The sequence below is a fragment of the Flavobacterium sp. WV_118_3 genome (assembly GCF_039778605.1).
Lineage (GTDB): Bacteria > Bacteroidota > Bacteroidia > Flavobacteriales > Flavobacteriaceae > Flavobacterium.
This window is the reverse complement of record NZ_CP156060.1, coordinates 3766714-3824384: the sequence shown is the minus strand read 5'-3', so window position 1 is coordinate 3824384 and position 57671 is coordinate 3766714. Positions and strand designations below refer to the sequence as shown.

39 protein-coding genes (2 of these 39 only partly in view) are annotated in these 57671 nt (G+C 39.2%); 4 read left to right on the top strand and 35 right to left on the bottom strand.

From position 1 onward, the window contains the following. The 12 genes from ABFU83_RS17585 to ABFU83_RS17530 form a co-directional block, all read right to left on the bottom strand. On the bottom strand, positions 1-351 hold the 5' portion of the coding sequence (locus ABFU83_RS17585; RefSeq protein ID WP_347067852.1) for a hypothetical protein. It extends 63 nt beyond the left edge of the window; 351 of the gene's 414 nt are visible here — the first part of the coding sequence; the start codon lies at positions 349-351; the stop codon falls past the left edge of the window. After that, a complete protein-coding gene (locus ABFU83_RS17580; protein ID WP_347067851.1) occupies positions 351-1499 on the bottom strand; it encodes an RHS repeat-associated core domain-containing protein in 1149 nt (382 codons plus the stop codon). Before ABFU83_RS17580 ends, ABFU83_RS17585 begins: the two co-directional genes overlap by 1 nt. A 204-nt stretch (positions 1500-1703) precedes the next feature. Then, positions 1704-2444 (bottom strand): hypothetical protein, encoded by a 741-nt coding sequence (locus ABFU83_RS17575; RefSeq protein ID WP_347067849.1) that lies wholly within the window; start codon positions 2442-2444, stop codon positions 1704-1706. Next, positions 2441-3547, bottom strand: a complete 1107-nt coding sequence (locus ABFU83_RS17570) for an RHS repeat-associated core domain-containing protein (RefSeq protein WP_347067847.1) — start codon at positions 3545-3547, stop codon at positions 2441-2443. The genes ABFU83_RS17575 and ABFU83_RS17570 overlap by 4 nt, the downstream gene beginning before the upstream one ends. A gap of 170 nt (positions 3548-3717) precedes the next feature. Next, positions 3718-4266 (bottom strand): hypothetical protein, encoded by a 549-nt coding sequence (locus ABFU83_RS17565; protein WP_347067845.1) that lies wholly within the window; start codon positions 4264-4266, stop codon positions 3718-3720. Then, positions 4247-5422 (bottom strand): RHS repeat-associated core domain-containing protein, encoded by a 1176-nt coding sequence (locus ABFU83_RS17560; RefSeq protein WP_347067844.1) that lies wholly within the window; start codon positions 5420-5422, stop codon positions 4247-4249. The genes ABFU83_RS17565 and ABFU83_RS17560 overlap by 20 nt, the downstream gene beginning before the upstream one ends. A gap of 180 nt (positions 5423-5602) precedes the next feature. Then, entirely contained in the window at positions 5603-6058 is a 456-nt protein-coding gene (locus ABFU83_RS17555) for a hypothetical protein (protein WP_347067843.1), read from the bottom strand. Beyond that, entirely contained in the window at positions 6058-17259 is an 11202-nt protein-coding gene (locus ABFU83_RS17550) for an RHS repeat-associated core domain-containing protein (RefSeq protein WP_347067842.1), read from the bottom strand. The genes ABFU83_RS17555 and ABFU83_RS17550 overlap by 1 nt, the downstream gene beginning before the upstream one ends. A 5-nt stretch (positions 17260-17264) precedes the next feature. Next, complete coding sequence (locus ABFU83_RS17545; protein WP_347067840.1) at positions 17265-17951, bottom strand: hypothetical protein; 687 nt, start codon at positions 17949-17951, stop codon at positions 17265-17267. A gap of 6 nt (positions 17952-17957) precedes the next feature. Next, the gene (locus ABFU83_RS17540; RefSeq protein ID WP_347067839.1) at positions 17958-18512 is read right to left on the bottom strand and encodes a hypothetical protein; all 555 of its coding nucleotides are present in this window, start codon (positions 18510-18512) and stop codon (positions 17958-17960) included. 11 nt (positions 18513-18523) lie between these two features. Then, positions 18524-24613 (bottom strand): hypothetical protein, encoded by a 6090-nt coding sequence (locus ABFU83_RS17535; RefSeq protein WP_347067837.1) that lies wholly within the window; start codon positions 24611-24613, stop codon positions 18524-18526. Next, a complete protein-coding gene (locus ABFU83_RS17530; protein ID WP_347067836.1) occupies positions 24610-25134 on the bottom strand; it encodes a hypothetical protein in 525 nt (174 codons plus the stop codon). The genes ABFU83_RS17535 and ABFU83_RS17530 overlap by 4 nt, the downstream gene beginning before the upstream one ends. A 563-nt stretch (positions 25135-25697) precedes the next feature. On the opposite strand from ABFU83_RS17530, the gene ABFU83_RS17525 reads away from it, so the two are divergent. Genes ABFU83_RS17525 through ABFU83_RS17515 form a run of 3 tightly spaced genes read left to right on the top strand, consistent with a single transcriptional unit; the run spans position 25698 to position 27169 of the window. Then, positions 25698-25895 carry a helix-turn-helix domain-containing protein gene (locus ABFU83_RS17525; protein ID WP_347067834.1) on the top strand — a complete coding sequence of 66 codons (198 nt, stop codon included), beginning with the start codon at positions 25698-25700 and terminating at the stop codon, positions 25893-25895. Position 25896: 1 nt separating this feature from the next. After that, a complete protein-coding gene (locus ABFU83_RS17520; protein ID WP_136403711.1) occupies positions 25897-26232 on the top strand; it encodes a HipA N-terminal domain-containing protein in 336 nt (111 codons plus the stop codon). Then, entirely contained in the window at positions 26225-27169 is a 945-nt protein-coding gene (locus ABFU83_RS17515) for a HipA domain-containing protein (RefSeq protein WP_347067832.1), read from the top strand. The genes ABFU83_RS17520 and ABFU83_RS17515 overlap by 8 nt, the downstream gene beginning before the upstream one ends. A 52-nt stretch (positions 27170-27221) precedes the next feature. Here ABFU83_RS17515 and ABFU83_RS17510 read toward each other — a convergent pair whose 3' ends face one another. The 22 genes from ABFU83_RS17510 to ABFU83_RS17405 all read right to left on the bottom strand — a co-directional run bounded on the left by ABFU83_RS17510 (position 27222) and on the right by ABFU83_RS17405 (position 55313). Beyond that, a complete protein-coding gene (locus ABFU83_RS17510) occupies positions 27222-28052 on the bottom strand; it encodes a hypothetical protein (protein ID WP_347067830.1) in 831 nt (276 codons plus the stop codon). Positions 28053-28058: 6 nt separating this feature from the next. Further along, a complete protein-coding gene (locus ABFU83_RS17505; protein WP_347067828.1) occupies positions 28059-32324 on the bottom strand; it encodes a hypothetical protein in 4266 nt (1421 codons plus the stop codon). A gap of 155 nt (positions 32325-32479) precedes the next feature. Then, positions 32480-33790: an ATP-binding protein gene (locus ABFU83_RS17500; RefSeq protein ID WP_347067826.1), complete on the bottom strand. Its 1311-nt coding sequence runs from the start codon at positions 33788-33790 to the stop codon at positions 32480-32482. Positions 33791-34091: 301 nt separating this feature from the next. After that, a complete protein-coding gene (locus tag ABFU83_RS17495; protein ID WP_347067824.1) occupies positions 34092-40061 on the bottom strand; it encodes a pyocin knob domain-containing protein in 5970 nt (1989 codons plus the stop codon). Between the two features lies 1 nt (position 40062). Then, positions 40063-40494 (bottom strand): hypothetical protein, encoded by a 432-nt coding sequence (locus tag ABFU83_RS17490; RefSeq protein WP_347067823.1) that lies wholly within the window; start codon positions 40492-40494, stop codon positions 40063-40065. Positions 40495-40677: 183 nt separating this feature from the next. Beyond that, a complete protein-coding gene (locus ABFU83_RS17485) occupies positions 40678-40899 on the bottom strand; it encodes a hypothetical protein (RefSeq protein WP_136404478.1) in 222 nt (73 codons plus the stop codon). A gap of 28 nt (positions 40900-40927) precedes the next feature. Beyond that, complete coding sequence (locus ABFU83_RS17480) at positions 40928-43792, bottom strand: hypothetical protein (protein ID WP_347067821.1); 2865 nt, start codon at positions 43790-43792, stop codon at positions 40928-40930. Positions 43793-43847: 55 nt separating this feature from the next. Next, on the bottom strand, positions 43848-45287 hold the full coding sequence (locus ABFU83_RS17475; RefSeq protein ID WP_347067819.1) for a BspA family leucine-rich repeat surface protein: 1440 nt from the start codon (positions 45285-45287) through the stop codon (positions 43848-43850). Positions 45288-45291: 4 nt separating this feature from the next. Then, positions 45292-45651: a hypothetical protein gene (locus tag ABFU83_RS17470; protein WP_347067817.1), complete on the bottom strand. Its 360-nt coding sequence runs from the start codon at positions 45649-45651 to the stop codon at positions 45292-45294. Positions 45652-45909: 258 nt separating this feature from the next. Further along, a complete protein-coding gene (locus ABFU83_RS17465) occupies positions 45910-47244 on the bottom strand; it encodes a hypothetical protein (protein WP_347067816.1) in 1335 nt (444 codons plus the stop codon). A gap of 16 nt (positions 47245-47260) precedes the next feature. Then, complete coding sequence (locus ABFU83_RS17460) at positions 47261-48916, bottom strand: BspA family leucine-rich repeat surface protein (RefSeq protein ID WP_347067815.1); 1656 nt, start codon at positions 48914-48916, stop codon at positions 47261-47263. Between the two features lie 95 nt (positions 48917-49011). Then, positions 49012-49176: a hypothetical protein gene (locus ABFU83_RS17455; RefSeq protein ID WP_347067813.1), complete on the bottom strand. Its 165-nt coding sequence runs from the start codon at positions 49174-49176 to the stop codon at positions 49012-49014. A gap of 13 nt (positions 49177-49189) precedes the next feature. After that, the gene (locus ABFU83_RS17450) at positions 49190-50554 is read right to left on the bottom strand and encodes a BspA family leucine-rich repeat surface protein (RefSeq protein WP_347067811.1); all 1365 of its coding nucleotides are present in this window, start codon (positions 50552-50554) and stop codon (positions 49190-49192) included. Continuing rightward, positions 50554-50907, bottom strand: a complete 354-nt coding sequence (locus tag ABFU83_RS17445) for a hypothetical protein (protein ID WP_347067810.1) — start codon at positions 50905-50907, stop codon at positions 50554-50556. The genes ABFU83_RS17450 and ABFU83_RS17445 overlap by 1 nt, the downstream gene beginning before the upstream one ends. Positions 50908-51755: 848 nt before the next feature. Then, positions 51756-52493, bottom strand: coding sequence for a hypothetical protein (locus ABFU83_RS17440; RefSeq protein WP_347067809.1), 738 nt, complete (start codon positions 52491-52493; stop codon positions 51756-51758). A 325-nt stretch (positions 52494-52818) separates the two neighbouring features. After that, positions 52819-53214, bottom strand: coding sequence for a hypothetical protein (locus ABFU83_RS17435; protein WP_347067808.1), 396 nt, complete (start codon positions 53212-53214; stop codon positions 52819-52821). Then, entirely contained in the window at positions 53129-53476 is a 348-nt protein-coding gene (locus ABFU83_RS17430) for a hypothetical protein (RefSeq protein WP_347067807.1), read from the bottom strand. Before ABFU83_RS17430 ends, ABFU83_RS17435 begins: the two co-directional genes overlap by 86 nt. Positions 53477-53508: 32 nt before the next feature. Further along, a complete protein-coding gene (locus ABFU83_RS17425) occupies positions 53509-54153 on the bottom strand; it encodes an N-acetylmuramoyl-L-alanine amidase (RefSeq protein ID WP_347067805.1) in 645 nt (214 codons plus the stop codon). A gap of 19 nt (positions 54154-54172) precedes the next feature. Further along, complete coding sequence (locus ABFU83_RS17420; RefSeq protein ID WP_347067804.1) at positions 54173-54547, bottom strand: hypothetical protein; 375 nt, start codon at positions 54545-54547, stop codon at positions 54173-54175. Next, the gene (locus tag ABFU83_RS17415) at positions 54544-54711 is read right to left on the bottom strand and encodes a hypothetical protein (RefSeq protein WP_168732849.1); all 168 of its coding nucleotides are present in this window, start codon (positions 54709-54711) and stop codon (positions 54544-54546) included. Before ABFU83_RS17415 ends, ABFU83_RS17420 begins: the two co-directional genes overlap by 4 nt. A gap of 295 nt (positions 54712-55006) precedes the next feature. Then, positions 55007-55153, bottom strand: coding sequence for a hypothetical protein (locus ABFU83_RS17410; protein ID WP_347067801.1), 147 nt, complete (start codon positions 55151-55153; stop codon positions 55007-55009). Next, on the bottom strand, positions 55143-55313 hold the full coding sequence (locus ABFU83_RS17405; RefSeq protein ID WP_168732850.1) for a hypothetical protein: 171 nt from the start codon (positions 55311-55313) through the stop codon (positions 55143-55145). Before ABFU83_RS17405 ends, ABFU83_RS17410 begins: the two co-directional genes overlap by 11 nt. A gap of 395 nt (positions 55314-55708) precedes the next feature. Between ABFU83_RS17405 and ABFU83_RS17400 the strand changes: the two genes are divergently transcribed. Beyond that, on the top strand, positions 55709-56329 hold the full coding sequence (locus ABFU83_RS17400) for a LexA family transcriptional regulator (RefSeq protein ID WP_347067799.1): 621 nt from the start codon (positions 55709-55711) through the stop codon (positions 56327-56329). A 160-nt stretch (positions 56330-56489) separates the two neighbouring features. On the opposite strand, the gene ABFU83_RS17395 is transcribed toward ABFU83_RS17400, so the two are convergent. After that, on the bottom strand, positions 56490-57671 hold the 3' end of the coding sequence (locus tag ABFU83_RS17395) for a PKD domain-containing protein (RefSeq protein WP_347067797.1). It continues 2067 nt past the right edge of the window; 1182 of the gene's 3249 nt are visible here — the last part of the coding sequence; its start codon lies off the right edge, out of view; it ends in the stop codon at positions 56490-56492.

Below are 57671 nucleotides of genomic sequence, written 5' to 3'. Positions count from 1 at the left end.
TTCGCTAAAATCGTAATTAATTTTTTTTAATTGACTTAAAGCAAAATTAAAGAAAACAGTATCTTTATGATTATTAACAGATAAACCGAAATTTTCCACAACATTTAAAAGTGCTCCTACATTTTCATCATCTAATTCCAATGCCTTTTTAAAATATTTCAACCCTGTTTCATCTTCAATATCAATCAATGGGTCAAATAATATAATTACTCCCATCATATTGAAAGCCTCCGCTTTTTCAAGATCAGTAAATTCACTACTTTCAGTAAGAGATTTAAATAAATTAAAAGACGTTATAAAATTGCCTTTAGTAAACAAATCTTCTGCTTCATTAAACATATTTGTATTCATTATTTTACAGCTGCATTATTAATATAAATCTTCCCTGTTGAATGTTCTTTCATACCTCCAACCCAAATTTGATGCCCTTCTACCTCTTGGATCAATTCTAATTTATCTCCAACAGGTATTCCTTTTTTTCCTCGTATCACATTCGTCACATTCCAAGTTCCTTTTTCTACAGCCTCTTTCACAAAAGGCTCAACATCTGAAAAAGAAATAGATTTATTACCAAAAACCTTATTCCAATTATGATGACTTTTAGTAACTACTGCATCTCCTAGATTCCAAATATAACCTTGACCTTTCGAAATTGCATCATCAGCATGCTCAATTGTCTTAAGTACAACTTTTCTAGCAGAGGTTGTTCTAATCCCCATTAATCCTACACCAGTTGGACCAAATCCGATTTTGTATAAATCTTCAACTGGCCCCATGTGATCTCTCCAGACTTTACCGGCACCAATGCTTGAGTGAGCTGCACTGTAATTAGTAGCCCATAAACTAGTTGACTCCGTAAAATCTCTTGCTGGCTTAGCAAGATTATCATCCACAAGATTATTTATTTTTCCTGCAATTGACCTAGAAACTTGCCCAATATTTTTATCAACCCAAATATTTATTTTATCAGCAGTTGATTCGGTTTTAGGCTGTAACTTAATTACAACCTCATCAAGTTTTGTAGTTGTACTGCCATCTTTATTCACCCATATTTCAGACGTGGTTTGCTGATTTTGGTTAGGATCAGCACTTGGTTCTAAGCCTTCAAGTTCAACAGACATTATAGGAGAATTACCATTAAACTGATAAGGCGAATAAAAAGGATAATCTCTTGACAACGGATCCACAGCAAAAAACCTACCCACTCTAGGATCATGCATCCTAAAGGTATAATTTAGAGAATTCCCTTCACCTTTAATTTCATTATCCATTTCCTGTCCCTGGAATCCATAACGATAGTTCGCTTTGGAACCATGTCGGGCATCCTGGAGCATTCCAAACGGATAATAATCCGAATAACTAAGAACGTCGGCATTAAAGGCTACTAAACCACTCTCCGGAGTATCGACTTTTTCAAACTCCGGGATCTTTTTATCGTTGATCACCACCAATACATTACCCAAATGATTGGATAGTTCGTAACGCTTGTCACCGGTCAAATTTACATATTTTTTATAGGTGGCTACCTATTTAAAACAAAACTCCTAACTGTAGTAGTTAGGAGTTATTTTGTATTTATTTACACGGATTACACCCGAGGCTTTAGCCGAACTGACGAAGTAAATCCGCGCTATCGGGGACACTTATGATTACAAATCCACGCAATCGGGGTTGCAAATCCGCGCTTTCGGGGTTCTATATCATCATTTCTCAACAAGAAAATCGAATCGTAAAGAATCAACGATACTCGTTTTTAAGGAATCATTAAACTCATTTTTCAATATAGCTCGAATAGAGTTTTTACCTTTTTTAACTACTAACTCTTGAACCTTAATGGTGTTTCTTCTCTTACTATCAATTCTCCGCAATGTTATACTATTATCAAAATCCAAAAGTTTTATTCTTAACGAGCTTTTTGCTGTTGGAATATTAGCTAAAATATAACCATATTTTAATGTATCCCCTATCTTTAATGAATTCAAATCTTTTACACCAAAGTATTCAATATCAACTAGCGGATGCCCCTCATAACTTTGAACATTTCCTTTTTCGTCAAACCTAACTATAAATGCAACTTCTCCTTTTTTATCATGGTAGATATATTTTCGTATTTTACCATTCTCAAAATTATAAATTCGATCTCCAACAATTGTATCATTTTCGTAATGTCTAATCTCTCTAAATTTCCCATTCTTGAAATAAGTGATATATTCCCCATTTAACTTCCCATTCTTATATATGCCATTACCGATTTCATTTCCATTTATATCAAAAAGATTTACTTTTCCGTGTAATATTGTATCTCCATCTTTTATGACATATTCATATTCAGAAAGAATTCCATCATTAAAGGAAAATTTTCGTATAATATTTTCCTTGTTTTTAGCACATGAAAATATTCCAAACAATATTATAAAGACTCCTTTTTTTAATATACTACTCATTCTCTAATTGGATTTTTAATTCGCTCTGAATTCATCTGATCACCGTCTTTATTATAGTAGGTTCTAGTCACACTATCTGGTTCTGACAATCTAAATGCGTCATTAGATGATTCATGTTTTGCATTTTGAGCGCCAAATTCACGTTTTTTTTGTAAAATTTTATCGTTTTTCTTCTGAATCTTTTCTGATGTTTTAGCTATTGTCATTCCGAGCTTCATACCTTCAGCTATTTTTTTCGCTACTTTATGAATTTTATCCAAAGTTGCATTATCCAATACTTTCTCCAAAGATTTTGGCCCATTAAAACCTATATTTCTTCCGCCTTTAATAAGTGATATCAAACCATCTCCTTCTTCAAATTGAACATTTTCTTTTTTTCCAATCCTAACCTCTTCTCCTTGTCCATTTTTTGAATACCACGCTATTCCTCCAGACCATTTTGATGGTTTCTCTTCCATAAGCGAGAAAACTTGTGCTTGTGTATTAGCGTATGATTCTCCCCAGTCAAATGGCGTAGTCGTTTTTTTATCCCCTAAGACTTTTTTAGCATTGCCATCCATTTCAAATGAACCATCTTTTTTTCTTATAACATTATGAATAATATTTATATCATGCCAATCATAAACATATTCAGCATGCCCTTTAGGACCTACATCACGTCTTACTTTTTGCAAAGTCTCCGTATCTATAACAATTTTAATTTCTGTTCTTATACCAGTATTTTCATCAAGTATATTTATGGTAAGATACTTGTTTTTCCCATCAGGATCATTATAAATAATAGGATTTTGACTTGTGAATCCATACTGTGATTCAAATGGAAAATTATGAGCTAGTGGATCAACAGCAAACCACCTTCCCACTCTCGAATCATACATCCTAGCTCCAAAATCATAACTATTCCCCTCACCTTTTAACTCATCATCTTTCTCCATTCCATTAAACCCATAACGATAATTTGCTTTAGAACCATGTCTTGCATCCTGGAGCATTCCAAAAGGATAATAATCCGAATAACTAAGAACGTCGGCATTAAAAGCTACTAAACCGGTTTCTGGCATGTCTGTTTTTTCAAACTCCGGGATCTTTTTATCGTTGATCACCACCAATACGTTACCCAAATGATTGGATAGCTCGTAACGTTTGTAGCACGGCTAATTTACATGTTTTTATAGAGTAAGCGGCCATTTATAAAACAAAAAACCTAACCGTTACGGTTAGGTTTTTTGCTTTATTTATACAAGGATTACAAATCCGCACTATCTGAGTTCTGCTACTTGCCCAAATACTCTACTAATGATAAAATTTGTTTATCGGTCAAATAGGACAGTGTATCATACACAGAATGATTTTCAATCTTTTTATATAACATCTCTTTATTTATTCTTTTCAACTCCCACATTGATTTTCCTATTCCTCTTTTATCTTGAAAATGGCATTTTTTACAATAATTCTCATATAAAAAAGCTCCATTGACTTTATCAACTTTCTCAAATATGTAACTATCAAATTCTCTTAATATTTCTCCGTTCTTATATTCTCCAAAATACACGATTTGGCCTTTTGAATTAATAACCTTCATTTCATAATGGAATATAGAATCATTATTCTCATAATAAATAAAACTTGTTATTAAATCTCCTTTTTTGTCAAAATAAAAATTTGACCCTGATAATAATTTCCCTTTACTATCTTGAGTAGAAAACAACTCTTTTGAGTTTATTATTTTAGAATACTCGTTCTCATTCTTTTCATTTTTACTACATGAATAGAGAGAAATAAAGAAAAGAAAAAATAATATTTTATTTAGTAAGGTTTTCATTTTTTAAAACTTCTTGTACTTGTTTTTTTGTTTCTTCTACGTCTTTTAATCCTTTTGTCTCATTATGCTTTCTTAGTCTTATTTCAAAAAACACATCATTAAGAATTTCTGCAATTTGAGCCTGCGTTATACCTGACTGTGTTGAATCAGCCATAACATTTTTTTCATACCCCTTTTTAGGTCCAGCACCAGAAATATACTGATCTATCAACCCTAAAAAATGTCCAATTTCATGAACAATTGTTTTACCTATTCTCTGAGCTTTTGATGTTTGTCCGTTAAAATCAATTTCTTTTGCGGTTTTTGAAATATTATACTCCGGTGCGCCAATATTTATTATCATAACATTACACCCTGGACAATTAACATATGCATTAGGTTCATTACCAGCTTTGAGTGTTTTATCTGCTAATATTAACACTAAATCACCATCTTTTATATCTTTTATTGAATTAACGTTGACAAAACCAACTGAAAATTCATCAATTTTTGCGTTTACTTTATAATTAATTGGCCTTTTTAACAATTGGCCTTTATCTCCAAAAATAATCTCAAAGTTACCAGTTCCAGTCTTATCAGAATACACATTAGAAGCCCTTGTTTTAGCAAAATCAAAAACTTGTTGAGTTCCGATTAAATTTTTCCCCGTTAAATTTAGAACTTTTATTTTTAAATTAAAATCAGCCTCGGCCGTTAAAACAGCTGTCCCTGTATTTTGCTTCATCGTAAAAGTAGTATTACTAACTTGCAATTCTAAGCCTTCCATATCAACACCAATTAATGGTGAATTACCACTAAACTGATAAGGTGAATAAAAAGGGTAATCCTTAGACAACGGATCCACTGCAAAGAACCTACCCACTCTAGGATCGTGCATTCTAAAGGTATAATTAAGGGAATTCCCTTCACCTTTAATTTCATTATCCATTTCCTGACCCTGGAATCCATAACGATAATTCGCTTTGGAACCATGTCGGGCTTCCTGAAGCATTCCAAACGGATAATAATCCGAATAACTAAGAACGTCGGCATTAAAGGCCACTAAACCACTCTCCGGGGTGTCGACTTTTTCAAACTCCGGGATCTTTTTATCGTTGATCACCACCAATACGTTACCCAAATGATTGGATAACTCGTAACGCTTATCGCCCGTCAAATTTACATATTTCTACAAAGAACTAACCCTACATAAACCAAGAACTCCTAACTGTAGTAGTTAGGAGTTCTTATTTTATTTATTTGCACGGATTACAAATCTGTGCGATCGGGGTAAATTCGAGCGATCAGGAGGAAAAATACTTCACCAACACATTTGATACATTACCCAGTCCACTGCTTATACTGAGTGAGGAGAATACTCTTTAATAATTTGGATTCTCTCACTGTTGTTCAATACATTATAGAGCCATAATCCAAAATTAACATCTTCTTCCTCTTCTGTGTAATATATTGAAGAGATTTCTTCCATATCTTTTATCGAGTAATTTATTTCATAAATTTTATTATTTACGATATCTTCAAAACTAAGTTTAGCTACATTATCAAGAACAGAATAGTTCACCTTAAGTTTATCTTTTTCAAAATGATGAAAAAGATTATCATAAAAAACATATATGTATTTATTAAATGAAATTAGCATTATCAACTCCTCGTTGAGATAATCGAAAGAACCCGCCTCTGGATAATTATTTATATCTTCAATAGAATCTTCATTCATTACAAATGACATGTTATCAGTCTCAATAACATACTTATTACTGACATTTAAAATTTGTTTAGCTGTAATTTTCATTATTTTATCATTTCATATTTTTCTAAAATTGGCTTAATCTCATCGCCAAACTCTTTATATAAAGCCTTACCTAAAGCTTCCTTATCTCCTAAAGGTCTTGAAGCACTTTCTATAATTTGTGCATCTGTTTTACCTCCTTTTATTAATGCTTCATAAGTAGGACCTAATTTATCCCCATACCTTTTTTCATTAAACTTATGAATAAATGACCTTAAATCTTCTGGTGTAGCATCTTTAAATAATTCTCCTAGAGACCTTCTCATCCCATGAACTTTTTGAGCAACAGAACTTTCAGATTTTCCAGATTTTAAAAGTCTCTCAGCAACATTTTTAAGATTTGATACTGCATCGGTATATTGCTCCCTTAAATTACCTTTTCCTAATGTATTTACTAAAGATTTTACTCCTTTTATATCCTTTAAAGCTTGACCAATATACGCAAGACCAATAGCTGCTGACGCTGTATTCCCAATTCTCTCTAGTGACTTCAATTTTGAAGCCGTTTCGAATTCCTTATCAGCAATATCTCCTTTATTCAGTTGACTAAATATCTCCCTACTTGTGTCACCAAGATTATTTAAAGCCATATTTCTGTGTTCATCTGACATTTTATGCCAATGACCATCAGAACCGTAAACATAAGCTCTATCAGCAGTTGCGGTTTTCATCTTAGTACCAGTAATTAACTCAACATCTCTTCCTATCTCTAAAACATTAATCAACTCAAAATAAGTCTTCCCTTCATATTCTTTTTTACCAAGCATATAAAACGAATCTTCAAGTCCTTCAATTTCGACACTATTGATCACTTTGTTTCCACTAAAACTATACGGTGAGTAATTTGGATATTTCTTTTCTAAAGGATCCACCGCAAAAAACCTTCCCACTCTAGGATCGTGCATTCTAAAGGTATAGTTTAGAGAATTCCCTTCACCTTTAATTTCATTATCCATTTCCTGACCCTGGAATCCATAACGATAATTCGCTTTGGAACCCTGTCGGGCTTCCTGGAGCATTCCAAACGGATAATAATCCGAATAACTAAGAACGTCGGCATTAAAGGCAACTAAACCACTCTCCGGAGTATCCACTTTTTCAAACTCCGGTATCTTTTTATCGTTGATCACCACCAATACGTTACCCAAATGATTGGATAGCTCGTAACGCTTGTCGCCAGTCAAATTTACATATTTTTTATAGGCGATCAGTCCGTTATGTGGATAATTTCCACTGGTCTTGTCTAAATAATCCGGAATTCCGTCACCATCGGTATCAATGGCATCGGATGGATTGTGATCGCCGTTCGGATCGGCGCCTTCAATCGCTTCCCAGGTCGCATAACCGTCGCCATCGTCGTCCAGATCCAGATAGTTTGGCACGCCATCACCGTCGGTATCATCGTTGGCCAGGTTATTATCATTGTTTACATCTTCATAGATATCATACAATCCGTCGCCATCGGTATCCATCAAACACGGCCCTAACACCCGAACCGTACCCGGCGTAACCGTCATCGTAATATTTCCGGATGTCGACACCGGCGGATTGTTTAATCCTGCGCCTACGTTATGGTTAAAATCAAACTCACGGGTTAAGGTGTTAATCGGACTTCCAAAAGTATAGTTAATACTACAGATATCGAATGCCGCGGTGCCCAGTTTTGAAGCCGGAGCCGTTAAAGCACTTCCCGATGTGGTGGTGGTCGCATTGGTATTGAACGTCGTATTTGCACTTCCGTTCACCGCCATGCCACCATCGATAACATCCGAACCTAGCAGCTGTGTTATTTTACCGCCAAAAGAAACGTCCATTCCTTTTTCTTTCATTTCGGCTGCACTTACGGCTAAACCGGAAAGGTTGGCTATGGTATATTGTTTTTTGGTTGTCACGCCATTGGCATATACCTCTTTGGTTACAACCGCTTTTGGTTTAAAAGTACCGTTCTGATAGTCGGCAAACAATTGTACTCCGGTTTTGATATCGCCTTCCTTAATTTGCTGCGGCATCACATAGTTGACCACTTTTAGGTTGTAGATAGCAGCATCCATATCTCCCATTGTGAAACCTACTAACATTGGCTGACCGGCATTTGCTGCGGGCTCATTCAATGTGTGTAGTAGAATGCCGTTATTATAGAATTTAATTTTGCCATTTAAGCGTTCAACTCTAAACACATCTCCTACTTTAAACATAATAGTCTCCGCTGGAAATGATGCCGATAGTTGTTGCAGGTTACCATTTTCATACGCTCGAAGCTTACCATCCGAAAAACTAAGCAAGCCATAATTAATATTGATATAGTTTGCAACATTTGTACTCGGTTGGTAGGACAATCCTAACATCACCCTATAATTCGATTCCAAGGCCCCCCCAATCGTTCGCTCTACATAACCATTAGCTACCAGCATTTTGGCCGTTTCGCCTCCCGTATCCCAAGCCAGCGGAATCGTTTTGGTAATTTTCCCATTCGCATCAACATTTATATTTTGTGAGGCGGTTAATGGTGGTTTGGTAATCGCATATTGGTTTTCCAATAGCGGTACCGCATCATAATTGACTACTTTCAGATTATAAATACTCGTATTTTGCGTACACAGAATAAAATCGACAAGCAATGGTTTTCCGATATTAAGAGCCGATTCGGATGTCGATCGTAACAGTAGTCCGTTTTTATAATATTTTATTTTTCCATTAATCCGTTCAATTCGCAGAACGTCACCTAAAGCATAATTTGCATTTAGATTTATTCCGGAAGCCGAACTTTCATAGGCAATTACTCTACTATCTTCGTAAGTATACAGGGCATAATTGATCGTACTAACCGAGTTTACACCGGAGGTACCTGCATCGGTATACGACAATCCCAACATCACATTATAATTGGATGCCAATGTTCCGCTTACTGTTCTTTCTACATAACCATTACCCGTTAAAACATTGGCCGTTGCTCCAACTGCATCCCAGGTAGGCGCACTGGTTTTGGTAATTTTTCCGGCCGCATCTACCGCAATATTCTGGGTATTATATAATTGTGGCTTGATGATCGTTTCGTTTGCGTCGACATAAGGAATATTCTTATATTTTACGACTTTTAAATCATAGATCTTCGTCTGACCTCGATACATCGCAAAGTCGACCAACATGGGTTGACCCGGTTGCGATTCTACAATTTCTCGTACCAAGGTTTCATTTCTGAAATATCGGATTTTACCTTCTTTTCTTTCGATTCGTAACTTGTCACCAATAGCGAAAACATCGCCACCTGTAGGTAATGTATAGCGTACGGAATTCTCATACGCATACAAGATACTGGATCCGAAAGTGTAGAACGAATAGTTGATCGTATTATAATGTACGTTTGGATCGGAATACGACAATCCTAACATCACATATTCATTGGATGCCAAAGTTCCTTTTATAGTTCGCTCTACATAACCGTCACCTGTTAAAAGATACGGTGTCGAACCACCAACAGTACCCCAACTATCGCCCGCTACTGTTCTGGTGATCGTTCCATCGGCTTCAATGTCTACGTTTGACATCACATTTAATGGCGGACGTACAATTGTTTTGTTATCATCAACATACGTCCCCTGACCCATCACTTCTACCTGACCGATTAACGTGGAAGGAGCCGGCGCTGTAGTTTGATCAAGTTTGAATTTCGTTTTAAAATTAAATTCATTAAAATTAGGGTTAATCCCATATAAATACGGTTCATTCCACGTCACATTCGTAGACGGTGTTACTTTTAAGGAATAAATTTTCAAATCGGATACACTCAGTACACTCGGAACGCTTGTTGTAGCGGCCATAGCACCGGACTGCGCCGTCATTCCTAACGGACCAATAATTTCCGGTTTTTTGTATTTATACAATCCAATCAGTTTTTCTTCCATACCCAATCGGCTACTACCAAAAAGATGGTGTTCCTTAATGGAGTAATTACTGTTGTATCCATTTCTATTTGAAATCTGAACCCGTTTGTAAACCGCCAATACATTCCCCTGAGCATCTCTGGCATAATAATCGGAGTTCGTAACCGGATCGCCAAAGGAACCGTCATAAACACTTTTCGAAATCCGGTTTCCTAAACCGTCATATTCAAAATAGATAATGGTTTGAACATTATTTTTAAACTTCTCTATTCTTTTGACTTTACCATCGGCACGCCAGTCAATTTTTAAACCTTCGGTTTTGTCTTCGACCAGCTGACCAATTTGATCATAGATATAATTATGTGTATTCAGGTTATTAATGTTATACACAATTCCTAAATCAGCCAATTGCTGTATCTGATCGCCCAGTTCGTTAGTCGCCAATCCGGAGAAACCTGCTTTATCTTCCACTAAGCGAAGCTTGTTATCACCCGGTAAATAATGGTATACTAATTCATCCATTTTTCGGAAAGCCCCATTCTGATCCGGAGCGGTTCTGAGGAGTGTTTTCAGGTTTCCGTTTCGATCGTACGTATAGCTGGAACTATAACTTTCGTTATTCACATCGGCCACTCCTAAAGCATCCGGTTTTATAGCTGCAGATGTCATTCCGGTAATACGGTTTAACTGATCATAGGTATAACTGTTTTTCTGAACATCCAACAACGCTTCTCTATTCGTACGAATAGCGGTGGTCATCTGTTTGATGTTTCCATTGAACAGATTTCTAGTATTGGTCGCAATATTTCCGTTACGGCTAAACATCAACGGTTTAAAATTTTCGTCTCCGGTATCGTCTGTCGTAACGGCCTTATAATCACCTTCGTAATAGTTAAGCGAATAACCAAAAGCATCTTTATTGACATTCAATCTGGAAGCCATTCCATCCTGACCCATTTCATGTTCCGGCAAAGTCAGATTCTCACCATTTACGGCTTTTAGCCATCCCTGTAAGGTATAGGCGTAATCGATACCCTGTACTTTTTTGTCTCCTAACTCCACACGTGCTAACGGCCCATGTGCATAATACTGATAGTTGGCATCATTTTCCCAAACAAGACCATCCGGAGAAGTTTTAACATTCACAATACGATTATCGGCATCGTATTCGTATTTATGGATAAACTGATCGACTTTACCCGGTTGAAGGGTAACCGAATTCACATTTCCGCTGATCAGATCGTAATCGTAGATCACCCGCTTAATATGAAACTCACAGTCGTTTTTCAGCGTCAAATTCGTATCGGCGATTACGTTTGGATCACAACTATAATCTTTTAAAGTAGCCAAATAGGTCACCATTTCTTTTACGTTGCCGTGTATATCGTAGTTATACAAGATCGCATTTTGATAATCCAACTCGCCATCCGGAGAAAACTCGTCATAGTAAAATACACCGGCAACTCTATTTCTACTCGTTTGTGGATTATAATTGGAATAGAAGAAATCGGAGGCTCTTCTTTCTTCTGGATACATTTCCAGCATAGGATCTTCACCATAAACCGTACGGGTTACTTCCATTCTCATAAACCCTAGATCTGCAAAATTATTAGCTACCTGATGGGTTACAACACTATTAATCAGATACGACCTCATCAATCTTCCTTCATCGGAGATAAAATAGGCACTTCCATATTGATCCGGTTGTGCACCTACAAAGATTTGACCGGCTGCTGTAATCCTACCCAAATTGTCATACTCTGTATAACTAAATCCTCTGGCAGTACTATACTGTTCGTATTGTTTTGTATTTTGAGACGCGATTATTCGTCCCAAATCATCATAGGCAAAACGCGTTTCGCCACCATCCGGTGTTTTTTGCCACACCAATTGGTTTAAGGTGTTGTAACGATACTGCGTTTTAAGCGTATGTTGTGGCTGTAAAGCCGTATTTTCAGGGGCAGGCGCCAATGGATCAAAAGAATTTCTAAAAGCATTGATCGCCGCATTTTTGGTATTGATCTCACTCGGTGTAAATCGTTTTACGCCTTCCGGAGCTACGGTTTGTGTTAAGTTTCCAGCTTGATCATAATAGTATAAGGTATATTGATATTCTTTATCAAAATAATTCATATCAAATTTCTCCTGAACCGTTGCCATTGCTTTTGTAATGTATTCTTTTATGAATTTTTTACGCAACGATTCCAAGTAATTGTCATAGGCTTCCTGCTGATAGGTCTCATTTAGATTTTTGATTAAATGCTCACAGGTACCGTCAGTGTCTACAGGCACCATTGGAGAAACGACACTCATCACCGCCGGAGGACAGATGCCCGGATTGGCAGCGCGGTAGACTGTATTTACCCAGTTGTTCCAGTTTAGACAATCCACATCGTTGGCATTATCGGCATAATATAATTTATAAGCATCTATCGCAGTAAGCATATTATGAGCGGCATCATGATAATACCCATAATGCAAATAGGTATTTCCAAATTCTGCAATCGTTCTAAAGTTAAAGTCGTACGATGACGTAACGTTTAACTCATTACAGTAATATTTATAACTATCAACAAGATATTGCAAGTTACTCGTACAGAAATTATCAAACTCCCCGGCTTCAATGGTATACCCCGTAATACGCGGCCCATTGTTTGGTCCTCCGTGAAGTATAAAATCTAAGAAATCGGCTTTTTTAGCATCACAGGCAATCGGAGCAACCGGCTGTGGAATACATACGTTACAGTCGGCATCGTTATAATTCAAAGGCGGTTTAAATCGTCCTGTTATCGATTGAATAACACCCGACGCATTCGTAGTATAAAGCGTAGCCATTTGTGTAAAAGAACCACTGACAATTGTCATATTACTAATCGGATACGACGACTCAATGAATGCAGCAATACTCGGTATCTGATCCAATGTAAAAATCTGTTCGTCGCCTCGCATCATGGCATAACTCCATTCCGTAACATTGTTAACACTCTTCCATGTTGTTAGGATCGGAGAATTGGTTGGTTCATTAAAGAACGTCGCCAGATACGAATTTTTATACGCCGGTACATTCTCTAAACTAACAGGTGTTGCACTTTGCAACTCCCCTGATTGTTTTAACGCATTGATAAACGCTACAAAAGCCTGACGGAATTTATATTGTTTCGCACAACCATGTCCACCTGCAGCAGTTCCTAAATTCGGATCTAACACTTGTCCCTCCTGATTATTCGGATTGGTACTACAGGCTCCGATAGCGGCGCAAGTCGTTCCGTAAAGGATCACTTCTTTTGTGGCTCCACTTACTAAAATTTCCGCCACAGCTCTATAAGCATACACCCGGTTTGCCGGTACGGAAGCCGTCGCATCGTAATAAAACTGTTTGATTTTACTAATCTTCCAGGTCGTATTATAATTCGCCCAGGTATAGGTAGCAGAATCGACCTTAACTGTCGTGCCGCAAAACGGTTGCGACGGACTAGCGCTAAAGTTAATCGTTAGGGTATTATTGGCCGTTGCCGTACTAATGTTCAATGAAGTTAACGGAACAATTGCCGACCCTAAAGCTTTGATCAAATCGGGTGTTACATATTGCCCAACAAAAGGTCGGCTGGACAAGGCTGTAATATTCTGACTGCTAAATGCCGGATCTTTAAAAAATCCATTTAAGAAATGATCAAAGTCAAAAAGTAACGGGCAATTCCCGGTTTGCGCATAATATTCGTAATCGTTTTGCGCCTGTAACTGGTTTAGCGCTGTCAACGGACTTACTCCGGAATCGTACCCGAAATCGACCGGAATAAAACGTTTTGTTTTTTCTTTATATAAAATACCGCTCGAGCTTGCACAAAGTGATGGCACCGCGATACTATAGATGTAATTAAATAAACTGGCTTTCTGAGAGAAATTATCCGATAGTACATTCGTAACCGAATAATTCAATACACCACCGATACAACCGTTATAGGTTCCTTTTTCGATAGCATAGATATTACTAAAAACGTGTTTTATGTTCGATTTTAAACCCAAATAAAGATTTTTATACGTCTTCCAAAACATATCTTTTTGATCTGCTGTTAAAGAAGAAATAGACGTTGGAGGCGTACATTGTACCAATGGATTACAGTAAACCATCTGTAAAGCGGCCTCATATAATTTCAGTGAGGTCGAACCTTCTGCCATATAATCGGAATTAATAGCCTCCTGCATAATACCGATTCGGTAACCATATAGTGTAGCACTTTCAAAACCGGTTGGCAATTGTTGAAAATACGGATCTAATGTATAAATACCGCTATTCGTTGCAAGCGTACTTCCAATTAAACCTTTAGTCACGGCATCATTAAACGTGGTTACGCTTTGCAGGTAACTATCGTAAGCATCCGAATTTAATAGTGTTCCCCCGACACTTTTCGTCAGATTACAAATCGCTTTGTTATACACCAGATAATTGTATTCCGGGTGGTACGCGATTAGCGATTTTGCCCAACCGGGACCAAAGGCATCAGCGAAGTCCTCATAATTCACCAACTGTTGCGGTCGTACTCTACGAATGTTCTCACCGTTAATCGTTGCCGAAAGCACTTGTCCTGTGGATGCTGGCGTAGTCGTTCCGTTTGCATTTACTACAACATTAACAAAAGCATCATTCCCATCGATATCTTTATAAGGCGTCGTTGGATTTTTCCAATGATGTCCTGTTACGGTTCCATTCGCGTATAATTTACTGTCCGGATTAAAAACACTGATTTCAAAATCCGGGTTGGGCACCACTTGTCCGTCTGCATTCGTAATGGTTGCTTTCGTGCTTCCATATTGTCCAAAAGGACTCACATCGCTTAATAAGGTTTGCTCATTAACCGTACAACTGGAATCATAAAGCGCTTCCGGTGTACACAATTGCGCGCACTCCTGTCTTAACAATTGCCATTCTCTGAAAAAACGATTCGCAAGACCATTGGCCTGACTCTGATCGATAGCCGGATTACCGGTAATCGTTACCACAATCGGTGGCGCAAGTGTTGACGGTAAACTAAACGTACTTACCGGAACACTGTAAAACGTACTTAACGCATTCAGGATATAATTGGATTGCGTGCCCAATGCTGCCGTACAGCTGGTACAATCCATATTACACATATCTAATAAAATGTTCGGAGAGAACTGATTCGGATTGATATAACAAGGATCATCTTTATTTTTCAGCTTATTGATATATTCCGTTGCATACGTATTGAGTTGTTCCGCATTGACTTTCAGTTCTTTTGAAAGCGCATACGAACCCGAAGCCAGCGCCTGATTAAAGTCACCTGGATTCGACTGATATGGAAAAGCTCCTCCGGAACCACCCAATTTGATTTTTTCAACATTGATCTTATCGACCTGACATTGGTCTGTTAATTTGATCACCAAATCATATACAAAAGGATAGGTCGGCAGGGTACACGTTAACGGACTGGATGGTGTGAATTGCTGTGTTTGCTTTACATTATAATCAAATTCATAAGCAATATTATCACCTCCAACAGCCAGTTGTTTGGAAACAATATAACGGTCGTCGTTCCCCGGGAAATTACCGGTTGATTCCAGTCGGTTCTGACTTAACAGGTTATCGCTCATCATCCCGTGCATTGGGTTGTCGTTTGCCGAATCGGTCAATTTATCCAGATTATCTTTCGGATCATTGGATAATCCCGTAGCAATCGTTCTTCCCTGCGGATCGATGTAACTCACCGATACCTGTCCATTCGGATCGATCACGATGTTCTTTTTATAATGCGATACATCACCAACACTATACCCAAACAAACGGTTTAGTTCTTTATCGGTTGGAACCGTATACAAATACCGCATTTCATGTCCCGATCCTAACTGATGGTTTACCCCAACACCGCCTTTTCGGGCAATACGTCCGGTATTGTCGGGCGTATACTCTATCTGTGAAAAAGGATGATTTTCGGCATCCGGAACGTATTTCTGATTGATACTGTTGGGAAAATCGATTAGTCCATTGGCCGAATAATATCGTGCGGCACCCGATCCCAAGTCCATTTTATTGACCTGTATAGTACAATTCGTCGGATCGGAACTGTCATCAAAATCAAAATCCCTAAAGGAATACGGCGTACCGCTTTGAACGGTATTATAGTTTTTAAAATAACGAATACTATTCTCATTGGTCGGAGTGGGCAATACCTCAACAGCAGGTCTTCCCTGTGCATCGTACACCACTTCGCCAACAATTGCATTTTTATCGGTATTGATTTTGGTCACCGTTTGTCGGTTACGCAAGGATCCGTCGAAATAACTGATCACTTCTTTCTTTTTTCCGTTTTCAGCATAACTAACCTGCAATTGCCAGTTTTTGCTTTTTTCGTGTTCGGATAACTGAGCAACATGAGTCCAGTCGGAAACTTTAGTTTTAGCCCCCCCCGTTTCGGAACTCCATTTACCGTAATACTTTCCTTTAAAAACAGTAGGATGCAAACCAACAGCTCTAACGCGATAAATTAAATACCCTTTGGCATACAGCAATGGGATTTCATAGGAATTCGATTTGGTACTGATTCGGGTATTGTTTAATTCAAAATCACGATCGCTAAAATTGATCGCACCCGCCGGTAAATTATCGGTCACATTGGTCGCAGCATACGAATCGATCCAGGTCCATTCCAGTTCATACTCGAGTGCCCCGGCCAGTTTTTGCCATTCTATTTTAATCGAACCTGGCACCATAGCTCCGGTTGACGAATCCAACTGATTCGTTATCGTCGCCATCGGATTCGGTACCTGATCGGAAACCGTATAATAGCGTTTTACCTTTAATCCCAAATCCAAAAATATATTTTCAGGGATATAATTTGACGTGGTATTGTTGACCATATCTTTGTATTCGACAGACCCCGGGATCAGGCTGATTTTGATTCCGAATCGGTTTTTAACCTGTAAAAAATTAATGTCCGTAAACAAGGTATTGATAACCGACGCACCATGCGGGCTATACGAAACCGCCAGCGTTTCTTCTCTTGGCGCAACCGATTCGTCTATAGAACCATCCGGCATAAGCGGTGTAACCGTAAACTTCGCCTTAAATTCATACCATTGGTACGGTGCCATGGTATTGTCTACGCGTAAACGGGCATAGCAATACGGATCTTTATTGTGCTGATTGGCCCATCCGGCTTCGGGATCCACTACCGTAGCCAGCTGTGTAAAACCGTTTAGTTGAATCGGCGCCAAAGGATAGTCCTTTTCCTCGACCTGTGCCGTAGCAAAAATGGTGGAAAAGAGGGTAATAATACTCAATAACCTGCCTAATACTGTATTCATATTATTTATAATGTTATAGCCTTATAATTTTTTAATTTACCGGTAACGATAAACTTTTTGTCTTTAACCGTAAAAAAATCCTGTTGCTTGATTTCCTTGCATTTCGAATTCTTTTGATAGCGTACTTCCAGTTTTGGATTTTTTATTTTTGTTTTCTTATTCTTGATCACAAATTCTTTTTCACCCACAAAATAAAACTCCTGTTTTACCAGACTGTAATCGGTTTTATTGATATAGATGATCAATCGGTCCATGGCAACCTGGGAATACTTTCCTGATTTTAGCTCACAGATATAATAGGTTTTATCCTGCTTGAACGAGTAATCCGGAAATAGTTTCAGAAACGATTGTAAGGCAATGGGCGAATTGTTGTTTTCCACTTTACCAATCTGCAATATTTTTTCCTCATGGTTGATCATGATGTTATTCGTTCCGAAACTGGCAAACTCATTATCTTTAATTTGCTGGTAGCTTACGGTATTATTTTTATAGATCGTTCCGGTATAGGTCTCAATCGGTTTGGTAGCCGTAGCCGTGCTATAAAAATTATAGGTTGACTGATAACAATAACTTTTTTCGGATTTATATTTTTTTTCAACCTTATCAAACAGTTCTTCCACCGCTTTTTTCCCCTGCGAAAAAGTAGGCAGTGCCATAACGAACAGTAAATAGAATAGTAGCGTCTTTTTCATGAGCATTTAATTTTGTTTAATACTGTTACTTCTTGTTTCCTGTATGGTAAACACTCCTTTTTCGGTTTCTTTTTTAACCCGGATCAAACCGCCTTCCAGATCGTATTCGTAAAAAGTGGCGTAATTGTTTTCATCGAGTTCAGCCATCAAACGTTGGGTTTGTTCATCGTAAACAAAACTTTTCATCGATCCGTTATACGGGTGAAAACGGATGTCATCAAAATAGCATTCGGTAGCGGTATTCGAACAAACCAATTCGATTTCCAGTTTTGGAACCGTAGCGGGTTCAAAAATAATGTCCACATCACCAGTAATCAGTTGCCAACCATCGATGATCTCACCAACCGGATGCAGGGTTGCCATCAACGGTGCCGATGTATTGGTCAGACTTATTTTAATCGACCCGGTGTAGGTCAATTGTTGCGTGGGATGAATTTCTTTAATCCATCCACTTACCACATATTTACCCGGAGTGGGTTGAAATGAATTCGTAAAGTCGGAATACTGTGCATTTAGTTTTACACTAACCAATAGCACAAAGAATAGAATATATCGTATCATCTGAATGTAATTTAAAAGTTAGTGCAAGTATCTGCTGCTATAGTATAAGTTGAATCTCCACTATTACGACAGCGAAGACGTACACAACAAGTCGTATTCCCCATACTCACCGTTAACTCTTGATAGCTTCCTAATGAGTTCGATGGAGGGGTCTGACCTGGAACTGGTAACCCACTAGGGAATGACCCCGACACACAGATATATACTATTCGATTGTTATTCGGATCTACTGTAATATTAGTAATGTCTATCGGATCGGAATTAGGACCTATATAACTGGCTATTATATCGGTAGCTGTAATAGCTGCCGGGAATGTTAGCTTTACTCTTCTTATGGTTTCTCCTGAACAACTTCCTTCTGATCCTACTATTTCAAATGTATAGGCACAATTTGCCGGATCCGTACTAGGCGGCGGCGGACAAGTCTCCTGGCGAACAGAAGCCGGAGCGGTAATCATTTCCCGTACTAATTTAACCGACTGACCCGTGGCTACTTTGATACTTCTCTTTCCGGTGTGCGAATGATTTGTCGAATAGTTTGTATTAGTCCCATTAAAACTAAAATGCGGTGGATTTACACTACTTGTTCGGCGTGTTTCTTCAAAACCATCAAACCCCATTTCCGAATATTTTGAATTCGAAGCCACTGCCATCGGCAACGTATAATTATAGCCATATTGCGCGGCGCTATATCGGTTTAAAGCATCTTTATTTTCCAGTTCGGTTCCATACGGGCTGTATAAGGTGATACTACTCGCACTTTTCCAATTGGTCGTATTGGCCGTCCACAAACCATTAGCATATATATAAAACGGTACAAACTTCGCAAAGAAACCTTCATTTCTTGGATTGTTTACCGAAGTCGTTGCTGCATTTCTACTCGTTAAATAGGCATACGATTCCTGAGCTCTCCAATCGCCTTTGATGTTCCATAGGTACGGATTTACCCGTACCGCATACGGATAATTCGGATTCCCTTGTCCGTCAACAGCGCCACTTGTCGCAGGATCCGGATAATATGGTAAATTATGTTCCGATTGTGGTTTCCAGTAATCGTTATACACCACGGCACTGGCATTTAGTATTCTAGGGTTCGTACCTGACGTGCCATCATACTGTAAAACACTCTGATCCAGAAATCCGATCTGATTCCCAGCATCTGTTATCGTAATCGGATTCTTCATCAATGTTATCGATGCCATCGAAGCCGCCTGTAAGTTTCGATACCCGGAACGCATAATTTTAAACGGAATACTACTATAGGCGGAACATTTATTAAAGTAATTGCCATCTTTATCCATTAAAAGAATTCCGGTATTGCCATTAAAACCAACCACCCAAAGTCGGTTAACAAATAACGGCGTCGATGGAGCGGGAGCGGCAAGCCCCTGCATTTCACCTTCGACAGGCTCCAATGAAGTTGCGTTTTTAAGATATAACTCATCTCCCAAATGGAAATACTTGGTTAAATCGACCCCAACACCAAGCCAGAAATACGGTTTGTTAGTTGGTGAAGTTGAACCTTCACCCACATTATCAGCCGTCGCATTCGGATTAATTTTTAATTCCCCTTCAAGTCCAATATTGGTACTCGCCAATCCCATACCGTCGTATTTCCAATAGGCCGGATAGGTGAAAGCATAATATTGATCGTTATATTCATTCGTGGTTTGGGTCAGGATCACATCTCCGGAACTCGCATCCCAAGCTAGATTTTTGGTCGAAACCGTCGATCCTAAATCGTAGGCAATTTTCTCTACCAATATTCCGGTTTTATGTACGTGCTTTGTAGTCACAGCTGTGCGCAATACACTTTCATTATACGAATATTTAGGAAGTACGGTCGTTACAAAACCAGGATAAACGAACAAGATAAAACCAGCTAAATTTCCATCGAAACCAGCTACCTCCGATTCGGAACGGCTTTCGTTAAAATCATTGATCATGTCATAATCCACGCCGAGTAATTGTGGTTTTACTTCACCTTTTTCATTAATGGTTTGTAAATTATTCTCCAGATTACCGTTTGCATCAACATTGTATTTATACTCGACTTTCGAAATCGGTTGCGTATTTCCTTCGGCATATACCTCCTGCGATTTTATTTTTCCATTCATGTCGTTGGTTTCGACCGAATACCCTTGTGACATGGTTAAATGGCTACGCACCATCACACTAACCAATTGTGTCACAAAACCCAAAAGTTGATTCGGACTTGGAATATCACTTTTCACATCCGGATCGGTAAAGTCTACTTTTGTAGGGAAATCGTAGGTCGTATAATGTCTGGTAACCACCATTCCGGTAGCATGTCTTTTAACTTCTTTATTGCCTTCTTTTCGAGGCAGGTTTTGCACCGTTACCTTCGAATAGGTTACCCGTGGCGCCGGGAAAAAGTTTTCCCCGAATGGTTTTTCCACATAATTGTTTTCTTTTGGCGCCGATATGTTTTGCGCATAACTACCATTTTTAGGATATAACGGTTCTAAAAGTGCATTTTCGGCACTTCCGTTTGGTTCGTATGTCGCTACACCACTTGATTTTTTATTATTACCCTTACTATCACCATCATCATCATACGAATACGTCTGACCATATTCCATACTGGACAAATCGGTTCCTCCGGATGGCGTACTAGTCAGCATCGAACCCCATTCGTCACTCAAACGGATGGATTTCACCCGCAGACCACCGCCTAGTTTTCGTCCTTTAGGATTTTCCAATCGGATCCAGGATTTATCGGTTTTAAAAATTCGGGCACAACCTTTTCTTTCCAGTTCTTTGTTCGGTCCATCAAAAATTTTGCTAATGGATTCAATACTACCCAACAGGTCGTTTACGATAGAAACAAAATTGGTATTACTATTATCGCCACCGATACTGTATACAATTCGGTTTAAATAGGTTCTACCAAAACCCCAACCGGTTTTCGCAATCGGATTTACATTTTCAGGACCACCAGAACCATCCCGGTTTAATAATTTTAACGGAATGGCGACTACCTTTCCATAATTATTAATGTTAACCACATTTATTTTTTGCGTATCCGTTTCTCCAATCTCAAAATACCCGGAAACATATTCGTATTGCGAAGCATTCGCTGTCATATTCATTAAAAACCGGAATTGAATCGCTTTGTCTAAATTTTCCCGCAAATAATTATGTACAAAATCCTCTCGTGTATTGATTCCACTGGCATCATCAAGCTTTATATAAATATATCGCTTAGGCGTGGTGGTATTGCCGTCATATAAGGTATTCGTGATATCACTTGCCCCGGGGTTCATTTCGCGTCCTGCACCGGCAACCTTAAACATCTGCATCGCTCTTTTATTTTGAACGTACTGATAATCGTCACTTTCCGTTTCGATAGCAATCACACCACCCGATGGCAGCTGAACCGATTTTAGCGTCCAGGCACCGGTATTCTTGTCTGCCAATTCCTTATTACTTTGTTGCACAAAAGGATATTCGGTATTGGACAATGCGGAATTAAGATTTCCACTTCCGGCCGGATTCACTTTATAATTCCCCCAGATATCAAAACCTTTCGGATCGTAATCCGGGTTATTCTCAGGATCGTTTGTAATGGTATAATTATCCGGTTTGTTTTTTGATTTTTCCAATCCGTAATGAAACACATACGGCGTATACCTTCCCATGTTGGAATCGCGGTAGGTAAAAAACACCCGTTTCAACGTTAGCTTTCCTTTTGCCGGAGCCAATGAGTTTGGTGTGTTTTTACACAACGAATAATCATAATCGAAATGGGCAGTTTTAATCGGCTTGATAGCACTGTTAATTCCCGGATCGAAAATATCACCCGATGCATTGGTTACTTCCGGTCTGGAATACAATCGGATGGATTTGATTCGTTTCATTCGTTCTGTACCGGCACCGCCCTGTTCTCCCGCAACTCCTACAGCATCCAGTCGGTCTTCCAAATCAAAGAAAGCCACATGTGTTTTGGTACTGATTTTATCCAGATACGTCAACTCTTTAATCCCGTAGAGATAGGTTCCTTTTTGGTCGTCCTTATGTGAAATCAGTCCTTCGTTATACGTAGCCATATTTGCCTGGAACGGGATTCGCCACTTATAATTGTTAACCGTTTTATAATCGAATTTTGTAAACGTTCCCAAATCGTTAAGACTTGGGCCGTTGCCATCCACATCCTCATAATCGGCCGATAAAACTGAAGTGATCAAATAACTATGCGCATACGGCGGCGTTGTAATTTTATTCAGGAATTTATCACTCCGACTCGTATGATTCCCTGAAGTTGTACCGTTATAAGGCACCAATCCGTTTGTGTTATTTCCGGTTTGGCCGGAAACATCAAAAGTGGCTTCCACTTTTCTCATGTTATAGGCTGTTCTTCCATATACATAAGTAGAACCATCGGTTTGTACCACTTTAATTCCAGCGGTATGGTGGACTTTGGCACTGTCGTTTTTGATCACAAAAGGATCGCCTGCCGTTTCTTCGGCGGTTACTTTATGAACCAACTGATTTCGCAAATACCGTTTGGTTCTTTTAATTTTCGAATCGAAAACATGGGACACTCCGTTATAACCTTCATAATATCTATTAGTCGTCATTCGGTTTCGGGTCCCCCCGTCCAATCCGATTCGCAAGGCTTTTGCCTGATGGATTTTATTCAAATAAATACTTTGTTCCGGATCGACTACCATACTTCCTACCAATTTGTAGGTTACCGGCTCATATCCCAACGCTTTTGTATCGGTACTGCTTTCATTAAAATATTGCAGTACGTTATTATTGTTCACCCAGCCACCGGTACTGGTACTGGACGGCGTCACTTTAAAGTCACCACCCACGTGTGCTAAATTTCCAATTCCAACTTCAAGTCCAAGACTGGCGCCATCGCCATAATCCGTTACCCTGTCGTTATAAAGATAACTCACCTGAGAACGGTACGGACGGAACATTCCCGATACCCCTTGTCCTTCGATATTATAGATATCGTAGGTATAGTTGGTTACTGGTAAAGCCGTTGTATTTTCGGTAACGGTTCTTTCGTTTTCACGGTTAAAGTCCATCACACCCGCCTGACTTCTTTTGTATTCGGTATTTTCATAACCAAAAGCCTTTTCTTTTCGGTTTCGGTATTGTGAAGCCACTTTCTGATAGGATCCATAACCCGTTATTTGTCCCTGGAACTCCGACAAGAAGAATTCACTACCAAAAGCACCATTAAAAGTAAAGCTGGTATTTTCGAAACCTACCCGTTTACTTGGCGTATAGCTCTGATCGTTAAATGAAACACTTCCCCCGAAACTTCCACTTGCAGTTTTTTTTGATCCGCTTATTATTTGTCCCGTCGGCAAGATCAGAAAGGCGTTTTTAAATCGTCGTACGCTTCCCGACATATTAAGGTTCTCTACCCCTTTTCTGCTGTTAAATCCTAGCCCTACTCCTACATCTCTTATAGTGGTGGTATTTTTAGTTTTGTTGTGTGATTTCGCGGAAATACTAACCGACGGAGTCACACTAGCACCTTCGGTAGCGGAACCTGAGAAATTTAAACCTACCGCTACATTTTCACTTAAAGCAAAGTTGAGTCCGAAGGATGGTTTAAAGGTAATTCCTTCATAATTGTTGTATTGCACACCAAGTCCTACTCCGGGTTTGAAAGCGTCATAACCCGCAAAAGCAGCATTAAAACCAAAATGGGTTCCCACGGTAATATTATCTCGTAAGTCGTTTTCATACCGAACCACATCGCCTCTAAAATCATCCGGTAATCCACGTACCTGTCGTTCGATTTGTCCAACGTTTAGATTCCATCCAAGACCTACCCACGATGCTTCCTGATCGGTTGTGATTCCGGCATTATAGGATAAGTTTAGCGGATATCCGCCTACATCCATAATCGGGATATTATAATTAAAATCGCCACTGGTCAGATCCACCATATCCGAAGTTCCTATAGGCGTAAAGGAATTAAACTCGGGTTGCGACGGACCACTGGTTAAAGCGTACATATGGATGGGTTGCGTGATTTCGACAAACATCATCAACGCTAAATACCATGCGACAACTTTAGTAAACTTGCTGTTTCGGATTTGTTTTATCATAAGGCTATTTCTGTAAATGGATCTTTAAACTGGAATTTCAGGGTACCTTTTTTAAAAAGGTTATCTTTATAAATAAGTTGAATTTTGGCATTGGGATCGATGTTCGAAAAGAATAACATCACTTTCTGATAGGGAGTGATTTTATAACTTCTTTCGAATAAGGCTGCCGAACACGGAATGGTATCTTTTTGATTGACCACAACCATAAAATCCTTTTCAATCGAAAACGACATGTATTTCACACCATCTTCATAGGAAATACCGGTATTTTCGGAATCTAAAATATCTTTTTCATTTTCCTGCTGGAAGGTAAATTCAATAACCCGTTCCCGTTTATTGGTTTCATAAAGGGAATCGACAAGAATCAAATTCTCATTTCCTTTATCTTTTAACAGGTAATACTGAATGGGAACTTCGGTTGCGGTAAAGTCCATTTTATCCACTTTCTGATTGTAGACTTTGGATTTCCAACCTATTTTTTCAAGGTTAAAGTAACGTTCCCGGATTTCGGAATCGTCCATGCTTCCCTTTTTATCTTTAGCACAAGATAAAAGCAGTAGTAAAGAGAAAGCAGTAAAAAAGGTTTTAACTATTTTCAAGGCTTTAAGGTATAACCAGACAATTACAATTTACTTGTAGGTTGTAAAAATTGACCTTTCTCTGGGCACTGAAAGGATCAAACGGGCGCAAAAGTATTATTTTTTATATAAAGAATGTTTCTATATTGTAGCGAAAAGCTTATTTTTTCATCAATATCAACTAAAATTATGATTTATAGCACTTTATAAAAATCACTTTAAAGTGATTATTTAAACAATGGGCACGATTTTACAACGAAAACCATACGGCTTGTTACACCACTCTTTTTTCTTTAAAAAAACACGAAATGGCTTATTTTTTACAAACCATATCAATAAGGCAAGGTGAATATTTTACCCGGTAATAATTTTCTGACGTGCCAGATGTCAATTTAAAAAGATATTTTATACGCAAAAACATATAATTAAATCCGAAAAAGCTTTTTTATATCTAAAAACATATAATTAAAATATTTTCAGTATCTTTATATTCAAAAGCATATAAAATGGATTCAATAGCTGATTTTGTAAAAAAGAGACGTAAACAGGCCGGACTTACGCAGGAGGAGTTTTCATTGCGAGCCGGTGTCGCTCTAACGGTGGTTCGAAAAATAGAACAAGGCAAGGATAATTTAAGTCTATCGAAGGTCAATCAGGTTTTAAAAATGTTCGGGCATGTAGTAGGCCCAATTCAGAAGAAATAGTATGAGAGAGGGAATTGTAAAATACAACAACATCGTAGCCGGTTTATTACAGGAGCTTGACAATGGGGAATATGAATTTAAGTATGACGACACTTATATCAAAACATTTCCTGATGCTTTTGTCTGTTTTACGATGCCGGTGCGTAAAAATCCGTACCGGAGTAAGACGCTGTTTCCTTTTTTTGACGGTTTAATTCCCGAAGGGTGGCTGTTAAACATTGCTTCGGAAAGTTGGAAAATCAATAAAAATGATCGTATGGGACTCCTGTTAGCCTGCTGTCAGAATGCTATTGGAGCCGTAAGTGTTCACCCAATAAATCCAGATAAAAATGCGTAGATGTCTTTATTGTTATCAGGAATTAGACTCTCTGGAAGGTGATTATCATGCCAAATGTAACAAAGCCTTTTTTGGATCAAACGAAGCACCAATACTTCCTTACCGACTGGAAGACATGGCAAAACTGGCCAAAGAAGCCATTGAACAATCGGTAACCATTCCCGGAGTTCAACCTAAATTATCGTTAGGCTATATTCAATCGGAATTAGGAAAAGGACATAGCGGACGTTTAACCATCCTGGACGCACTGGAAGGAAACTATATTCTAAAACCTCAAAATCCGGATTACAAACAGATGCCTGAAAACGAACATGTATCGATGAAACTAGCTGAATTGTTTAAAATTGACTGCGTTCCCTCCAATATGATTCATCTGGTTTCCGGTGAATTATGCTATATCACAAAACGTATCGACCGACCAGCACCCAACACTAAAATTCATATGATTGATTTTCTACAGATTTTAGAATTGGAAGACAAATACAAAGGAACAATGGAACGGGTTGGAAAGACTATCGGTGATCTCTCAGTAAATACTTTACTTGACAAAGTGCGTTTTTTTGAATTGGCTTTATTCAACTTTATCATTGGGAATAACGACATGCATTTAAAAAACTTTTCTATGTTTTTGTCGGACATTGGATGGGTATTGTCGCCAGCTTATGATTTACTCAATGTAAAAATGATTTTACCAAAAGACGAAGAAGACACCGCGTTATTTTTAGGCGGTAAAAAAAGTAATTTTAACAAAATGTATTTTGACCGGTTTGGTGCTATTTTAGGGCTAAATGAAAAGCAGATTCGTTCTGTTTACAAACGATTGGAAAAATGGCTCCCAAAAGCGATACAACTAATTGAAATTTCTTTTTTAAACGAGGAGAAAAAAGCAAAATATATCGATTTGATAACACTACGTACCGGCTTGTTTTTGGGTTAAAACATAAAAAAGCGAAGCTTGAGCTTCGCTTTTTTATCAAAATAAAACAATTTTATGCATTTAGTGCTTTTTCCAAAGCATTACATCTTTCTTTAAAGTAGGATAAATCTACATCAGGAAACAATTTTGGAAAACGCTTGATGATATTTTTCATTTGATGTAAAACACCTTCGGCTGAATAGGTAAAAGTACCTTCTCTAAATTTATCTGCAAATGGATGTGGGCCTTCTAAATATTTCTCATCATATTCTATAAAAACAGGTTTAAAATTTCCAAGCTTTTTTACAATCTCTTCGGTGTCTATATAAAAATACTGCCAATAATACACCGCTTTACAATCAATCATAGTATTGTAATACTCTTCTAAACTCATTTTCATTTCAAACCAGATTCCCGAATCATAAAAATAAAGTGGACAAGGATAAACGCCTTCTTCACGAAGTAAACAACCGAAAGTACCATCACTACCGTGACCCGATCCATTAATATAATTCAATTTAGGTAAAAAAGTTTCCCATATAGCTTCCGCTTCTGGTTGCGGATTATTTTTCCAAAAACGCTGACCATCATTATAACGTTTCCAAAAATTAGAACGTGATGATAATGCTGATGAAAAAGTATGCAACTGAAATCCTCCCCATAGATAATTCTCATCAGATTGATCGGTGACAGCATCCCAATCAAGAGTTAAGGCTCCCAAATCTTCATATTTCCAGTCCTCATTTGGAATCCTTACTTTCAATTCGTCATAAACTTCTCCAAAGTTTTCTTCATAGTCACGAAATTTAAGCAATCTTCTATTTTTCTCTACATTATCTCCCTTAACAGAAACAAAAGCATTGTTTTTTAAATCGTTAATAAAATTCTCAAATTTTTCCAACATACTGTTTTATTTAAATTCAAAAGTTATAAACTCAGGTGTCATTTTTATCATTATATCAACAGATGCAATACCTTCTACTCTTTCCGCATCTTTGGAACTTCGATTTAATGAATAATATTCTTTCATCCTGGCTTTAAATTCAGCCATACTCCCAAACGGACCATAATCACTACGTTCTTTAGCGACTGCTTTAGCGAAGTTAGCATTTAATTTTAACTTATCAACTAATAATGTCTCTCCCAGATCATTAATATTATATGGTATGGCAGGTCTACCTTGTGTAAATTCAACTTCACCTTCTTGAGTACGAGCTCCTTTGGCATCATATTGTCCTTCACTGTTTTTATATTCTCCCCAAGCTACTGTTATTTTTTGCGGGAAGTATTGTTCTCTTTCATCTTTATCAGCACTATAATAACTATTAACTGTAGTTTTATACCACATAATACTATTTTTCTTTTCAAGTACTTGCTTACCTTCTCTCTCAGCATCTTTTTCCATTCCTGAATTCATTACCCTTGTAATTGGCACTAAATTCCATTTCACTCCCGGACCGTGTATATTATCATTAAGTAAATGACCTCTGATATAAATATTTTCACGTATCGTTCCTTCGGTATAACTCCACCCAAGCGGATCCTGATACGGGCCACTTCCTTTAGTATTACCGGCTATCCAAGTTAATGGAGCAGCCTCAACCATTGAAGGTCTACCCTTAGAATCTTGTTTTGAAATTACATTAGTTTTTACGGTAGTTGGCTCTATACCATCATCAAACTTAATCATTTTAAACAATTGAGCTAACTTATGTAAAATAGTATCTTGTGTTATATTTTGCTTTTTGATCGCTTCATCTTTCTCCTTTATTTTAGCATCATTTTTACCATCAGTATTTTTATCGGATAATTTTCTACGGTCTTGCTCCATTTTCCATAATGTATTATTCGCTGGCAAAACACTAGCATTATAATAGTTAACACCATCTGTCACTGCTTTCTTTTCTACAGGTGTTTTAGCTACTTTTTCAGCATTCTCCAAATGTTTTAAAACATGATCGTCTTTACTCTGCATATAAAGCTTTGCATTTTCTCCCTCTCCTTTAAAGTGTAATGTGTGCTCCACGTTTTCGACATTTTTAAATGGTACTACATCATTCCATGATTCAATAGTATCGGAATTGGATTTAAGCTGCTCTTTTTTATCCTTTATCTTCTCTTCTTTGGTCTTTTCCTCTTTTTTACCAATCCCCACTTTTCCAAGCAACGCTTTTCCTTTTTCCTTCACAAAATTCCAGAACTTGGTAATTCCGTTTACAATACGCTGGCGGATTTTATGAATCACACCCAACACTTTGTCGGCTAGTCCGCTGATACCTAATATTGAGGCCAGCAATCCGATTAATACCGGGATGGCTTTGGCCAATGCATTTTCGATCGATTTGGCTACAGCGCCCACTTTACCGCTGGCAATAGCCGAAATACTATCCATAAAAGCACTGATCAATTCGGCAATCTGTGCGGCACGCTGTACGAAGAATTTCACCACATCGATAATCGCCATAATCGCTTTTACAAAGGCACCAACCGGCGACAACAATCCTAAAATCCACTTGATACCCGCCTGGATAACCTGACTCTGGATGATGTCCATAATGGCATCCATTACCGTTGCTTTAATATCCTGGAACTGGTCTTTCAGGTATTCCCAAAGTCCTGCGATACCGTCTTTACGTACCACCTGTACAATCTCAACTCCGGTTTCCAATACTTTCATCAACGGTTCCCCCACTACTGTTGCTCCAATGGAACGAATTCCGCTCCAGGTCAGATTCAACACTTGCATCGTAATTGAGAAAATACCTTTTAACGAGAAGATATCGTCCGGCATCGTAATCGTAACGCCTTTGGCAGCTCCGGTTAACCAGGCAAAGAATCCGGTTTGAAGGTGCGTCCAGATGTTTGTTGTAAAGTTGGAGAATCCTTGTCCGACACCCGCAATAAGGTTTCCAAAGAATCCGATTGGGTCCATGATGATGGCTCCTACTACCTCAACCACTTTTGCCAATAGGTTCGTCAGCGTATTTTTCACCTCAATAATAAAAGCAAAAACACCACTTAAAGCACTTAACGCCATACCCACCAAGCCTTTATTCATGGCTTTTAAGTTTTCAATTCGGGCATCGATTGCTTCAATGTTTTCAACATATTTCTTCGCCAATACATCAATAAGGGCATCTTTTTTATTGTCGACATCTTTTTCAAGCGCATTGAATTTACCCTGAATTTCGCTAATTGCTGCGGCTCCGAGTTTCTTTAAGCTTGGTGATAAAGTGTTGACATAATTCTGTACCTCTTTCTTACCGGTCGCGATTCTTCTTTTTGCCGCATTTAACTGATTGGCTACTATATTGGCAATTTCGTCAATATAGGTATCCATTGTTGAAACATACTTTTCTTTTCCGGTCACAAAGTATTGTTCTACTTCCTTCGGAAGCCCTACCATAGCATCTTTGACACGCTTTAAGTTTCTCCAATCCAGCCACGAATCGCCATAACGTCTCTTTTTATAGGCTTTCATCTCCTTGTCTACGTGCTTTTCAAAAGCAATTTTTGCGGCTAAACTTCCTGCTGCGAATTTTTTAGCAACCGTATCATCAAGACCGTCTAAAATACCTTTAACATCCCCTTTGGCATCGTTATAGATTTTGTTGATGTTATCGGCAATTTTTTTACGTTCAGCGGTGTCTTTAGAGGCTGTTTCTTTCTGGTTACCCAGCACTTTATCCAATCCGCCTTTACGGGAACCATGCATTCCGGCAATTTGCTTCGCGGCTTGTGCCTGTGCTTCGTTCTGGGTTTTGTTTAGTTTCTGATTTTCGTCTATTCTAAATTGGTTGGTCGCGGCCTTACTTTGCTCTTTTGCTTTGTTTTTCTCGTCTAAAGCCCCTTTGAATGACGGTTCGTTAGAATTGGCAAGCATTTGATCGGTAACGCCATGTTCTTTCATTTGGCTGTCGATGCTATCCGTTTCCGATTGAATTGGTTTTTCAATATTGGTAGCCTCTCTTTTTGTTGGCATTGCCTTGGCCGCATTAACACTACCTGGTGCTTTACCGTGTTCCGGAATTGGCATTTTGGCAACATTTCGAACAGGCTGTTTTGCCGTATCCGGTTTTTCAGCTGTGGTATTCTGGATACTTCCCGAAGCAGCGTTTTTCTCTTTTTTGACAGAGCCCATTGCCCGGTCATTGACCTGCTTGATGTTGTTATTTTTTTCGAATTTATCGGCATCTTCTTCGTTTTTAGGAAGCTGTACCTCATCAATTTTCTTTTTCAGTTCGGCTTTAAAAGCGGCAGCACTAAATAGCCCCGGCTCCTGTGCGCTCATTTTATTTACCTGACCGGCTTGTGCCATACTTTGGCGTTCATTCGACGGTGAAGGTGCGGCAGCTTGCGCAGCTTGCGATGCCTTACTTGCTGGTCCGTGTTTTCGCTGTGCTTTTGCTGTTTCGACAACCTGCCCTTGCATCTCCATAAAAACAGGATTGGCAGTAGCTGTTTTCGGTGTTGTATCCGCGACTTCTTCTGTTGCTACTTTATCTTCGGCTGCCTCATTTTCGCCATCTTTCTTATCCGATTTATCAGCTGCTTTTATAGCAGGAGCTGATTCCGATGAAGCACCAGCATCACCTGAGCTTTTTGCATTCGAAACGTCAACCAGCTTTTCATCGGTTGCTTTTTGCGCCGTTTCAGCCAACTTGGGATCAGCCGGTTTGGCACCCGGTAATTTTGTCTCAGCCGGCTTTGCTTCTGCTGTCGGCTTTGCTTCCGCTGCTACAGCATCGGTTGGTTTAGTTTCCTCTGGTTTAGTTTCCTCTGGTTTTGTTCCTTCCGATTTTACGTCGGTGGTTTTTGCATCGTGATATTCTCTTAATTCATTAATTCCCAGCGTACTTCGATATTCCATTTCTTTCTGCCTGGTATCGGGATGGTTTAATTCACCTGTTGTTCCCATACTTGCCTGAAGCTGCTGGTATTTTTGTTCGGAACCATCGGAATACGCAGGATTGGAGCCGTGAACAGCCGGAATACTTTTGTTTTCGGACTGTGGGCTACTTTTTTCGGTGCCGGTTTGTTCATTTTGAGCCACCGATTCCTGCGTTTGAAAATTGGCATTCTCCGTTTCGCGCAGAGAAAAAGGCGAATTCGCTGCCTGTTTCTCATCTTTCTTTTGCGCTGCTTTCTGCGGATTACTCTCTTTCTCTGCGTTCATTGTTTACTAATTATATTGTTTCCTTTATTTTATGATATCGTCAATGCCATACAAAGTGTAATCGCAAGGATTACACTCCATATAACATTTTATTCCGGAAAAAATCGGTTGGTTCTGATTTATTTCCGGACCACTTTTTACGTTTTTTGGGAAGTTTAGCTGAATATTTTGTCTTCTTTTAAATATTCCTTTTGAATACTTTCCAATAGTATGTTCTTGCTCACTCTGTAATCAGGCGATTTTGAAGCAATCGTTTTTAAACTGATATCCTGGATGACATTCATGATATTTGACCCCGTTAATTCATAACGTCCGGCTATGGCTTCCAGGTCGATGTCTTCCATGTTTAATTGTTTGGGCAAATTCTGTTTCCAGATGCGCAAACGCTCTTCCTGTCTTGGATTATTAAATCGGATACAACTGTGAAAACGTCGCGTAAAGGCTTTGTCCATATTATTTTTATAGTTGGATGCAAGAATGATCAATCCGGAAAAGGTTTCGATACGCTGTAACAGATAAGACACTTCCTGATTGGCATATTTATCCTGTGCATCGCGAACGTTGGTACGTTTCCCAAAAATGGAATCGGCTTCATCAAAAAACAAAATCCAGTTTTTATTTTCGGCTCTGTCGAAGAGTTTTGCCAGTTGCTTTTCCGTTTCACCAATGTATTTGGAAACCAACATGGAAACATCCACTCTAAAAACAGGGCGGTTTGTATATTTCCCCAAAAGACTCGCGGCCAGTGTTTTTCCTGTTCCCGGGTCGCCATAAAACAACACCCGGAAGCCTGGTTTCAGCGTTTTTTGCATATCCCATTCTTCCATGAGAATATGACTACTATTATACCAGGCTTCAATACTTTGAAGTTCGTTTAACGTGGATTGGGGAAGTATAAGGTCGCTCCACGATCTACGGGTGTTTAACTGTTCTGCCGGAAAATCGTTACTCATTTTCGGCAGTAATTCGATTCCAAACAGGATGCGGTTAAACGCTTCCTGCGTGACATCAATTTTATTGTGTACTGCGTTTTCATTCTGATTTGATACTTTCAGAATATTTTCTTTTAGCAATATATTGGAGTCATCAAAATAATGCAATGCCTGTAATCTTCCTGCGATACAGCTACCGCCTAAAATAAACTGTAAGGCTTCAACAGTTGGTAAAAAAAGCCTGCCACTATCATTGGTTGAACATAAATCAAATAATACGCTATTGGGTACCTCTAAATAAATGCGTCTTAATAACGCCGGGTCCAATCTTGGCATCAGTGCCATTAAGAGAATGACAACTTCATGACGGGCAAGCTCTTTCTCCGAGATATAGTCGCCTAGTGGAAAGCCTTCATGGTCACTAGTACTAAATCCAGGTGATTCTGTATTGAAATCCTGGGAAGGATTGTTAATTCTCCAGACAATTACTTCCTCCAGATATGTAAATAATTGCTGTATTTTTTTCGACTCCATTGTATTTTTGTTGTTTGTTTTTGTATCTGTTTGAAGTTCAAAATTCACGATTTTTTTTTGCAAAAAGTAGTTTTTCGGGCGTTCGATTCAGTAGTTGCAGTAAGTCGCAAAACCCATTATTTTCAAAAAATAAAGCACTAAAAATCAACCGTATACAAACAGTCGTATCCGGCTCAAAGAAACCCGATCCGGAATGTTTTACAGGACTATTGCAACGACCGTTTTAACGATGTTATTTAGAGTAAAAAACCTCACAACGTTTTGCAACTATTTGTGAGGTTCTGATTAAAATTCAATCGTATTATTTTATATAATTAACTACGGCATAGCTCTGTTCTTCCATCTGGAAAGCGACAAAGCCTTCTTTATTATAGAATTCGTAGTTATGGGGTTCCAGGATATGCGGTGTGAAATACTTTCCATCCGAGCTTCTGAAGTACATTATATATTTGATTTGTGCATTTATCAGGTCATAATCCTGATACTTCCCTTCCGGGTTAAAATGAAACGTAAGTACTTTTAAAAATCCTTTTTCGTTTGGATCGTCCCCAGCCCTATTCATTTGCCCTAAAGTCAACACATGGTTCGGTTCGGTTCCCGGAGCAGCCGTTACTGGACCCGAAAAAATACCCGCTCCTTCAACGTCTAATCGCGCTTTAGGTGACGATGTACCGATTCCGACATTACCGCCCTGACGTTGCAGACTGATATCCCGGTTATTTTTCAAATTATAATCGGCACCCTGAATATTCGGAATATCGACTTTAGATGTTTCAATTCGCAATGACTTATTCTCCGATTTATCTTTAGCCGCAAGCACACCTTCGATTCCCAGATTTCCGAATTTGGTTTCATTACCCGATTTAAGCAGGTAGTCTCCACCGCCACTTCCATTACCGGCGCCTAATAAACTCCAGGGCGACCATTCGCCATTATAAAATGCCCGATTATAGACTTTATTAGACATTCCATACGTATGATATGTCTGGTAGGACATCACTTCATCATTAAAATTTCGGGTTACGGTTAGCATTCCAGCCATAAACTCCGGATAATTCTTACCTTCTCTGGCATACTCATCTGAATTTTGCGAAAAAACACCTGTTTGTCGGAATTCATTCAAATCATCACCAGGTCGCAACTCTCCTTTCACATTTAAAGTACCGATTGTATCTGCTTTATTAACCAGACCTTCGTACATGACACCAAATTTGGCATCTACTTCGTTTGTATTTGCTTTTTGGCCTAATTGCGCATACACCTCGTTGGCATTGGCTTTTTCGGACAACTTACCACTCAGATCGGATAGTTTCAGATTCACATCGGCGGTATTTGCTTTTACAGCCAATCCGGCATTCAGGTCATTTATTTTACCATACACCTCATCTGCATTAGCTTTTGCATCCATCAAATGGGTAACCTCAGTAAATTTTATATCCATGTCACTCGCACTGGCTTTTGAAGCCAATCCGGTACTTAAATCGATCTTACTAGCTTTTAACGCCAAGCCCTCCTGGATAACCGTCGCCGTTTCATCAAATTTTATATTGACATCTGTAACATTTGCCTTGGCAGCCAGATCGGACAGGTTTGCTTTTCCGGACAATTTTGTATTGACATCGGTAATGTTTTCTTTTAACGCTAATCCGGCATTCAGATCCGTGATATTGGCTTTTGCAGCCAGATCCGTTGCGTTGGCTTTTGCGGCTAATCCGTCCTGTAATTGCGTAGCACTAACTTTATCTGCTAATCCTGTATTAACATAGGTTGTATCCGCTTTTAAGGCTAAGCCTGCATTCAAATCGGTGATATTCGCTTTTGCAGCTAAACCATCCTGTAATTGTGTAGTACTGGCTTTAGTTGCTAACTTAGCATCGACATTAAGAAGATCTGCTTTTTCATCCAGCTCAGTCGCGATATTATTAAATCGGGAAAGCATATCACTCCTATCTGCTTTGGATGCCAGATCCGTGACATTGGCTTTATCTGCCAATTTTGTATTAACATCTGTGATATTGGCTTTTACCGCTAAATCGCTTAAACTCGCTTTTTCGGCCAAACCTTCTTCAAATTCAACAACACTAATTTTCCCTGCTAATCCTGTATTAACATAGGTTGTATCTGCTTTTAAAGCTAGGCCCGCGTTTAGATCCGTTGTGTTTGCTTTTGTTGCTAAACCGGAGTTTAAATCGGTGATATTGGCTTTGACCGCCAAATCGCTTAGGCTCGCTTTTTCCGCCAAACCTTCTTCAAATTCAACAACACTAATTTTTTCCGCTAATTTGATATTGACATCGGTAATATTCGCTTTGGCATCAAGATCGGTTACGTTGGCTTTGGTTGCTAAATCCGTAACATTGGCTTTTACAGCTAAACCGGAAGTCAACTCGTCTTTGCTCGCTTTTAAATTCAAATCCGTGATATTGGCTTTGACCGCTAAATCGCTTAAACTCGCTTTTTCCGCCAAACCTTCTTCAAATTCAACAACACTAATTTTTTCCGCTAATTTGATATTGACATCGGTAATATTCGCTTTGGCATCAAGATCGGTTACGTTGGCTTTGGTTGCTAAATCCGTAACATTGGCTTTTACAGCTAAACCGGAAGTCAACTCGTCTTTGCTCGCTTTTAAATTCAAATCCGTGATATTGGCTTTGACCGCTAAATCGCTTAAACTCGCTTTTTCCGCCAAACCTTCTTCAAATTCAACAACACTAATTTTTTCCGCTAATTTGATATTGACATCGGTAATATTCGCTTTGGCATCAAGATCGGTTACGTTGGCTTTGGTTGCTAAATCCGTAACATTGGCTTTTACAGCTAAACCGGAAGTCAACTCGTCTTTGCTTGCTTTTAAATTCAAATCCGTGATATTGGCTTTGACTGCTAAATCACTTAAACTCGCTTTTTCCGCCAAACCTTCTTCAAATTCAACAACACTAATTTTTTCCGCTAATTTGATATTGACATCAACTGTGTTCGCTTTGGCATCAAGATCGGTTACGTTGGCTTTGGTTGCTAAATCCGTAACATTGGCTTTTACAGCTAAACCGGAAGTCAACTCGTCTTTACTCGCTTTTAAATTCAAATCCGTGATATTGGCTTTGACCGCTAAATCGCTTAGACTTGCTTTTTCCGCCAAACCTTCTTCAAATTCAACAACACTAATTTTTTCCGCTAATTTGATGTTGACATCGGTAATATTCGCTTTGGCATCAAGATCGATCAAATTCGCCTTGGTAGCCAAATCCGTTACGTTGGCTTTTATAGCTAAACCAGAAGTTAAATCCTCTTTGCTTGCTTTTAAGTTTAAATCCGTGATGTTGGCTTTGACCGCCAAATCGCTTAGGCTCGCTTTTTCCGCCAAACCCTCTTGAAATTCAACAACACTAATTTTTTCCGCTAATTTGATGTTGACATCGGTAATATTCGCTTTGGCATCAAGATCGGTTACGTTGGCTTTGGTTGCTAAATCCGCAACATTGGCTTTTACAGCTAAACCGGAAGTCAACTCGTCTTTGCTCGCTTTTAAATTCAAATCCGTGATGTTGGCTTTGACCGCTAAATCACTTAGACTGGCTTTATCAGCCAAGCCTTCTTCAAATTCAACAGCACTAATTTTTTCCGCCAACTTCGCATTGACATCGGCTGTGTTTGCTTTTACAGACAATTTTGTATCAACATCCGTGATGTTCGCTTTGACCGCTAAATCACTTAGACTGGCTTTATCAGCCAAGCCTTCTTCAAATTGAACGGTACTAATTTTTTCCGCTAATTTGATGTTGACATCGGTAATATTGGCTTTGGCATCAAGATCGGTTACGTTGGCTTTGGTTGCTAAATCCGTAACATTGGCTTTTACAGCTAAACCGGAAGTTAACTCGTCTTTGCTCGCTTTTAAATTCAAATCCGTGATATTGGCTTTGACCGCCAAATCGCTTAAACTCGCTTTTTCCGCCAAACCTTCTTCAAATTCAACAATACTAATTTTTTCCGCTAATTTGATGTTGACATCGGTAATATTCGCTTTGGCATCAAGATCGGTTACGTTGGCTTTGGTTGCTAAATCCGCAACATTGGCTTTTACAGCTAAACCGGAAGTCAACTCATCTTTGCTCGCTTTTAAATTCAAATCCGTGATATTGGCTTTGACCGCCAAATCGCTTAAACTTGCTTTTTCCGCCAAACCTTCTTCAAATTCAACAACACTAATTTTTTCCGCTAATCTTGCATTGACATCGGTAATATTCGCTTTGGCATCAAGATCGGTTACGTTGGCTTTGGTTGCTAAATCCGTAACATTGGCTTTTACAGCTAAACCGGAAGTCAACTCGTCTTTGCTTGCTTTTAAATTCAAATCCGTGATATTGGCCTTTACCGCTAAATCACTTAAACTTGCCTTTTCCGCCAAACCTTCTTGAAATTCAACAACACTAATTTTTTCCGCTAATTTGATATTGACATCGGTAATATTGGCTTTGGTCTCAAGATCGGTTACGTTGGCTTTGGTTGCTAAATCCGCAACATTGGCTTTTACAGCTAAACCGGAAGTCAACTCGTCTTTGCTCGCTTTTAAATTCAAATCCGTGATATTGGCTTTGACTGCTAAATCACTTAAACTCGCTTTTTCCGCCAAACCTTCTTCAAATTCAACAACACTAATTTTTTCCGCCAATTTGATGTTGACATCGGTAATATTCGCTTTGGCATCAAGATCGGTTACGTTGGCTTTGGTTGCTAAATCCGTAACATTGGCTTTTACAGCTAAACCGGAAGTCAACTCGTCTTTGCTCGCTTTTAAATTCAAATCCGTGATATTGGCTTTGACCGCTAAATCGCCTAGACTTGCTTTTTCCGCCAAACCTTCTTCAAATTCAACAACACTAATTTTTTCCGCTAATTTGATATTGACATCAACTGTGTTCGCTTTGGCATCAAGATCGGTTACGTTGGCTTTGGTTGCTAAATCCGTAACATTGGCTTTTACAGCTAAACCGGAAGTCAACTCGTCTTTGCTCGCTTTTAAATTCAAATCCGTGATATTGGCTTTGACCGCTAAATCGCTTAGACTTGCTTTTTCCGCCAAACCTTCTTCAAATTCAACAACACTAATTTTTTCCGCTAATTTGATATTGACATCGGTAATATTCGCTTTGGCATCAAGATCGGTTACGTTGGCTTTGGTTGCTAAATCCACAACATTTGCTTTTACAGCTAAACCGGAAGTTAACTCGTCTTTGCTCGCTTTTAAATTCAAATCCGTGATATTGGCTTTGACTGCTAAATCACTTAAACTTGCCTTTACAGCCAAACCTTCTTCAAATTCAACTACGCTGATTTTTTCCAATAACCTGGCATTGACATCAGCGATATTGGCTTTTATAGCCAGCTTTGTATCAACATCTGTGATGTTCGCCTTTATCGCCAAATCACTTAGGTTTGCCTTTGTTGCCAAATCACTCAGACTCGCTTTTACGGCCAAACCTTCTTCAAATTCAACAACACTAATTTTTTCCGCTAATTTGATGTTGACATCGGTAATATTCGCTTTGGCATCAAGATCGGTTACGTTGGCTTTGGTCGCCAAACCGGAATTCAAATCCGTAATATTGGCTTTTAGTGTCAAATCCGTTACGTTGGCTTTTAAATCCAATCCCGCATTTACAGCGGCTGTATTCGCCTTTAAAGCGAGCGCATCTGCAACACCGGCACTGGAAACGGCATTATTACTTCCGGCAGTTGGTGTGCTATCCACATCGACTGCTTTCGGCACACGTCCCCAAACCGTACCATTGGAAATCACCCAATCGCCTATTTTATAATTTTCACCCTGCTGCGTTCCTGCTACATTTACCACCCAATATTTTCCTTTATGAGCCGATGCAGCCGGTAAGGCCGGAGTATTTGTTGTTGCGTTATAAATTCCCTGATAATTAACCGACCCAACCAGTGCGTCGTTAATTTGAGAAAGTGGTATTTTTCCGTCGACAAGATCGGCTTTATTTGGAAGGCCGGCTGCTACTTGATCAATAGCATCTTTTAGTTGTTGATCAAAACCCAGAGCAGTCCATTCAATTCCATTATGACCTTCGAATTTTCCGGTTTCCGGGTTAAAACGAATACGTCTTTTCAGTGCTACTTCCGGTAATATATGAGTCTCGGAATCCTCAGGAACCTGCATAACAGCTGTAGCACTTACACCACCGCGAAACTCCGTAATGATTACGTCGTCTCCTGTCTTAATTGTTTTACCTAGTTCGTTGATTTTCATATTATCGTTTTGTATAAAGTATTATATATTGTGTATTTGCTCTAAAATCCCAATTCGATAAAGTCCCGGTTATCGGGTCCAGTTGAATCACATCCATATCGATTTGCCCCATATACATCACGGCATTCAGCGTGGTATTTTTAAGTGCGTCAACCTGTAATTCAGACGTATCAGCGGTTGGAAAAACCGGTAAAAACCGATACGGAGTCGCAACCTTAGCAAATAGATCGGCATGAGCATTCGTATCCGTCATATGAACGCCGATAGCTGCTTTGTCTGCTTTATTATCAAGATCGGTTCTAAGATTCTGAATTTGAGCTTGTGGAATAACATCGTCTTTATGCCAATAGCTTTCCATCCATTCCCAAAACTGAGATTGTGTTGGAAACAACCCTGTTTTAAACCAATTTTTTAAAATATTCTTATTTGCCATAATTCTCCTTTAAATTCAATAAATAGTACTATTTTTAAGGGTTTGACCTCCATTCGTTTTAGTACCGGATTTCGTTATCCGACCTCAATGTCTGAATACAGACCGACAGTTGTTTTTTCAAACCCTATTGTTCGTGTCAAAATACCGAATGGCTTTCTATATCCGGCTTCAACAGCTACCTATCTACACCATTGGTGCCGATTCGTTATTCGTTTGTTTTGCCGGTGGTTCCTGTAATCGCAATTTAAGTGCACCGCAAACCGCCACAAAGATTCTCAAAACAGAACCCACCCATTCCGGTGCGTTGATTTGTTTTAAAAACACAGGCATGATGTCTGTTGTCTGATCGATTACAGCCAAAATGATTACTACCGTGAACAAAGTCCAGCTTTTCAATTTTCCCATAATTTGTTATATTTATTTGGTTATTATTCTAATCCCATCTTCCTCCCGAAATAAATGGTATTCGTACCCAGTTATTCGTACTCGTACAGAGGTATAAATAGGATGTTCCTAATCGTATTTCGCCTTTTTCACCAGGGTCAATCTGAGATGTCGGGGCGGGTTTATCGAGACTGTTGGCAATGTATTTCTTTACTCCACCAGCCGTTACGTAATTCAAATCGTTATCAAACTCACTGTCGGAATGATCGGTTACATTGCGCAGTCCATAGTTATAGGCATTTACCTGGATTCCATTTCCGTCGCTATCGTTCGCTCCCATTCGCAAGAATGTTTCGAATCCGAAATAATCGCGGACATACAATTCGGCATTCGTGCTGGTTCCGGAATCGTGTAAATCGAGTTTTGCACTTCCATAAGCCAGTCCCGGTCCTATTTGATCATTACTTTTGGATTCCATTCGTACCAAACCTCTTTTTGACGCGATGGAATTCACATTCATAACTTCCTGTAATCCTGGCGTTGGTGTCACCGCCGGTATCTGATCGGTGGTTGCCAACGTTCCGTTTCTTTCCGGTAGGTTTAGGTTGTATGTTGCCGCATTGCTGCTTGAAGTCGGAAAATTCAGATTGACACTACCCGAAGCGGCATTTTGAATACTGATTCCATCTCTTTTATAAAACGTTTCCGCCAGGTTGTCGGTTGTCGCTTTCACCATCATTCCACCCGGATCGAACGTATACGGAAGCGGATTTATGACCGTTAGATCTTTGGTATTATTTAACGTAATACTGTTAAACGGAGCACTCGAATTGGCCGTTAACACCGCATTTAACCCGGGAGCGGCTGCATTCATTTTATAAAGGTTCCCGTCATCATCAGTTATAACATTTTTGAAATAATCAGTATTAATTTCATCTAAATCCATTACTACCGATACCGGCCTAGTAAATGGTTGTTGGTACCATACAGGTGTTATATTGGCTCCGATTATTCCGTCATAAGCAAAAATCCGATCCTCACCTATGTTCATTAATTGAAACGGATAATCCCCTAACGTCCCATCAACTTCCAATCGTACCAACACTTCCTCTCCAATTTTTTCAAACAGGTTGTAATCGATGTTTAAGCGCAAAAAGGTATAGTGGTCATAATCGGGATTTCCGGTTTCATTTTCCCGGATTTCCATATTGGAATATTCTCCGAAATTCTCATATCGTATATAGTCGTATCCCTTCCGTCCTCTTACTTCCATTCTCGATAAATCCTTTAAAGCCAGTGATTTTGAGGACTGGCTGATTTTACCACTTTCGTCCATTAACATGACCCTTTGGGTTCTTTCCCCGGAATCGGAAGGAACATGCATTTTGACATTAGCATTTTTAAGAATCCAGTATTTGTAATTTCCGGTAGGCTCGATAGAAACGGTAAAACCTTCTTCCCATAACACCTCGTCGGAATAATATTTTATACCTCCTTCGCCAAGATCTTCCCTTCTAAACAGATAGTAATCGGTATAAGCACCTCCTTCATTTTCTGTTATTGTCAACTCAAAGAAAATTTTGTTCCCTTCCCCTATCGAAATGTTCCATTCACTGAAAATAACCGTACGGTTTGGCAGTATATTTTCCGGGAAATAATTCCCAATCGGTTCCAAGACAAGTGTCTCATCGGTTCCATTTATTTCCACCTCACTACCTAACAAACCAAAACTGTCCACGCTACTATAGGTAAACGAATTATTTGCCATATCTACCCAGCGGTCGTCATCCATAGTGGCATCTCCGATTCCGAATTTGCTTCCATTAACCAGATCAACTAAATCGGATTGTGTTCCGATGTCGCCATTAATGGCTCCCCAAGTCGACGATACGGATCCACCACCATCGATTGTGATATTTCCTTCTTTATCGGCTGTCTTTCCGTTCACAGTAATCGGTATGATATACGGATTGGAACCGGGTTCATTTCGCCTTGGACTTGCAGGCCATACGTAGAAATGTCTGCCTTTGAATGCCGATCCCATTTCGTGTTGTAATCCGATATAGACATCGAATTTGGGTTCTCTGCTATAGCCACCATACATCCTGTAACCGGAGAGATGGTATTCGGCATAATTATCGTCCTCACCGGCTGTTCCGGACTGGGATACGATTAAACTTTTCTTACTGACATTATCATTTTTTGTAACGTCGTTTAGAGTCGTTACCGGTAAAACATCGGTAATTGAAGTCTTTCGCAACTTGTCGCCTTCTACAACCACAACTTCCGATCCCATTCCATCGCCCATAACGGGTGGAATTCCGGCAATGATATCGGCATATTTTTCACCTACATAACCCTGGTATTTAAAAGTCCCTCCGGATAAGAAGTGCGAAGTATAGCTCCATCTGTTGGCGTTCGCATCGAAATTAGCATAGAAACCATTCTCGGTATAAGGTGCTCCGTCTTCTGACAATAACAGATACATATAGCCTCTGTCTGGTGTGTAGCCAATGCTACTACCATCGGCTCTGTAAACGGTACACCTCCAATTTTCTTCGTCATTTTCTAAAATGACCAAACCTTCATCCTGAGCGGTCCGTTCTTCTATATATCCATATGGGATGTAGTTATTAATTTTGAAATCGCCAACATGATCAAACACCATGTTTTTTTGGTTCATATCAATTGTTCTGCTATAGATATCGTCCGGTGTATTCCGATCTTCAATACCAAATCGGGTTCCACTGCCTTTTTCGGCTTTATTGTCCAGATCGATTATAAGATTCTGAATTTTGGATTGTGGTATCATTTCGTCTTTATGCCAAAATGATTCCCATACTGCCCAAAATTGTATTTGTGTTGGCTTTAAGCCTGTTTTAAACCAGTTTTTTATTTCTGCTAAACTTACCATATCAATAGCTGTAATTTTTTTTGTAATTCATTCTATAAAACCCTTTGGATCATTTCTATCCTACAATGATCCACCCTTTGTTTGTGGCAATTGCTCTTTCGTCGACCGTCAATAATTGCGATCCCCAATTGTTTGTGATCGTAATGGTTTTCGATACGACACCAGATGCCAGATTATTAAAAATCTCAACCAGTGCTGTTTGTGAGAATTTACAGGACGAATAATCGATTTTATTTTTAGTCCCGAAAAAAGCTGCTTTGCGCAGGGAACCACAATTGGCAAACATGTCGCTAAAACCAACGCCTTCCGAGGTATTAAATAAAGGAACCGTTTCCAGAACACTGCACGAATGAAACATTGCCCGAAACTCGACTCCCTTTCTTGTATCCAACAAAGGGACGGTTCGCAATAGCGTACAGGACGTGAACATTCCGATAAACTCAATTCCATTTTCGGTATTCAATAACGGAATGGTTTTTAATGCCTTACAGTCTAAAAACATACTGGTAAACTCCGTTCCGCTTACCGTATCCAATAGCGGAATCGTTTTTAAAGCGGTACATCCTAAGAACATCCCGTTAAAACTCCTTCCCTGTGCCGTATTGAGCAATGGAACGGTTTGCAATGCCGTGCATGAAGCAAACATGCTACTAAAACTGATTCCATTTGAAGTTTCCAATAACGGTACTTTTTTTAGCGAAATACAGGATTGAAACATATATCCGAAATCGGCTCCTTTTGAAGTATCGAACAAAGGCACTTTTTCCAGTGCCGAACAGGATGCGAACATGTAACCAAAATCGGTTGCACTTGACGTATCGGTTATCGCAACCGATTGTAACAGATTACAGGCAGAGAAACACCGGCGAAAACTGGTAATCGCATTGCGACCGATAAAGCAAAATGCTTCCAGATAACCATGATAAAGCGTTGATCCACCAATGGTAAGACTGGTCATGTTTTCACCACTCATTCGAATATCCATCCATCCGGTACTATAATACGTCAGGGACGGTTGTCGGTGTCTTCGCTGCAAATTAATACTTGTCAGCGCCTGGTCAGATTGGGGCGTAACGGTAACGATAGCCTGTCGGAAACCGCCAGAAGTATCGGTTCCTTTAAAGGAATCGAACGCATACATATGGGACGCCAATGCACCGGATGTAAAATTCTCAACAACGCCATCACCCCAGTCCACGGTATAATCGGCAGCGGCTGAAAGTGCTATAAAATTGCTATCTTCCAATATGGCATACAATCCTACAAACTTCTGCTCACCTTCCACAACCCGGTGTTCAATAGGCAACCAATCTTTAGGACGCACCCAATCCGGTGGATCCGTTTCTCCGCCATCGGTGGTTATTTCGCGGATCTTCCCGGCATAGTCCCGAAAGGTCGTTTCCTCAGAAACCGTCACGCCTTTCGAAATAATGGCATCCCGTATTTCGTTTTTTGTTTGCCCCAGATGTATTAATTTATCTGCGATTGTTCCCATTCTTTTATATTATTTGTCCATTAATGGCGTCGAGCGCATTTGTTATCGCTCCGATAGCACCATTCACCGCATCGACGGTAGGAAATTTTGTTCCGGTAGTGTCCGGAGCCAGACTGTTTTGTTTGTTTCCGTTATTTTCTCTGGATGCCAACAAAGCAGCATGCGCCTGTGCATCGGTGAGATGCTCCGCAAATTGCGTTTTCGTCACCATTTGATCCAGTTCCAGGTTAAAACCTTCTATTTTATTCGCTGGAATGGTTTCCTCCTTGTGCCAGAACGACCGGAATGTTGCATCAAATTGTGATTGTGTTGGTTTTTTACCTTGTAAAAACCATTGCAATATTTGATCAAGTGGTGTTGCCATATTTTGTTATGTATTTAAATTACTACCCTACCCACATTTATTATAGCAAGAGACCGTCCGCTTCCTGTTATGGATGCCGAATTCGTCCTCTATCTGAAGATGGTCTGATTATTTTATTTTAGACTTTATGGTAAGTGTCGGGGTTTTTGTTACACTATTTATTATTATCTCAAACCTTCTGATGCTGCATTTTGACCCGATATTAAAGTGTTTTTAACTCGCGGCCCGATACGATTCTATGTAGTAGCGTTCTTCTTTTTAATAAATTCTGAAATAGAATCTGTTTTCTTTGTCACTTCCAATAATTTCCGCCCATCCGCTTTCCGGGATTGTTACCGAAGTATTCGACAGGCCTGCGATCCAAAGTGTGGTTGCTCCAGCCCGGTTGATGGTTATGGTGTTTCCGGTATTATTGATGATGGTATACCGATAACTGGCGGCATTTTCTACCGGAATGCTCCAGATTGCATTGACGGAGCCGTTATATACCAAAGTGGTATGCAACGCTCTATTGTCGCCCCCACTAGTATCCAAAGGTGTAATTAATGTTCGTAATTGCGAATCGGTTAACCGGGATGCTGTAGTCGCAATCGTCCGATGTCCTAATCCCGGCAATTCGGATTTAACGGGTAAATGACCGCTTTTTTTCGGTAGTACAACGTCTACCCGGTCTACATTACCCTGTGTTACATTAGGTGCAACCGATACTGCATATTTTGCCACCGGATTATTGAAATGCGATTCAAAACGTATTCCATCCGGTTTATAGGAAGCATAGCGGTCGTTGTCCGATCTGTTGTTCGCCGTATAGCCCATTACCACCCCTTCACCATTTATCGCGTTTCTATTACGATTATCGTTTGTTCTAAATTCGATCGTGTTTTGTATCGTATTATCACTTGCTTTAAGTACGGCATCGATAGTTGGAACGACCGGCGCCACCGCTTTTAAGGTTCCGTTGGGTTGTACCTGTACGACATTATCATAAATAAATTTTCCTTTCTGATCGGTATCCGCCGGCAGGTTTAATCGAACCGAACTGGGTGTGCTTTTATGTATAATGGCTCCGTCTAAATAAATATCGGTATAATTTGTCAGGGCCGGCATCGTCCACATAGGACCATAACCGGTTACCTTATTAAAGTGTTCATTTTTTGTGAAAACATAATTTTTTGAAACACCGTCGACTGATAGTCGTACGGGAATCAATTCGTTTTGTATGTTGATATCAAAACTGTCGGGAGCTATGGTAAAAAAGAACAATCTGTTAAACTCCGGATATTCCGAAAAAAGATTCTCTTTTTCAAAATACATGTTAGCGTTGTCCGGATCACCAAAATCTGAGAACCATTCAAAGTCAGAGGTCACAGTGCCTTTTAGTGCCAGATTGCCTTCTATAATTTGCTTTCCTGTAAAGGTATTTCCGCCGTTTAGACTTGCTTTATGTGCCAGATCGTTTTCCAGATTCTGGATATTCGCCTGTGGAATAGCCGCTTCTTTATGCCAAAACGAGTCCCATGCCAACCAAAATTGTATTTGCGATGGTTTTGTACTGGTTTTAAACCAGCTACTGATTTCTGCTAAACTTGTCATATTAAAATCTTATTTTTTATTCCACGATAATCCATCCTTTTTTAATCGCAACATCCCGATCTTCCGGTGCCAGAAAAGGAACACCCCAGTTATTGGTAATGGTAATTGTCGGACGATCTTCCCCTGATCCCAAATGTTTAAAAATATCAGCCAGAGCATTTCTCGAAAGCTTACAGCTACTATAATCAATTGATTTTCTGATTTCTGCTAATGTGGCTTTACTTAAGTTTCCACAATTGCCAAACATGCCGATAAAACTCGTTCCTTTTTCCGTTTTCAAAGCCGGAATAGACTCTAATGCATTGCATTCCACAAACATTACACTAAAATCAACTCCACTTGAAGTATCGAGGTAGGGAATGTTTTGCAACCTCAGGCATCTGTTAAACATATTGGAAAAAATATTCCCATTAGATGTATTTAGAGGCGGAATTGTTTTCAGGGAACTACAGTTCATAAACATGGCATAAAAATTAGTTCCGCTTGAAGTGTCTATTAATGGGATCCTTTCCAGTAAAACACAGTTGGCAAACATGGCGTAAAAATTCTCACCTTTGGACGTATCCAATACTGGAACGTTTTCCAGCCTGTAACAGGATGCAAGCATGTATTCGAAATTCGTTCCATTTGCCAGGTTTAACAACGGTATGCTTTTAAGACCGATACACGTTCCAAACATATATCCGAAATCCGTTCCGTTTGCCGTGTTTAATAACGGTACACTTTTAAGACCGACACACGACATAAACATGTTAAAAAAAGTAACGCCTTCGGACGTATCGAACTGCGGAACAGTTAGCAGAGAAAAGCAATTCTGGAACATATAACTAAAATCGCGTCCTCTTGAAGTCTCCAATAACCCAACCGTTTGTAAGTCGTAACAACTCGCAAACATGCTACTAAAATCAACGCCGCTTGTCGTATCAAAAGAGGGAACGCTTTTTAAAGTCAAACACTCCTGAAACATCTGACTAAATTTTTCTCCTTTGGATGTACATTCCGACAATGCAACCGATTGTAAAGCGGTACATCCTGCAAAAAACTTGGTAAAATCGGTTATGGAACTATGCCCTAAAAAACAAAAATACTCCAGATATCGGTGTGATACAGCGCCTCCGCTAATCCTAAAATCGGAAATAGTTTCACCGCTCACCCGGATATCCAGCCATCCGGAACTATACGACCCCGTACCGACATTAGGATGTCGTTCCCGTAAACTGATGCTTGTTAGTACGTGTTCTTTCTGAGGCGTCACAGTGACTATCGTCTGACGGTATCCAAGGGATCTTTCTGTTTTTTTGAAATCTTCATACGAATAGAAGTGTGAAGCCAACGATCCTGAGCTAAAATTTTCGATCTTTCCATCGCCCCAGTCAACCGTATAATCACCGGTAGCCGCCAGTGTAATAAAATTACTATCTTCAAAGACAGCATGTAATCCTACAAACTTTTGCTCGCCTTCTTCCACCCTGTTTTCAATGCGTAACCATTCGTCCGGGCGTTTCCATTCGACCGGATCTTCATTACCATCAGCAGAGATCTCGCGGATTTTTCCGGCATATTCCCGAAAGGCTATTTCTTCCGGAATCGTTACTCCTTTTGCGATAATCGCATCCCGAATTTCAGCTTTCGTTTGTCCTAAATAGGTTAGTTTGTCTGCAATTGTTCCCATTATATTACTTGTTGTTTATTAGTAATTGCTGATTCGTCTATTTTTAGCGGTAACCGATATAATGCTGTCGATACAGATACGTTATCGAAAACAGTTTATGATTCCGTGATAATCGCTTGTACCGGCTCTCTTTCGATCCAATCGCTTAAATCGGTACCAACAGGTGCTGTAACTCTGTTTGCGACTTGTTCTCCGTTAAATAATTCCCTTCCTTCTTCGGCAATTATTTCAATAAAAAATTCGGTTGTATTTGTTATCATAATTTGATTTGTTTTATCCTACAATAGTCCATCCTTTACCGGTCGCAATCGCTTTATCGCTCGCGGTTAACAATGGTGCTCCCCAGTTATTTGTAATGGTTATCGTTTTTGAGGTTACGCCCGATGCCAGGTTACTGAATACTTCAACCAAAGCGGCCTTAGAAAGTTTGCAACCCGCATAGGAAACCGTGTTTTTGGTACCTGATAATCCTGCTTTATTCAGCGAAGCACAATTGGTAAACATGCTTGCAAAAGTTGTTACCCCAGAGGCTTTAAATAAAGGAATCGTTTGTAATCCCGTACATCCGGAGAACATATTACTAAAATCTGTTCCTTTTGCCGTATCGAATAACGGCACGGTTTGTAAGGAAATACATCCCTGGAACATATAACTAAAATCGGTCACTTTTGACGTGTTCAACAGAGGAATGGCTCTCAAAGAAGTACACCCTTCGAACATGCTAATGAATGTCGTTGCATTTATAGTGTTTAATGCCGGAACGCTTTGGAGCGATGTACATAATGAAAACATGATACTAAAATCCAATCCTTTGCCCGTATCGAATGCCGGAACACTTTGTAGCGATGGACATCCGTAGAACATCCCGCTAAAATTCGTTCCGTTTGCCGTATCGAATAACGGAACAGTTTTTAAAAAGGTACAGGATTCAAACATCGAGCTAAAATCGCTACCCTTTGCCGTGTCGGAGAATGCTACGGATTGTAATTGTGAACATCCGTAAAAAAAGCGATTGTAACTGGTTATCGAACTTCCTCCTACATAATTAAATGCTTCCAAATAGGCATTCGTCACTACCGATCCTCCAATATTCATGCTGGTCATTGATGATCCGCTCACCCGGATATCCAACCATCCGGTACTGTATGTATTCAAACCGGCCTGTTTGTGTTTTCGTTGTAAGTTTACGTTGGTCAGATTTTGCCCGGTTTGAGGTGTCACCGTAACAATAGCCTGACGATAACCGCGTGTACTTTCCGTTCCTGCGAACGAACTGTACGAATAAATATGATAGGCCTGAGCACCCGAAGTATAATTTTCGGTTACACCATCGCCCCAATCCACAGTATAATTACCCGTGGCCGAAAACGACACAAAATTACTATCTTCAAATATGGCGTGTAATCCTACAAATTTCTGATTACCGGCGACTACCTTGTCTTCGATGCGCAACCAATCGGTCGGGCGTTTCCATTGCATCGGGTTTTCTCCGGTTTCTGTTTTAATCTCTAAAATCTTTCCGGCATAATCTCTAAAAGGTGCTTCCTCAGGAATGATCACGCCTTTAGCTGCCATGGCATTTCGTATTTCTGTTTTTGTTTGTCCTAAATAAATTAGTTTATCTGCAATTGTTCCCATTATACTGCGTGTCCGTTTATGATGTCGATTGCATTTGCAATATTTCCAATAGCTCCATTTACCGCATCAACGGTTGGAAATTTTGTTCCCGTGTTGTCTGGTGTCAGACTGTTTTGTTTGTTTCCGATATTTTCTTTGATAGCCAGTAAAGCAGCATGCGCCTGCTGATCGGCAAGGTGTGCTGTAAATTCTGTTTTTGCCACCATCTGACTCGTATCAAGCCCTGCGATTTTGTTTGCCGGAATGATCTCATCCTTATGCCAGAAAGACCGGAATGTTTCGTCAAAATTTGACTGTGTTGGTTTCTTACCTTGTAAGAACCACTGTAATATGTCATTAAGAGGTGTCGCCATATACTTGTATTTATAAAATTTATTACTCTAAAGTTGATGTACTAAAAAGGTATTTTTAGTGGAATTGTGATTGCAACCGTTTCGAAAAACGAAGTCCGCAGGAATACGTTGCAAATTTTAGGGGCATTTGGATTCGTTAGTGCTAAACGGATTATTTCATCTGGAGCGAATCCCGATCAGTACCTGGATAGTGCAGTAAAATTTACAAACTGTTATTTTTTGTAAACTTTAGAGACTGTGAAACCCTGCCAGAAGGACGTCCTCAAACCAATCACCTTATTAATTTTTCGGAGTCATTCCCGGGAAGAATCCCGCGAAGTAGCAGATTAATGTGCTCCACATTAAAAGTTATTCTCAAAAAAACGGAACGTCCTACCGGGCAAGATTTATATATTTTTTTTTGGGGTTTCAAAAAAACCAAAGGGTTGTTCTCGCAAGGATCGTCTCAAGGGTCTCCCCAAGAGTCGTTCTCGGCTAGCATCCCAAGAGCGAGCTCTAGGGTTGCTCTCGAGGGAACGTCCCTCTGGATGCATTCTATATTTTAATTTCGTTTTGGGTTTCAAAAAAACCAAAGGGTTGTTCTCGCAAGGATCGTCTCAAGGGTTTCCCCAAGAGTCGTTCTCGGCTAGCATCCCAAGAGCGAGCTCAAGGGTTGCTCTCGAGGGAACGTCCCTCTGGATGCATTCTATATTTTAAATTTGTTTTGGGTTTCAAAAAAACCAAAGGGTTGTTCTCGCAAGGATCGTCTCAAGGGTTTCCCCAAGAGTCGTTCTCGGCTAGCATCCCAAGAGCGAGCTCAAGGGTTGCTCTCGAGGGAACGTCCCTCTGGATACAATTTATTCTGTGTATTAACCAATACTATAATTGATAACGTCTTCCAGTCCGGATGATCCTAAAACCATTTTAAAGGCTACCGGCTGTGATCGGTACGGTCTTCCGTCGATCATGATTTCTAACAAAACCTGACACGGGACAAAAGGCTTTCCATGTTTACTAAACTTAAAATCGCCAGGTTTAAAGAGACTTCCTGAAGGGGAAAACTCTTTATATCCTCCTTCAAAATTAGGTCTGAAGTAATGGATAGGTTCCATATCAAGAACGGACTCTTTTTCTTCTATGACATAGACCGGTTTTCGATTCCATTGTATCGCATCCATTTCTCTTTCTTCGGCGAAATGGGCCTTTCTCATATTACCGTTCCTCAGTTTCTTTTTCTGTTTATAGCGTTTTATGATCACCTTTGGCTGATACAACATGATATCATCTGTACCTTCCAGAGTGATATGCATTTTTTTGTATCCCACTACTCGTCCCATAATGTATCTATATCCCTGGAAATACTCCGGTTCTCTACCTTCTACCGATTCGACAATTAAATGCCCCACCGAAGTGTTTGGAAGTTCTTCTGATTTATAAAAATCATAATACTTGTAGAATGTTTCTGCAGAGGGTCTCAGTGTTAATCCGAAATTAAGTTCTCTCAAATGAACATAACTATCGATCAGCTCTGAAAACTCTCCCTCCGTAGGACGGTCGCCCGCTTCAAAATACGTTTTGAGTTCCTGTCTTGTCGTAATATTTTTCATAATTCATGTGCAAATGTTTTTAATACACCATTGTCATATTGAAACATTTATTTGTATTTTTTGGTTGTTTTTATTAGCAAAAGCTATTTTGTTTTTGAATTTGATTTGAAAGAATTTTACTACTTATTTACACTTGCAAAATTCAACTATTTATTTTAATCCAGGGCATTTTTGGGTTTTGAATTCTGTAGTTGCAGTAGGTCTCATCCTTACCGTTTTTGATATTACTTCGGTATTGGCTTTACAAAATTGAACTATTTTTATTTTGTTTTGAACTTTTTTAGTGGTTCAATTCTGTAGTTGCAACTCTTAATTTTTGGTGGTATCAGTGAACCAATAGTACGCCAACCACCAGGCCAACAGCCAGGCCGCCCAAGCCATACAAAAAGCCATTTCCGGAAGAACCCTTCGCAGTTTTATATTGCTCCTCTTTGACCTGTAACTGCTTTTCTGTTAACAGCAATGAGCTTTCCATAAGCTTATTTTGCTGCGACATAAAATTGATCAACACATCTTTTTCTTTTTGGATTTCGATGCATTTTGCGAGGTTTGCTTCGACCTTATTTTCCCGTAACCGATCGTAATCGGCCAGATCGATCAGTACCTTCCGGGCGATGTGTTTTGCAATCACGACACTATCTTTCTGAATAGCGGTTTGTGAGCTGGCGGGCCAGGCTGTCAGCGTCATCAGTATTCCTAATGTTATTTTTAATTTGTTCATAACGCATATTATTTTCTTTTGCCCATGCAATCTCCTTATAAAGTGATTTTTCTTTATCGGCTATCAACGCTAACTGCTTTTTTTTCAGAAGCGCGATGCTATCCAATTTCGTTACGTTCTGTTCTTTTAACAGTTGCAATTCGTCAATCTTTTGCTGAAGTACGACATTGAGTTCTTTTTTCAAAAAGTACATTCGAATGTTGAGTCCCAGAATGATCAGAATCAAAACACCAAAAGCATAGAGCAGCACCTTATCTCTCATTTTCTTCGTTTTTATATCGCGTTTTCAATTTTTTATGCCAATGCTTTCAGCATATCGATGAGTTCTTTCTGCGGATGCACATCGGATTTATCCGGTCTGAAAGAAACATGTGCCCAAATTCCGCTTTCGCCGCTTAAAGCTCTTTTGTTGAATTCGAACATAATCGGTCCTTTATAGCTTAACGGAATTGCATACCGTTCGCCCCAATATTCCAATAGTTCCTTTAAGGATGCGATCTGAGCCGTGGTATATTTTTCAAAATACTGGTAACCCCGGAATGCTTTTTCATAAAACGTCACATTTTCTTTTTTTACCTCCTGACCAGAGAACGAATAAAACTTGCCATTTTTAGTGGTCAATCCGCCCCAGCTATCGAGTTCAATCCCGATAAATTCTTTATTGCGCTGGGTGTTTAACGCCGGAAGCTCGAATCGTTTAAAGTGTTCCTGTTTTATTCCTAAATGATGGGCCCAATATTGTGAGGAATACAACTGATGGATTCCGCCATCTCTAGCGATGATTATAGGTGTTGCAACACGTTCCGCAGTGGATTTCCACCATTCGATATCGCCCAAGACCGAGTCGCCAGAGACGGTATGATGCAGCACAATTCCTTTTTTTTTTGTGACTTCCCTGTAATATTGATCTTCAGGAAAATCATGACTTATTATTTTCATCTGTTATCCTTTTTTTAAACTATTTCACATCGTTATTATCTTCTTTCTCATTTGGGTTTTTGTCTGTATTAACTCCGTATGTTTTTTCGATATAGGCTTTTACCGCTTTATCGATCCAGCTTGGAAGATTTGTGGTAATCATTTTGAGAAATTTATCATACCCATAACCCAGAACAAAAAGCATCCCTGTGGAATACCACTTGTCGTTTACATTCGCTTTATGCATGACATAACTCATCGTAAAGCCCACGATTATCACAATCAACAATGTTACAATGTGTTCCCAGGGCTGCTTTTTTTCTTTATTCTGGATTGAAATCAACACGCGCAATAGTCCACCTGAAAAAGCTACTGCTGTCCCAATAAATAGGATTTTGAAGTTTTCCAAATTCATTCTTCCTTATTTATCAGGTACATATTATCTAAAAAGCTTTTGCTTTTTTTAATGTTCTGACGTTCATCCAAATAGGCGATATCATCAATAATATCGTCAATATCTTTTTCCTGCTCATCAAACACTCCTTTCTTTCCTTTAGTTGCTTTCTTTTTTCTTTTCATAGTTATTTAGGGTTTTCATTTGTATTTATAGTTCTGGTAAGCTTTAATCTAAAAGGAGTATCGTTTCAAAAAGCACAAAAAAGTCCTCTGCTCTTCAAGCCAATGCTTAAAAAACCTATTCTTTTTTCGCTTTATTTTTTTAGTATCTGTAAGGCGCCACGAAACAATAGTCATTGATTCAGGTCTCTTAAAACGGGCTTACAGGCCTGTTTTCAGAAACCAAAGAGGCGTTACCCTTTTTTAGAAATGTACTTAACTGCTTGCTACACCCGGCACGTCACCGTCTGTTATTCTTTTATAATGGCAGTTCCATTTTAAACAGCCTTTTATTGCAGTTTCCGGCTTTATACACAACCGAACCAAAGGAATCCGGTTCTTTGTTATCCTGACAGAACCAGAACAGGTTCCATCCTTTATCAAGACATACAATTTCAGTAATCATTTTGATCGTCAGTAAGGATGTTGTAAATAGTACGCTCTGATAAAAACAACATCTCTGTCAATTCATTGACAATTACCTTCATTTGCTTGCTTTGATTATCCGTCACATAGTTCGTAACGAATTCTTTTCGTTTTTCAATTAATTCTCGGTTTCTTTTCATGGTTGATAAATAATTTGGTTGTTTAAAGAAATTGATTAAAATAAATTTTATATTTAGTATAGTTTTTACGCAAATAGTTCCATAAAAAAATTTAAATGCGCACGATTACGCACTATGTTCGTGTTTTCACATTTTACACCTACAACCCAATGAAACAAAATAAAACACTGTATTCTAAGAGCCTCACCTAATTACACGGATAAAAAAGACACTGTTAAATGTTGCATATATTTCGTATATTTGCATCAATGTTAAATGCTACACGACAAATATGCGAATTTTGTTCGTGTTTACAAAACAAAAAAGAGTACAATTTGCGTTTTATTTTGTTTAATTTTTACAAAAATCTCATTATGAACTATTTAGAATTCAAAGAAATCAGAAAAAACTTGAACATGAAGCAGTCTGAGCTATCAAAATCGATTGGCGTCGGTATTAGAGCGATACAGTACTGGGAAAAAGGCGAACGAAAAATCCCCGAGACGACCGCATTTTTCATGAAAAGTCTGTTAGCCAAAAAACAAAAGGAGACTAACGAAAACGGTTCACCTGTAATTTTTTCCGATTTAAAGATTATGAACGTGCCGCTTGTAAATCAATACGCGCAAGCCGGTTACCTGAATGGCTTTGCCGATGAAGAATTCACGGAGAGCCTACCTACTATTCCATTCACAGACGACGTCGAGCATCGTGGCGAATACATGTGCTTTGAAGTCAAAGGCGACAGTATGGACAACGGATCCTATGAGAGTTACCTTGAAGGCGACATTTTATTATGCAGAAATATCAGACAGGATTTCTGGATGAGCAAACTGCATTATAACAAATGGGACTTTGTAATTATCCATAAGGAAAAAGGTATTCTGGTAAAACGTATCATCAACCACGATGTGGAAAACGGAATTATTACGCTGCATTCCTTAAATGATTATTACAACGATTTTGAAATACATCTGAAAGATGTAGCCAAACTGTTTAACATTATAAGTACAAGACGCAAAAACAACCGGCGATAGTAAAATATCCCTCCAACCATTAACGTGGTTTCTTTAAATTCTCAAAAAATCAAACAAACAGAAACGTCGGGCCTTTCGGCCCTTCGTTTACCTGTCATAAAACAACCTCAACCTGCTCACTACCCCAATTAATTTAACCTACTACGTTCGACTACAATGCCTATGTAGGCTGTGCAATTTCACTATAAACCGAATAGCCATTGGCAAAATAGTCATTTGCTCCACTCACCTGAAGATTATACACCCGATAATTTCCAGTTATAAATTCGTTGTTTTGCAACGGTTCTCTTTTTTCAAACTCCCGTAAGAGTATGTCTCCTAAAGCCAACGTACCTATTGGTAGCGTCGGAAGATGTAATTTTGTTTCTTCCGGCTGGTAAGACTTCCATCCGCTTTCTGTACGAACAGGATGTGGCCCTGTCATAAAAGGTACTTCATCATTCAAGCGGTATAATCTTACATTTGCCATATAATCAACCTTAGCGATTACCTTAACCGCACCCGTATACGATTTTAAAGTATCCCCCACTTGAATCTCTTCTATATTCTTACTCGGTCCGGTTATCATACTAATTTTGGTACCCGCAATAAAGGAGGTTCCGTTGCCCGTTGGCGTTGACGCTTGTCTTACTATTACCGGAACCGTATGCAATTCCGATGAATGATAATCTCCGTCGCTAGCTATCAAACGCACTCCTACCGTATATTCGCCTGGATTAAGTCCTGTAAACGTATGCCCATTGGACGTTGAAGTCACTAACGATTCACCGTTAAAATACCATTGATATTGTAATCCCTGAATATTACTTGGATTACTCGTGACTGCATTAAGAACTATTATATCATTTGCAGTTGGTTCTAAAGGACTCACATTCAAACTGGTAATTGTTACCTGTGTTTTCACATTAAGCTCAATAGAAGCGGATCCTTCTAAACCATCCGAATCTCTGATGGTTAACTTAACCGTAAAGACTCCGGCAGACGGTAACGTAACACCTACCGGATTACTGGCACCTCCAGAAATAATTACATTAGGATCATCACAGGACCATATATAACTTGCATCCGTAATGAGGCCTGTGCCCGGTGTTACTTCTCTATAAATTTTCACATAATTTCCTCCGGGTACATATAAGTTTGTATGTGAAGGCGTAAGACTTACCGTAGGCGGTGTACCGGTTTGTGGTTGTTGGGGCACGTACCAGTTTGGAAGCGTTACCACCTGAGAACAACCATTAGCTGTTGAAACCAACACCGTGATCGGATTTCTTCGGGCGACATTAAAGAATATATTTTTAACATTCCCAGCAGCATCCGGTTTTAAAGCTACATAGCTACCATT

What these genes read in the sequence shown, in the direction of transcription:
- ABFU83_RS17510 (WP_347067830.1), bottom strand. Translation starts at nt 28,052, where the DNA reads ATGTTGGAAAAATTTGAGAATTTTATTAACGATTTAAAAAACAATGCT.
- ABFU83_RS17515 (WP_347067832.1), top strand. Translation starts at nt 26,225, where the DNA reads ATGCGTAGATGTCTTTATTGTTATCAGGAATTAGACTCTCTGGAAGGT.
- ABFU83_RS17520 (WP_136403711.1), top strand. Translation starts at nt 25,897, where the DNA reads ATGAGAGAGGGAATTGTAAAATACAACAACATCGTAGCCGGTTTATTA.
- ABFU83_RS17475 (WP_347067819.1), bottom strand. Translation starts at nt 45,287, where the DNA reads ATGGGAACAATCGCAGATAAATTAATACATCTGGGGCAAACAAAAAAC.
- ABFU83_RS17535 (WP_347067837.1), bottom strand. Translation starts at nt 24,613, where the DNA reads ATGATAAAACAAATCCGAAACAGCAAGTTTACTAAAGTTGTCGCATGG.
- ABFU83_RS17450 (WP_347067811.1), bottom strand. Translation starts at nt 50,554, where the DNA reads ATGGGAACAATTGCAGATAAACTAATTTATTTAGGACAAACAAAAACA.
- ABFU83_RS17400 (WP_347067799.1), top strand. Translation starts at nt 55,709, where the DNA reads ATGAAGCAGTCTGAGCTATCAAAATCGATTGGCGTCGGTATTAGAGCG.
- ABFU83_RS17490 (WP_347067823.1), bottom strand. Translation starts at nt 40,494, where the DNA reads ATGGCAAATAAGAATATTTTAAAAAATTGGTTTAAAACAGGGTTGTTT.
- ABFU83_RS17485 (WP_136404478.1), bottom strand. Translation starts at nt 40,899, where the DNA reads ATGGGAAAATTGAAAAGCTGGACTTTGTTCACGGTAGTAATCATTTTG.
- ABFU83_RS17545 (WP_347067840.1), bottom strand. Translation starts at nt 17,951, where the DNA reads ATGAAAAAGACGCTACTATTCTATTTACTGTTCGTTATGGCACTGCCT.
- ABFU83_RS17430 (WP_347067807.1), bottom strand. Translation starts at nt 53,476, where the DNA reads ATGAGAGATAAGGTGCTGCTCTATGCTTTTGGTGTTTTGATTCTGATC.
- ABFU83_RS17470 (WP_347067817.1), bottom strand. Translation starts at nt 45,651, where the DNA reads ATGGCAACACCACTTGATCAAATATTGCAATGGTTTTTACAAGGTAAA.
- ABFU83_RS17460 (WP_347067815.1), bottom strand. Translation starts at nt 48,916, where the DNA reads ATGGGAACAATTGCAGACAAACTAACCTATTTAGGACAAACGAAAGCT.
- ABFU83_RS17530 (WP_347067836.1), bottom strand. Translation starts at nt 25,134, where the DNA reads ATGGACGATTCCGAAATCCGGGAACGTTACTTTAACCTTGAAAAAATA.
- ABFU83_RS17550 (WP_347067842.1), bottom strand. Translation starts at nt 17,259, where the DNA reads ATGAATACAGTATTAGGCAGGTTATTGAGTATTATTACCCTCTTTTCC.
- ABFU83_RS17575 (WP_347067849.1), bottom strand. Translation starts at nt 2,444, where the DNA reads ATGAGTAGTATATTAAAAAAAGGAGTCTTTATAATATTGTTTGGAATA.
- ABFU83_RS17525 (WP_347067834.1), top strand. Translation starts at nt 25,698, where the DNA reads ATGGATTCAATAGCTGATTTTGTAAAAAAGAGACGTAAACAGGCCGGA.
- ABFU83_RS17420 (WP_347067804.1), bottom strand. Translation starts at nt 54,547, where the DNA reads ATGAATTTGGAAAACTTCAAAATCCTATTTATTGGGACAGCAGTAGCT.
- ABFU83_RS17410 (WP_347067801.1), bottom strand. Translation starts at nt 55,153, where the DNA reads ATGATTACTGAAATTGTATGTCTTGATAAAGGATGGAACCTGTTCTGG.
- ABFU83_RS17445 (WP_347067810.1), bottom strand. Translation starts at nt 50,907, where the DNA reads ATGGCGACACCTCTTAATGACATATTACAGTGGTTCTTACAAGGTAAG.
- ABFU83_RS17565 (WP_347067845.1), bottom strand. Translation starts at nt 4,266, where the DNA reads ATGAAAACCTTACTAAATAAAATATTATTTTTTCTTTTCTTTATTTCT.
- ABFU83_RS17555 (WP_347067843.1), bottom strand. Translation starts at nt 6,058, where the DNA reads ATGAAAATTACAGCTAAACAAATTTTAAATGTCAGTAATAAGTATGTT.
- ABFU83_RS17465 (WP_347067816.1), bottom strand. Translation starts at nt 47,244, where the DNA reads ATGACAAGTTTAGCAGAAATCAGTAGCTGGTTTAAAACCAGTACAAAA.
- ABFU83_RS17540 (WP_347067839.1), bottom strand. Translation starts at nt 18,512, where the DNA reads ATGATACGATATATTCTATTCTTTGTGCTATTGGTTAGTGTAAAACTA.
- ABFU83_RS17495 (WP_347067824.1), bottom strand. Translation starts at nt 40,061, where the DNA reads ATGAAAATCAACGAACTAGGTAAAACAATTAAGACAGGAGACGACGTA.
- ABFU83_RS17435 (WP_347067808.1), bottom strand. Translation starts at nt 53,214, where the DNA reads ATGAACAAATTAAAAATAACATTAGGAATACTGATGACGCTGACAGCC.
- ABFU83_RS17425 (WP_347067805.1), bottom strand. Translation starts at nt 54,153, where the DNA reads ATGAAAATAATAAGTCATGATTTTCCTGAAGATCAATATTACAGGGAA.
- ABFU83_RS17405 (WP_168732850.1), bottom strand. Translation starts at nt 55,313, where the DNA reads ATGAAAAGAAACCGAGAATTAATTGAAAAACGAAAAGAATTCGTTACG.
- ABFU83_RS17480 (WP_347067821.1), bottom strand. Translation starts at nt 43,792, where the DNA reads ATGGTAAGTTTAGCAGAAATAAAAAACTGGTTTAAAACAGGCTTAAAG.
- ABFU83_RS17415 (WP_168732849.1), bottom strand. Translation starts at nt 54,711, where the DNA reads ATGAAAAGAAAAAAGAAAGCAACTAAAGGAAAGAAAGGAGTGTTTGAT.
- ABFU83_RS17505 (WP_347067828.1), bottom strand. Translation starts at nt 32,324, where the DNA reads ATGAACGCAGAGAAAGAGAGTAATCCGCAGAAAGCAGCGCAAAAGAAA.
- ABFU83_RS17440 (WP_347067809.1), bottom strand. Translation starts at nt 52,493, where the DNA reads ATGAAAAATATTACGACAAGACAGGAACTCAAAACGTATTTTGAAGCG.
- ABFU83_RS17455 (WP_347067813.1), bottom strand. Translation starts at nt 49,176, where the DNA reads ATGATAACAAATACAACCGAATTTTTTATTGAAATAATTGCCGAAGAA.
- ABFU83_RS17500 (WP_347067826.1), bottom strand. Translation starts at nt 33,790, where the DNA reads ATGGAGTCGAAAAAAATACAGCAATTATTTACATATCTGGAGGAAGTA.